This is a genomic window from Vibrio sp. QJM3NY_35 (assembly GCF_057785915.1).
In genome coordinates this window covers 230,686-288,356 of sequence record NZ_CM173507.1, presented here as the reverse complement: position 1 = coordinate 288,356, position 57,671 = coordinate 230,686, and the positions used below count along the sequence as shown (strand labels likewise).

The following is a 57,671-nucleotide window of genomic DNA, read 5'->3' as shown; positions in this document are numbered from 1 at the left end:
CTCTTGTGGGATCTGGTGAGTACGGATCGCAATCTGCGTTTCCATACCCGGCGCCATGTTTTCACCAAGAACTTCGGTTACTTTCCCCATCATGTTACGAGAACGACCACCGCGATCCGTAATTTCAATCACAACCACATTACCCATTCGAGCACCGCCTTTATGCTCAGTAGGGATCTGGATGTCGTGACTAATACGCGAATCATCAGCAACAACGTAAGAATGGCCGTACTCTAGGAAGAAGCGACCAACAAGTGGCGTTTTACGCTCTTCAAGCACACGAACCAAGCGACCTTCACGACGGCCACGCTTACTGTTGTCAGTAGGCTGAACCAATACGTAATCACCGTGCATGATGGTTTTCATCTGATGATGCGGCAGAACGATATCGTTGTCTTTACCCACACTGCCGTCTGGGCGAACCCAACCATGACCGTCTTTATGACCAATCACATAGCCTTTGATCAGTTCCATCTTCTCAGGCAATGCGTAGCACTGACGACGAGTAAAGATAAGCTGTCCATCACGCTCCATTGCACGCAAACGACGACGCAGCCCTTCATATTGTTCCTCTCCAGCAAGACCCAAAGCTTCGAATAGATCGTTGCGGTTCATCGGAATATTCGCGTCTGTTAGAAACGAAATAATGAACTCTCGGCTTGGTACTGGGTTATCGTAATTTTTCGACTCTCGGTCGGCAAAAGGATCAACAGTGGTTGTCGCTGTCGTGTTTTCTGACGTTGGTGTGTTTTTTGACATAGGCGGGCCTGCTTAAGCAAGGAAGGTATATACCCCTAGTATATCTGATGCTAGGGGTAAGCTACAGATATGCTTTAGAAAACACTCAAATAACCTCAGATTAATACATATCTTCACTTTGTGAAACATCGCTTCATAGACGTGGACTATCATCAAAATTTCAAGCAAACGATAAAACAAACGTTTGCGTCATGAATGAAATACACTATTATCCACGCACTTTACCAACTCCTGTTCTGAGTATGATATGAAACTAAAACGCACTTTATTGGCTTCAGCTATGGCGAGCCTAGCGCTGTTCCCATTCGCAAGTTCGGCAATGGAAAAAGCGGACCTGATGATTACCGATGCGATGGTTCTCACCATGAACCAAGACAAAAGGGTTTATGAAAGCGGTACTGTTGTGGTCAAAGACAACAAAATCATTGCGGTTGGAGATGCTTCACTAGAGAAGCAGTACCAAGCCAAGCAAGTGTTAGACGTTGATGGCGATATCGTGATGCCAGGTCTCATCAATACTCATACTCACGTATCAATGACTGTTTTCCGTTCACTGGCCGATGATGTGCCAGATCGCCTGCACCGCTACATCTTCCCGCTAGAGAAGAAGCTAGTATCGCGAGACATGGTACGCATTGGTGCGAACCTAGGTAACGTTGAAATGGTGAAAGGCGGTGTTACGACTTACGCCGACATGTACTACTTCGAAGATGAAGTCGCAAAAACCGTCGATAAGATCGGTATGCGTGCCATCCTAGGTGAAACCGTGATTAAGTTCCCTGTAGCCGATGCGGCGAACGCCGAAGAAGGCATTGAGTACGCGTTGAACTTCATTGAAGAATACAAAGATCACCCGCGAATCACACCTGCGTTTGCACCGCATGCGCCTTACACCAACACCACAGAGATCCTTCAAAAAATATCGAAGCTCTCCCTAGAGTTAGATGTTCCAGTAATGATTCACCTTGCAGAATCACACCGTGAAGAAGAGAAAATCGCAGAGCGTTCTGATGGGTTATCCCCGGTTCAATACATGGACAGCATTGGCGCACTCAACAAGAACTTGGTGGGTGCACACATGATCCTCGTTGACGATCATGATATCGAACTGGTGAAGAAATCGGATATGGGTGTAGCTCATAACATGAGTGCTAACATCAAGTCAGCAAAAGGTGTATCACCTGCCCTTAAGATGTATGACGAGAACGTGCGTATCGGTTTAGGTACTGATGGCCCAATGTCTGGTAACACACTGAGCACCATTGATGAATTCAACCAAGTCGCTAAGGTTCACAAGCTAGTTAACAAAGATCGTGCAGCAATGCCGCCGATCAAAGTGATCGACATGGCAACAATGGGCGCAGCAAAAGCGCTACACATGGAAGATAAGATCGGCTCTCTTGAAGCAGGCAAACTGGCTGACATCATAGTGATCGATACTAAGGCGCCAAATATGGTTCCGGTCTACAACCCATACTCAGCACTGGTGTACTCAGCTAACTCAGGCAATGTTCGTCACTCCATCGTTGATGGCAAGATCATCATGCAAGATCGCGACATGCTAACGGTAGACGAAGATAAGATCCGCCAAGAAGCACTCGATTTCACCAAGGTTGTTCGTGAAACAGTAATTGAGTCTGGTGAGGTGGTTCAATAACGCTACCGAATTAGATAAACGGTTTTCCGTTCAGATCAAAAAAGGCCTCGCTGATGAATCTCAGCGAGGCCTTTTTAATACGAGTTTTTTAGATGATTAACGAGTGCAGTCATTAATCATCATTGCTCATTCAATAATCTGTCTTACCAGAACACGTCTCGACGCTTTGCTCGAGCAATAATATTGTCTGGCATTCTCTGTTCCAGACCGCTACGAAGCACAGTGATACGTCTGTGTTGTCTTTGGTCTGCGGTTACCGAGTTATACAACCAACGGTAAGCATCTTCATAATCCAATGGACTACCGTAGTCACGTAACAAGAGTTCCGCTAAGTGAATGCTCGCACTTAAGTTACCCATAGAGGCCGCTTCACGTAGATACGGAATCGCACGCTCTTGATCTTGTTGTACCAAAGTACCGCGAGAGTAATAACGACCTAACTGCTCTAATGCAGCGGGTAAACCTTGATGTGCCGCGTTTTCCATATAGTAAAGGCCAAGCTCTACATCTTGTGGAACACACACACCCCAAGCCAACATATCACCGTATAAAAACTCATAAGAAGGCAAGCTAATACGCGTCGCACGAGCAACGATATCTTCAACTAACTGGCACTTATCAGCTTTCACTCGCTCTAGATGTTGATTATTTTCGATTAAATTAATCAGTTCAGCTTCTGTATATATTGGAACGGGCTCTCCCACATCAGCCAAATTTGCATGACTCAAGGGTGAGCTCAGCGCCATTATTAATGAAGCTGCCACAATTCGTAGCTTCATACCTGCACTCTATTACCTGTCGCTAAAGTTATCTATTAAGGGATGCAGAGGATTTCTACACGCACAAAACAGGGTGAACTTCACTTTCCATGATATCTGTATCGGCAATAACCCCGGCGGCTTTAGACAAAACTTGCCGCTAATGGGCAATATTTTGCCAGATGGGGTTCAAAAGATCATCACCCAAAGCTTAGACTCTAAATTGCAGGTATTAAAAAGCCGACTTAATAAAGTCGGCTTTTAGAAAACTATTTTGTTATCAAAGCACTTTAGTTACCAAAGCACGGTTTGTGCTGTGGTAATCACTCAACAGGCATTATGCGCCGTATGGGTGAACCTTGATGATAGTTTCGTTACGATCTGGGCCAGTTGATACGATATCAATTGGAACGCCAGTTAGGTCTTCGATACGCTTGATGTAATCTAGAGCAGCTTGTGGAAGCGCGTCGATAGATTTAGCACCAAATGTGTTTTCAGACCAACCAGGCATTGTTTCGTAGATTGGCGTCGCTTCTTCGAATGACTCAGCAGCCATTGGAGAAACTTCTAGGATAGAACCATCTTTCATCTTGTAACCAGTACAGATTTTTAGTTCTTCTAGGCCATCTAGAACGTCTAGTTTAGTTAGACACATACCAGATAGAGAGTTGATTTGGATTGCACGACGCATAGCAACAGCATCGAACCAGCCAGTACGACGTAGACGACCAGTTGTTGCGCCAAACTCGTGACCAACATCGCCTAGGTGTTTACCAACTGGGTCTTGCTTCTCAAGGCCATCGTATAGCTCAGTTGGGAATGGACCTGAACCAACACGAGTACAGTAAGCCTTAGTAATACCAAGGATGTAACCGATGTGACGAGGACCGAAACCAGAACCTGCAGCAACACCACCAGCAGTCGTGTTAGAAGACGTTACGTATGGGTAAGTACCGTGGTCAATATCTAGTAGCGTACCTTGAGCACCTTCGAACATGATCTTGTCGCCGCGCTTACGTGCTGCGTCTAGTTCGTCAGTTACGTCGATAACCATCGCAGTTAACATATCTGCGTAGCTCATCGCTTGCTCAAGAACTTCTTCGTAGCTTACTGTTTCAGCTTTGTAGAAGTGCTCTAGTTGGAAGTTGTGGAATTCCATAACTTCTTTTAGCTTCTCAGCAAATGCTTCTTTATCGAAAAGGTCGCCAACGCGTAGACCGCGACGAGCAACTTTATCTTCGTAAGCAGGACCGATACCACGACCCGTTGTACCGATAGCTTTAGCGCCACGAGCGATTTCACGCGCGTTGTCGATTGCAATGTGGTACGGAAGAATTAGAGGACAAGCTTCAGAGATGAAAAGACGTTCACGTACTGGAATACCGCGATCTTCAAGAGGCTTCATTTCTTTAAGAAGTGCGTCAGGCGATAATACTACACCGTTACCAATAACACATTTAACGTTATTACGTAGGATGCCTGATGGAATTAAGTGAAGAACGGTTTTTTCACCGTCAATTACAAGTGTGTGACCTGCATTGTGACCGCCTTGGTAGCGAACCACGTATTTTGCATCTTCAGTTAAAAGGTCAACGATTTTACCTTTACCTTCATCACCCCATTGGGTGCCTAGAACGACTACGTTATTTCCCATCTTTCCAATTTCTGTTGCTAATTAAAAATGGATTCTAGCACTGAATCACACTTCTTGCAGTCACTTTTTGTTCATAAACGTTAACGCTGTACAAAAATAAACCAGCCATAACTGGGGGCAGATGTGTAAAGATACTGATATCATTACTTTTTTACAGACAAAAGGCAGAACCATGTCTCAATCAATTTGGCTCGCTATTGGGCTCGTACTTATTGTGGAAGGGCTCGGTCCCTTAATTGCACCCAATGGCTGGAGAAACATGGTCGCACAACTGAGCGAGCAGCCAGACACGCAACTGCGCCGCATTGGAGGCTGTCTTGTGGTGGCTGGAGCGGTTATCGCTTTCATGACCTACCGTTAGGTTTTCCAAAGCACAGAGCTGTTACTCAATCTCCCTCGAAGATTCAATGGTCAGTATTCAACGCATAGAAAACAAAAAGGCTCCCACAATGGGAGCCTTTTAAGTTTTAACGTATTTTGCTTATTGAGCTAAGCATTCGCTAACGCATCAGCTTATTTTGCTGGAGCGCCGCTTGCTTGATTCATGTATTGGAAGAAGTCAGTCTTCGGATCCAGTACTAGAATGTCGCTCTTATCGCTAAATGATGTCTCATAAGCTTGCAATGAACGCATGAAGCCGTAGAACTCAGGATCTTTGCTGAACGCATCAGAGTAGATCTTCGCTGCTTCTGCATCTGCATCACCACGAGTGATTCGAGCTGTACGGTCAGCTTCAGCAAGAACTGTTGCCACTTCTAGCTCAGCTTGAGCACGGATAACTTCCGCTTTCTCACGACCTTGAGAACGGTGTCTACGAGCAACCGATTCACGTTCTGCACGCATACGGCGGTAGATAGATTCACTGATTTCGTCAGGAAGGTTAATCTTCTTCATACGGAAATCAACAACTTCAACACCTAAATCAGCCATCGCACTTTCTGCCGTTCCAGACAAAACGTTTTCCATGATCTTATCGCGTTCGCCATCAACTTCTAGTGCTTCTGCAGCCGCTACCGTTGTGACGACTTCGCTATCAGCAGAGTCTGGCAGGATGTCCTTATTACGAGGGCCTGACACAATCTGCTTAATTTCACGAGAACCAATTTCAGAACGAAGAACATCTGTCACTTTACGCTCAAGAAGTGCTTCTGCCGTCATGATATTACCGCCACCGGTACTCAGATAGAAACGTCCAAAATCAGCAATACGCCATTTTGCGTAAGTATCAATTAGAACGTCTTTTTTCTCTGATGTTACGAAACGGTCAGAACGGCCATCCATCGTTTGAATACGAGCATCAAGTACTTTTACGCGATCAAACATAGGCAGTTTAAAGTGCAGGCCTGGTTCATAGATTCGTGATACGCCGTTGTCATCGAGAACTCGACCAAAACGAATTACCATGCCACGCTCGCCTTCTTGAATCACAAATAGTGACATCAATAGAAGGGCAATCGTCACAACTAATACAGGGATCATTAATTTACGCATTATTAGTATCTCCCTTGGCGTGAACTGTCTGAACGAGTTTGAGTGCTAGGCTTAGGATCCGCTTGAGTTTCTAACTCAATTTGGTCGTAAGTCGATGATGCTTTTGCAGGGCGAGTGCCCGACTGAGAACCACCTTGTGCGCCTAGCTTATCAATTGGTAGGTATAGCAAGTTACCGCTTGATTCAGAATCAATCAGGACTTTCGATGTGCTTGAGTACACTTTTTCCATTGTATCTAGATACATACGGTTACGTGTTACTTCAGGAGCAGCTTTGTATTCAGGTAGCAGTTTCTCGAACTGAGCTACTTGACCTAGAGCACCATTAACTGTGCGCTCTGAGTAACCTACCGCTTCTTTCTTCAAACGCTCAGCTCGACCTGTTGCTTTTGGAAGAATGTCATTTCGGTAAGCTTCAGCTTCACGCTCAAAACGCTCTTCATCCTCACGAGCCGCGATAGCATCATCAAATGCATCTTTTACTTGCTCAGGTGGACGTGCTGACTGGAAGTTCACGTCAACAATCAGAATACCCATGTCGTAGCTATCAATAATACGGTTCAACGTTTCTTGAGTGCTTTGACGAATCTGCTGACGACCACTTGTCAGGATACTATCCATTAGTGAATCACCAATTACCGCACGAAGGGCAGAATCGGTTGCTTGGCGTAAACTGTCGTCTGCATTCGTTACACGATACAAGTACTTGTATGGGTCAGAAACACGGTATTGAACACCCATTTCAACGGTCACAACGTTTTCATCTTTCGTCAGCATCGTGCCAGCAGCACGTAGAGAACGAATCGCTTGAACGTTTACTAGTTGCTCATCTTTGATTTCATCGATGAAGCGTGGGTGCCAGTTAAGACCAGGTTCTTCGATACGGTCGAACTGACCCAGTCGAAGGACTACTGCTCTTTCTGCTTCGCCAACGGTGTAGAAACCAGCGAAGAACCAGATAGCAATAGCAATAACGGCAATGACACCAAAGCCAATTGCACCGCCACCACCAATAGATGGCCCGTTACCGTTGCCACCCTTTTTACCAAACTTGCCACCTAACTTTTGACTTAGTTTACTAAACACTTCGTCTAGATCTGGCGGTCCTTGATCTCGGCCGCCGCGATTATTTTTATTACCCCAAGGGTCATTATCGCGGCCGTTATTATCGCCGTTGTTGTTATTTCCAGGCTCATTCCACGCCATTAGAAAGCTCCATCATTTGATATGACGTTATACTGTAGCAGTCTCTTTGGTAACGATAAAGTCACCTAAGAGCGCCCCTTCTCTTTTTTCAAGTTTAGACCAATCTATTTGTTGCATTCGGATATCTATCAACAAGTTACCATTTTCATCATACTCTTCCTGTTGAATACATTTCATCTCGAAGAATAAGCTGCGAATACGGCCCTGATGTTGATGTGGAATACACAACCGGAATTGAACCATCTGGCTAGCTAAACGCTCAGTTAAAGCTTCAAACAGCAGTTCAATACCTTCTCCTTCCATTGCAGAAACCCAAACAGCGCGAGGTGCGCCCTCTTCGTCTCTTTCAATTCGAGGTTTTTGGTCTTCCATGCAGTCAATTTTGTTCATGACTACAAGGGTTGGCACTTCATGAGCATCAATTTCTTCTAATACTTCATGAACCGCCTGAATATTCTCACGAAAACGGTCATCACTGGCATCAACAACATGTAACAAAATGTCAGCTTCCTGCGTCTCTTGTAATGTTGCCTTGAACGCAGCGACCAAGTCGTGTGGTAGATGACGGATAAAACCTACGGTATCTGCGAGAATTGCAGGCCCGACATCTGCCAAATCAATCTTACGTAGTGTTGGGTCTAGAGTTGCAAACAGTTGGTCTGCCGCATAAACACCAGCACTTGTGATGCGATTGAAAAGTGTTGATTTCCCTGCGTTGGTATAACCAACCAAAGAAATTGTTGGGATTTCAGCTCGATTACGAGCACGTCGTCCTTGTTCACGCTGTTTAGCAACTTTCGCTAAACGACGTAGTATTGCCTTTATACGGTCACGCAACAAACGTCGATCGGTTTCCAGCTGAGTTTCACCTGGACCACGAAGACCAATACCACCTTTCTGCCTTTCAAGGTGAGTCCAACCACGAATCAATCGAGTAGAGATATGACGAAGCTGAGCGAGCTCAACTTGTAGCTTACCTTCATGAGTTCGCGCACGTTGTGCAAAGATATCTAAGATCAAACCCGTGCGATCAATCACACGACATTTACACAATTGCTCGAGGTTTCGCTCTTGGGCAGGAGAGAGGGAGTGGTTAAAAATCACAATTTCAGCACCGGTTAGCTGAACAGCTTGTGCGATTTCTAGGGCTTTACCTTCTCCAACGTAGTATTTAGGGAGTGGGGATTGTCGGCTACCAGTAATCACTTGTAGCGTTTCTACCCCCGCTGAGGAGACCAGCATTTCACATTCGCTTAGATCTTCCCATTCTCCCTCTTGCGTGAAGTTGATATGAACAAGTACGGCTCGCTCGCCGGATTCATAACGGTCAAACAAGCAACCAACTCCTTATTACAGCGCAGGCTGTATCAATTGAACGATTAATCTTCAGTCTTCTCTGGACGATCAGATGGCGTGCGTTGCTCGCCGCTGTGGTGACTCACTGCGCGAGCAGGTACCACAGTAGAAATCGCATGCTTGTAGACCATTTGGTTTACAGTGTTCTTCAATAAGATCACGAATTGATCGAAAGACTCGATCTGACCTTGCAGCTTAATGCCGTTAACAAGATAGATAGAGACTGGAATGCGCTCACGACGGAGTGCATTTAGGAATGGGTCTTGTAGCGATTGCCCCTTAGCCATTTTATTTTCCTTATTTGTATTTTGTTGTAATTATTTAGCTAGTGGTGCACAAAAAGGTGCGGCCTTTGCATCTGAGCTAAATGAATAAAAAAACTCCGTTGTTATTGAAAGGCTGTGATTTTTTAAAAGCCTCAATAACGGATCCTTTCCAGAGTATATTCACGCAAAAGCGATCACATTATACACAGCAATACTAATCAGATGCTATTGCATCTGAAAGAGTTTCTAACGCTTGATCAATGTTTTCGCTATCTAACCAAGTTAAATCATCCCAACTGCGCAACCAGGTGATTTGTCGCTTGGCCAACTGACGGGTTGCACAGACACCACGGAAAACCGCTTCGTCTAAATCACAATTACCGTCTAAATAATCCCACATCTGCCTATAACCAACGCATCGGATCGATGGCAGTTCAGGGTGAAGATCTTCCCTGGCGTACAACGCCTTCATTTCCTCTTCAAATCCCGCTTCTATCATCTTCTCGAAACGCAGTTCAATGCGGCGATGGAGTTCAGTCCTTTCCTTGGGAGCTATTGCAAATTGTTTTACACGAAATGGCAGGCTATCGCCTTTCGTTTGAGTTAGCTCTGTTAATGTTTTACCCGAAATTCGGTAAACTTCCAATGCCCTTGAAAGCCTTTGTGGATCATTTGGGTGTATTCTTTCAGCGGATACGGGATCTATCTCTCTTAATTGATCGTGCAATGCCTGCCAACCTTGTTCGATAGATTCCGCTTCAATCTGCTTACGAATCTCTTGATCCGCTGCTGGTAATGGCGATAAACCTTCCAACAATGCTTTGTAGTACAGCATTGTGCCACCAACAAGTAACGGGATTTTGCCTTCCGCTACAATCTTATTCATTTCATTGATCGCATCACGACGAAAATCTGCCGCAGAATACGCTTCGCTTGGATCCAAAATATCAATCAAGCGATGAGGCGCGAGCGCAAGCTCTTCCGCATCCGGTTTAGCGGTACCAATATCCATGTCTTTGTAGATCAATGCCGAATCGACACTGATGATCTCTACAGGGTATTTCTGACGTAAGCGGATAGCTAAATCTGTTTTCCCTGATGCCGTTGGGCCCATTAAAAACAACGCTAAAGGTAATTTTTCAGTCATGATATTTTGTATTTGCTTCTCTGTTTTAGCGCTTTTTAGCAAAGGGCTTTGTGTCGCGACGTATACAGCTAAAAAGACAAATGTCGTCGCGAAAAAATTAAACCGTAAACGCGGCTATAGTCGCTGAAAAGTCGATAGGGTTAACAAACTCTGGATCATCTAATGGAAGTAGACCATGCCAAAGTTGTTCAAGTTCCCCAACTAGTTGAACCGCTTCAGATAAAGTGTAGTCGCTTTTTACTTGTGCCGTTTGAATCCCGATCCAGTTAACCAATGATGGCAACAGATCGCTGGAAACATTAGCCGAGTGATTATCAACAATCTGAGCGTTTAATGAAGCCGCGTAAGATAACAGATCTGGGATCAAAATTTGTAAGTTTTGCTGCCTTAAAGGAGAAGGCACGCCCATCACCATTACCGCCTCGCTGTTTCGCGCCTTAAGCTCAATCCCCAGTAACGCCAAAGTTTGGCTCAGCGCCTTAGCAACTTCGACAAGTTCACTGCCCAGCTTAATCGATAAGGGCACCAATAGTGGCTGGCTTTTTAACGCACCACCTCGAGTATCAAGCTGACCAACAACACGCAATAACTCAGCCTTAGCCAAAGAAACCAACACACTGCCGTTCTTATTGCCCATCACCAGATATTGACGTTCCACAATCGAGACCGCTTTACCCAAGTCCGTTACAGGTGCTCTTGGCTTCAAGTTAACGGGATTCTGTTGAGCAGGCTTAGCTTCTATATTTTCTATGTTATCTCTGGTTTCTACTGGCGCCACATGCGCTTGAGAAGATGAAGGCTGTACAACTTGATCATCAAAATCAGGCGTTTTCAGAAGCTCTTTGTAGGCTTTCACTTCTCGCTTAGAGGGCGCAGGTTCACCATGATGTTGGTATGGCTCTTTCTCTTTTTTAGGTTCAGGTCGAGACTCTATCCACTCTTGGCGAGGGGAACCGGTAAAACTGCTTTCACTAGCAGACGAGCTTCGGCCAGCAGATGAACTTGAGCTGGTTGATGGAGCATAGTGTCGCCCACCATCATTAACGCTGTGTTGAGGCTTATCAAAAGCGTGCTCTGATTCGGCTTTTCTTGGGTAGGCAGGCGTTTGCTCAATGGCGTGTCGCACCCTATCCGAAACTTGGGTTTGATCCGAACTGCTAGGCATTACGCTTTCTGGCTCAGCGAAACTCGCAACACCATCAACTTCAGAGCTCGTACTATCTTGCTGATGAAAAGCCGACTGATTGATTGGCGCAGCATCGATCTGCTTGCTCTGTGCTAAACCATCACTCAATGCTTGGTAAATAAAGTCATGCACAAGGCGCGCTTGATGAAAACGTACTTCGTGTTTTGCAGGGTGAACATTCACGTCGACTTGATGCGGGTCTAGCTCGATGAACAACACATACGTCGCGAATTGGTCAGGGCGCAGGCTGGTTTCATAGCTCTGACGAATCGCGTGATTAATCAGTTTGTCGCGCATCATACGGCCATTCACATAGCAGTATTGTAGGTCGCTTTGCTGTCTTGCCCCTTCAGGTGTGGTGATCCAGCCATGAAGCTTTAGACCTTGGTGCTCAAGCTCGATCTTAAGCATATGGCGCACAAAAGGATTGCCACATACCGCAGCGATGCGCTTTTCTGCTTGAACTTCTGTCTTGGCAGCGCGGTACTGACGAATCATTTTACCGTTATGGCGCAGATTGATCGTCACATCGAAACGGCTCAATGCGATGCGTTTAAGCAGTTCATCGATATGCGTGAATTCGGTTTTCTCGGTGCGTAAGAACTTGCGGCGTGCTGGCGTATTGAAGAACAGATCCAACACCTCAACCGAGGTGCCAATGGGATGCGCTGCTGGCTGCAGTTTGACCTGCATATCACGACCTTCACTATGTGCAGCCCAAGCTTGATCTTGAGTGGCAGGGCGTGAAGTCATGGTCAAGCGCGCAACCGAGCTAATACTCGCCAGCGCTTCACCACGGAAACCGAGGCTGACGATCGCCTCTAGGTCATCAAGAGTGTGGATTTTGGAGGTAGCATGACGACTCAGAGCCAAGGCAAGCTCATCTTTAACGATGCCCTTACCATTGTCACGAACGCGGATCATCTTGGCGCCACCTTTCTCGATATCAATATCGATACGTGTCGCACCTGAATCCAAACTGTTCTCAACCAACTCTTTTACAACAGAAGCGGGTCTTTCTACCACCTCACCCGCTGCGATTTGGTTAGCTAACCGAGCTGGCAGTATTTTTATCGTCATATTTATAGCTACCTTACTGCCATTGATGGAAACGCTGCTACGTTTGCACTAGTTCTTCTTTTTTATCATTGATATACCTGAAGCCGTTTAGTATTCCCAAGACTACTTGTGAGGAATAATCAACACTTGGCCGATAGCCAGGCTGTCAGATCGTAGCTTATTCGCTTGGCGAATGCTGTTGACGCTCACGCCATATTTCGACGCAATCTTGCCAAGGTAATCGCCTCTTGCAACTTTATGTTTGCGCAGAGGGATATCTTTCACTTCAACCGTAATACGTAACTTTTGACCCACTCTCACCGTCTCTGATTTCAAACGGTTCTCACGTTTAATATCAGCCACCGACACTTTATAGCGGCTGGCGATCTTACCTAGGTACTCTCCAGACTTAACCGTGTGAGTTATGGTTTTCGTTTTAACCGCACTGCTTGATGATGAACTTGAAGTGCTGCCTGGAATCTTAAGTACTTGGCCAATTGCTAGGCTGCTCGATTTCAGATTGTTGAACTTCATCAACGTTTGTGTCGACGTACTATACTTGCTCGCAATCACAGACAAAGACTCACCACGAGACACTTTATGTTGGCTCACGCTACCCGTTGATGACGTTGCATTAGACAAGATAATCCCTTCAGGCGGGTTAGCCTTCAAATACTTAACGACCGCTTTAGTCACAGCACGAGCCAGCTTGTCTTGGTGCGAACGTTGGAAAAGCAACTTCTCTTCGGTTGGGTTTGAAATAAAGCCCGTTTCTACCAGTACCGATGGGATCTGTGGTGAACGTAATACCGCTAAGCTGGTGTTAATCGGCTTGCTGTTGTGCAGTTTCGCAACCTTACCCATCTCAGACAGAATGGTTGTTGCAAGTTTATAGCCCTCTTTTTGAGAGTGGCTGAACTGCAAATCAAGCAGGGTTTGGTTTACGTTCTTATCATCAATATTGCCTGTAAAAGCCGCACCGCTGCCACCGAGTAATTCAGACTGTTTCTCTTTGTTCTCGATCCATCGAGAGATCTCGGTATTTGCGCGTCGAGTGTTCAACACAAACACCGAACCACCTCTTGGTTGAGGGGTCGTAAAAGCATCGGCGTGAATAGAAATAAACAGATGAGCTTCGTTTTCACGCGCAATCGCGACACGTCGATTTAGGTTCACAAAATAGTCAGCATTACGAGTCATACGAGTTTTGATCCCCGGAATCGCATTCAATTGAGCTGCTAACTTCTTAGAAATACTCAGAGTCGCATTCTTCTCATATTTACGAGATGGACCGATTGAGCCAGGATCTTCACCGCCGTGGCCAGGGTCAATCACGATCAAAATGTCTTTCTGACGTTTAACCTGATTAATATTCTTACTTACCGTTGGCTTACTCGGCGTCGATGTCGCTTTACTTGCCGCACCATGAGGTAAGTCGATCACCAAACGGTGTCCATACTGACCACCCGGAGTCGGGCTAAGTTTGAACAAATCAGCTTTAGACGACTTCTTTAACTCAAAAACCAAGCGATAAGTGTTTTTGTCTGGCGGTGAGCTCTTACGAATTTTAGATAGAACAGGACTATCTTTCACCACGACCGGTAACTTAGTCGCAAGACTGGTATTTTTTAAATCAACCACTAAACGACTCGGGCTACTCAGGGTGAAATAGCTAAAGTCCGCTTCTGATTTTAAGTCGATAACCACACGAGTTTCCTCTGGAGAAGGCCAAACCCTTAAACTTTTCAGTGAGTTTGCAGAAACAAGTGAAGAAAACAGTATAGAAAAAACAGCAGCCATCATGGCCACTGTTGAAATAAGGCGTCTAGAAATCAACATAACTCCAACTGACTAAGTAAGCGCTGTCCGTATTCACTATTAGCGGTTAAAGAAACAATACGGTGATCGTCTTGGTAACGAATATCAATATCCAAATCGGCTTCTGGTAGCATCCCATAACCTTTCTCAGGCCATTCAACCAAACAGATAGCATCCGGAGTAAAGTAGTCACGAATTCCCATGAACTCTAACTCTTCAGGATCGGCTAGGCGATAAAGGTCAAAGTGGTACACCTGCCAATCGGCAAGTTGATAAGGTTCAACTAGAGTATACGTTGGGCTCTTTACATTCCCTTGATGGCCAAGTGCTTTTACAAAGCCACGACTGAAGGTCGTTTTACCTGCGCCAAGATCACCATGCAGATAAATAGTCGTCTGCTGTGAGCAAAGATTAGAAAGCTCCGTTCCTAATTGAATCGTTGCTTGTTCATCTTTCAAAGTAAATTGTTTCGTGCTCATGAATACGTTCTCTAAAAATCGATCGTTGACTATATAAAAATCAAAAGAACAAGAATAGTAAACCGTGATGCTTTTGGGAGACAAGCACTCAAGTGTAAGTTCTATGAAAAATACTGCTCAAAACGCGTCTGTTCTGGTCAACACCACTAAGATCCGTTAAGATCCGCCCCCATTTTTGCCGAACCTAATTTTAATTAGCCTTATCTCTAATTGTAAAACAGAGAAAATAAGAATTAAGCCATGAATCTAGACCATCTTGCTGAAAAAATTAAAATCTGGGGAAAAGAACTAGGCTTTCAAAAAGTTGGCATCTGCGATGTTGATTTAAGTGAACACGAAGCCCCTCTTCAAGCATGGCTAGATGCAGGCAACCACGGCGAAATGGATTGGATGGCTCGACATGGGATGATGCGTGCACGTCCTGATGAACTTCACCCAGGTGCAATTCGAGTGATCAGCGCTCGAATGAACTACCTACCACCAGAAGCTCAGTTCGCCTCTAACCTAAGCGATACCACTCAAGGCTACATCAGCCGTTATTCTTTAGGCCGCGACTATCACAAATTGTTCCGTAACCAGTTGAAAAAGCTGGGACAAAGAATTGAAAAAGAGGTCGAGGGTTTAGACTCACGCCCTTTCGTCGATTCAGCGCCTATTTTGGAAAGACCGCTCGCTCAGAAAGCAGGGTTGGGTTGGACAGGTAAACACTCATTAATTCTTGATAAAGACGCTGGCTCTTGGTTCTTTCTAGGGGAGCTGTTGGTTAACATCCCTCTTCCAACGGATGAACCCAGTGTCGATGAGTGCGGCAAATGCACCGCATGCATCACTTCTTGCCCAACGGGTGCCATTATTGCTGATGGCGTAGTGGATGCTCGAAAATGTATCTCATACTTAACCATTGAATACGATGGTGTGATCCCTGAAGAATATAGAGATGCCATTGGTAACCGTATTTATGGTTGTGATGACTGTCAGTTAGTTTGCCCGTGGAATCGTCATGCCGAACTTACAGAACAAACAGACTTTCACCGCAGAGAAGATTTCCAAGAAGCCGATCTGGTTTCACTTTCAAGTTGGGACGAAGCAACCTTCCTAAAGAAAATGGAAGGCTCAGCAATAAGACGTATCGGCCACACCCAGTGGTTACGCAATATCTTTGTTGCGATGGGCAATGCACCATTCCAACAACGCATTGTTGAAACGCTGGAATCTCATCAAGGAAAAAACGATATGTTGGATGTGCATATTGAGTGGGCTTTGAATAAACAACTACAGCAGTTACCCAACGCTAGCAGTGTGCAAGAAGATAGCTCTACGCAGAAAAATAGCTGTGTACAAAAAAATAACAGCAAAATCCTCACCAAAAAGCACAGACTGATACGTATAGTAGAGAAAGGACTACCAAGAGACGCTTAACGCTTTATATACCAATGTATGGCAAGCGAGCCCCCACTAACAGTCCAACATTTAAGACAACTCGTTGCACATAATTTTAGAACAATGTTTGACCTTGTTCTCAATTCTAACAATGTGGAAAAAATTCAGAACTCTCGTAAACTTCCGACACCCGCGCAAAGTTAAACACAGTACCGATAAATGATTAAGATCAAAAAACAACAAGTTAACGATCTTTTATTAAATCCAAGATAGGCATCCAACTTGATAAAAAACAACAAGTTACGATCGCTGCAATTCATCTAATATATTGAAAACAAGAAAGATCTTTTAGGGATAGGTAAAGAATTAAGCCTGAAACAACTTTATCAACCAAGTTATCCACACCTAACATTTTGTGGATAAGTCTGTTTATAGATGTGAAAAACCTCAAGTATCTGCTTCAGAGACCTGATGTTTACTAGCATTCCAGTTGCTAAGAAAAATTTAAGACAAAAAAATATCCACCATGATGGAGGATTATTTGCTTTTTGGGGGGATTATGCTTCGCAGCATTAAAGAAAGAGCGTGACCCTTAAGGTCGTCTTTAAACTCTGTGATCTAAAGAAAAACACGGTGGTTTAAAGAGTCTTAATAGCTTTTTAGAAGAAAGCTGGAGCGATACATCGGGTTCGAACCGATGACCTCAACCTTGGCAAGGTTGCGCTCTACCAACTGAGCTAGTATCGCATTAGTTAATCGCTGCTCTTACTGCCTTGGACAACAGATAGCGCTTAACTGTAATGTGGTTGCGGGAGCCGGATTTGAACCGACGACCTTCGGGTTATGAGCCCGACGAGCTACCAAACTGCTCCATCCCGCGTCCGGATGCATTGTTTAAGACAATGAGACTAAACCATTTTCATCTTCAGCATAAAGCGTGAGATAGAATTTGGAGCGATACATCGGGTTCGAACCGATGACCTCAACCTTGGCAAGGTTGCGCTCTACCAACTGAGCTAGTATCGCATTAGTTATTCGCTGCTCTTACCGCCTTGGGCAACAGATAGCGCCTAACTGTAATGTGGTTGCGGGAGCCGGATTTGAACCGACGACCTTCGGGTTATGAGCCCGACGAGCTACCAAACTGCTCCATCCCGCGTCCGGATGCATTGTTTAAGACAATGAGACTAAACCATTTTCATCTTCAGCAAAAAGCGTGAGATAGAATTTGGAGCGATACATCGGGTTCGAACCGATGACCTCAACCTTGGCAAGGTTGCGCTCTACCAACTGAGCTAGTATCGCATTAGTTATTCGCTGCTCTTACTGCCTTGGACAACAGATAGCGCTTAACTGTAATGTGGTTGCGGGAGCCGGATTTGAACCGACGACCTTCGGGTTATGAGCCCGACGAGCTACCAAACTGCTCCATCCCGCGTCCGGATGCATTGTTTAAGACAATGAGACTAAACCATTTTCATTCCGAGCAAAGCTCTAAGAATAGAATTTGGAGCGATACATCGGGTTCGAACCGATGACCTCAACCTTGGCAAGGTTGCGCTCTACCAACTGAGCTAGTATCGCATTAGTTAATCGCTGCTCTTACTGCCTTGGGCAACAGATAGCGCTTAACTGTAATGTGGTTGCGGGAGCCGGATTTGAACCGACGACCTTCGGGTTATGAGCCCGACGAGCTACCAAACTGCTCCATCCCGCGTCCGGATGTTTCTCTTTTCGCATCATTACCGTTTAAGACAATGAGACTAAACCATTTTCATTCTGAGCACTTTCTCAAAGAGACAGCTTCTAAGAATAGAATTTGGAGCGATACATCGGGTTCGAACCGATGACCTCAACCTTGGCAAGGTTGCGCTCTACCAACTGAGCTAGTATCGCATTAGTTAATCGCTGCTCTTACTGCCTTGGGCAACAGATAGCGCTTAACTGTAATGTGGTTGCGGGAGCCGGATTTGAACCGACGACCTTCGGGTTATGAGCCCGACGAGCTACCAAACTGCTCCATCCCGCGTCCGGATGCATTGTTTAAGACAATGAGACTAGACCATTTTCATTCTGAGTACTTTCTCTAGGAGATGACTTCTAAGAACTGAATTTGGAGCGATACATCGGGTTCGAACCGATGACCTCAACCTTGGCAAGGTTGCGCTCTACCAACTGAGCTAGTATCGCATTAGTTATTCGCTGCTCATACTGCCTTGGGCAACAGATAACGCTTAACTGTAATGTGGTTGCGGGAGCCGGATTTGAACCGACGACCTTCGGGTTATGAGCCCGACGAGCTACCAAACTGCTCCATCCCGCGTCCGGATGCATTGTTTAAGTCAATGAATCTTGTCTCTAGGAGACTAATTTGGAGCGATACATCGGGTTCGAACCGATGACCTCAACCTTGGCAAGGTTGCGCTCTACCAACTGAGCTAGTATCGCATTAGTTAATCGCTGCTCTTACTGCCTTGGACAATAAACGGCGCTTAACTGTAATGTGGTTGCGGGAGCCGGATTTGAACCGACGACCTTCGGGTTATGAGCCCGACGAGCTACCAAACTGCTCCATCCCGCGTCCGGATGCATTGTTTAAGACAATGAGACTAAACCATTTTCATTCTGAGCAAAGCTCTAAGAATACTACTTCTTGTTCGAATAAAAGTGGAGCGATACATCGGGTTCGAACCGATGACCTCAACCTTGGCAAGGTTGCGCTCTACCAACTGAGCTAGTATCGCATTATAAAAGGTCTTTCACCTTTCGATTACCGCTTTCGCCGTAACCTACAAATTGGAGCGATACATCGGGTTCGAACCGATGACCTCAACCTTGGCAAGGTTGCGCTCTACCAACTGAGCTAGTATCGCAATCTGAAAACGTCTTTCGCCGTTCAGGGCTGCGAATTATAAGAGCATTTTTTTGTGATGCAAGTCCTTAATGCAAAATTACGAAACTTTTTACTCAACTGCTGTAAAAGCACACAGATTTGCAAAAAAAACGGCTCTTATGTCCCTGAAAAGTTAGATAAACGTGATCATTTTATTCGACTAGATGTTAATAATCGTTTTTCGGTAGTACTGCAGCTCGGCGATCGACTCTCGAATATCGTCTAACGCAAGGTGACTTCCCGACTTAGAAAAACCATCTAACACTTCAGGTTTCCAGCGACGAGTCAGCTCTTTCAGAGTGCTTACGTCAACATAGCGGTAGTGGAAGTACTCTTCTAACTCTGGCATGTGCTTGTATAGGAAACGGCGGTCTTGACCAATGCTGTTGCCACAAATTGGTGACTTACCTTTTGGTACCCATTTTTCAAGAAACTCAATGGTTTGTTGGATGGCATCTTGCTCTGAAACCGTGCTTTCTTGAATTCGTTTCACAAGGCCGCTGCCAGTGTGCGTCGTTGTGCACCACTCGTCCATCTTGTCCAATTCACTCTGAGGTTGGTGAATAGCCAAAACAGGTCCTTCAGCCAGGATGTTAAGCTCACTATCAGTAACGATAGTAGCAATTTCAATGATTTTATGAGTTTCAGGATCAAGTCCTGTCATCTCTAGATCAACCCAAATAAGGTTCTGATCGCTAAAGGACATAAGGCGTCGCCTATTTGTTTATGTGTAAAAGAGGTACTATACCCAAATAACTATACTCAAACTAGCTTTAGGACCATCGAAATCACGTGGTACCAGCAACATCCTGTTTGAGTCCCCAATCATCAAGTTAGATGTGTTAAGTGAAAAATTGTGGCTAAAAAAAAGAAGTTAACCAAAGGTCAAGTACGTCGTGTACGTAGCAACCAGAACAAGCGACTCAAGAAAGAAGATTCTATCCAATGGGATGAGAACATGCTTGGCGGAACCAAAAGCGGACTCGTGATTACGCGCTTTGGCCAACATGCTGATATCGAAGATCTTGAAACTAACGAAGTTCATCGTTGTAACTTACGCCGTAGTATCGAGACTTTAGTTTCTGGTGACCGAGTGACTTGGCGCGCAGGCTTAGAATCAATGGCCGGTATTTCTGGCGTTGTGGAAGCGGTTGAACCGAGAACTTCAATGCTGACTCGCCCTGATTACTACGATGGCCTAAAGCCAGTAGCTGCGAACGTCGACCAAATGGTTATCGTTTCGGCTGTGCTACCAGAGCTATCACTTAATATTATCGACCGTTACCTAATTGCTTCAGAAACGGTGAACATCGCGCCGCTTGTTGTACTGAACAAGGTCGATCTACTGACTGATGAGCAGATTGCTGAATACCGTGAAACACTTAAAGAGTACGAGAAGATCGGCTATAAAGTGATGTTCGTGAGTAAAGAGTCTGGCTACGGCATCAAAGAGCTGGAAGCAGAACTCAAAGACCGTATCAACATCTTTGTTGGTCAATCGGGTGTGGGTAAATCAAGCCTAGTGAATGCATTAATGCCAACGCTAGACATTGAAGAAGGCGAAGTCTCTGAGAACTCAGGTCTTGGTCAGCACACAACCACGGCAGCTCGTTTATACCACTTCCCTTCTGGTGGTGATCTGATTGATTCACCAGGAGTACGTGAATTCGGCCTATGGCACCTAGAAGCTGACGAAATCACTGAAGCCTTTATCGAGTTCAAGCCTTACCTTGGCGGTTGTAAGTTCCGTGACTGTAAACACATTGATGACCCAGGCTGCATCCTGCGCGAAGCGGTAGAAAACGGAAAGATCAGTCGATTACGTTTCGACAACTACCACCGCATCATTGAAAGCATGGCGAGTAACAAAGATAACCGTCAGTATTCACGCAACAAAAAAGCCGATCTCTAATCGCGTTTTTGTGAACAAATATGTGCATTTACTGACAATTGGCGTGAATTTAAGTAACATCTCGCGCCCTAAACCGTCATCGACAGATTTAATTGAAAAACAATTAGCATTGGAAAATTAATACAATGGATAAGATTAAAGTTGGATTGCAGTACTGGATCCCACAGCATGGGCTAACTCGCCTAGTCGGTAAACTGGCGTCTGCTAAAGCGGGTGGCTTAACGACAGCGATCATCAACTGGTTCATCAAGCAATACAAAGTAAACATGGATGAAGCTCTGCATAGCGATCCAAAACACTTTAAAACATTCAATGAATTCTTCGTACGTGAATTGAAAGAAGGCATGCGTCCTATTGCTGAAGGTGAGTCTGTTATTGTTCACCCTGCTGACGCACGCGTAAGCCAATTTGGCCCAATTACTGACGGCCAACTTATTCAAGCTAAAGGCCACAACTACTCAGCTCGCGAACTATTGGGCGGTGATTCAAGCCTAGCGGATGAGTTCAAAGACGGCGAATTCGCGACACTTTACTTATCGCCAAGTGATTACCACCGTGTTCACATGCCATGCGATGGCACACTGCGCCAGATGATCTACGTTCCTGGTGACCTTTTCTCTGTAAACCCGCTAACGGCAGAGAATGTTCCAAACCTATTCGCACGTAATGAGCGTGTAGTTTGTATCTTCGATACAGAGTTTGGCCCAATGGCACAGGTGCTGGTTGGCGCAACTATCGTCGGCAGTATAGAACAAGTATGGGCTGGCACTATCACACCACCTCGCGGTAACTCTGTTTACAAATGGGACTACCCTGCACAAGGTGATAAAGCAATCGTCTTGAAAAAAGGTGAAGAGATGGGTCGCTTTAAACTTGGTTCAACGGTTATCAATCTATTTGCTAAAGATGCCATCAAGTTTGACGAAACGATGCAGAATGGTGAGAAAACCGTTCTAGGCACCCCTTTCGCGCATATTGCTGGTAAAGACGTTGAGACTGAAGCTGTTGATTCAGCTGAGAGCACAGACCAAGCTTAACCGTTTGAGTTGACTCATTCAGTTTTAAAGGCGCGTTATTTTTCTATATTTAGAGAAGAACGCGCCTTTTTGTTATCTAGTTCGAGACACTTCCCTTCAAGATTTCAACCAATCTAACTACCGACAAGCTTGCTCTCAACGATCAGTACGTTGAATTGCCCAGAAAAAAGATTGACCAAAAACAAAACAGTTGCCGAAACCTTAAACAACTTTTCGATTTTATAACCCGTCTCCAAGTACCAGAAATCCAGATAACTTACTCTATTTGAAGATATTTTATTCATAGGGTCTTTGTACATGCCTAAACTCAATGTTGGCGTTCTGGTCAAGCTGTTGATTTGTTTTACGATTCCCTTAGGCGTGTTATTCATGCCAATAGATTCCATACCTATCGATGACCTCACGCTGATTCAACACCGCTTGTTGGCGATATTCTTACTAGCAGCTCTACTGTGGGTGCTTGAACCCGTTCCGGTATTCGCCACCTCAATTCTGATCATTGCGCTTGAATTGGTGATGATTTCCGACAAGGGTTTGCATCTATTTAGAAACCCACCAGCAGGACACGATCTCGGTGAATTAATCAAATATACCGACATCTTCGGTGCATTTTCGTCACCGATCATCATCCTTTTCATGGGGGGGTTTGCTCTTGCGATATCCGCATCCAAATACGAACTCGATAACAACCTAGCTCGAGTGCTGCTCAAACCATTCGGTACAGAACCGCGCTTTATCATGCTTGGTTTAATGCTGATCACCGCCGTGTTCTCGATGTTCATGTCGAATACTGCAACGACGGTAATGATGCTTGCGCTGCTCGGTCCGATCGTAGCTTCTGCACCAAAAGGCGATATGGGGATTAAGGCGCTCGTATTGTGTATTCCAATTGCTGCCAACACCGGTGGTATTGCGACCCCCATCGGTACACCACCCAATGCCATCGCGCTGCAATACCTAACCGGTGAAAACACCATCGACTTCCTTAGCTGGATGATGATGGGCTTACCCTTTGTGATCATCCAACTCACCATCGCTTGGTTTCTTCTACAAAAACTCTTCCCTTCTAAAGAAAGAAACATGGTGCTCAAGCTCGATGGACAATTTAGAAAGAGCTGGCGAGCGATTGTGGTTTACATCACCTTCGCTGCGACAATCTTATTGTGGATGACCACCAAACTGCATGGCATGAACACCTATGTGGTCTCTATTATTCCACTGGCTGTGTTTACGCTCACAGGCATCATGGGCAAAGAAGAGCTCAAGCTGATCAACTGGGATGTGTTGTGGCTGGTCGCAGGTGGTATCGCGATTGGTATCGGCCTTGATAAAACAGGCTTAGCCGCTGCACTCGCACACGCGATTGACTATGAGTCGCTGTCACCGGCGGCTGTGGTACTGACGTTATCTATTGTGTGTTGGTTAATGGCGAACTTCATGTCAAACACTGCGACTGCCAACTTGCTGATGCCGATAGCCGCTGCAATTGGTGCTTCCATGGAAAGCCTAGTTGCGATTGGTGGCCTGCAAGGCTTGCTGGTTGTGGTCGCCTTCTCTGCGTCACTTGGTATGATTCTGCCAGTATCGACACCACCAAACTCACTGGCCTACTCGACCGGGCTTATCGAAAGCAAAGACATGGCGAAGATGGGCATCATCTTAGGTATTGTGGGCTTGCTGATGGTTTACCTCGCACTGTTTATTATCACCTAGCACGTTAGCTTTTCACTACAACCCTCCAGATAGCAATCATGATTTCGCTCTCTGGAGGGTTTATCAGTTTTTAATCGATAGATAATTGTGATTCTACTTCACGGTTTATTAAAAATAACGATAAGCCATTTTAAATTTTTGATTTTAAACACATTTACTAACATCAAGACAACGGCACTATACACGCATCAGAGACACACCAATTCACCATCAAGTACGTCACTGTCATTAGGGCGTATTGACCTTTCGAGCTGATTTTTGCAGCGAATTGCTGGGTATGTCTACAAGGCAGAGGTTTTGATGTGTAGCTAGCCTACATGAGAAGCCGATAACGCAGTAGAAATGACCAGCAAACGCTGCCCGAAGGGTTCGGCTAAAAGCGTTTTACTCTTTGTTGAGGGGGATTTGCTTAGAATGGCTAGGCTACTTCCCCCTCGCCGCGATTAAAACGCTTTTATCTCGAACAAAATTGAACCGCGAAAGGTCAACACGCCCTAGTTTTTTGTCTAATAGAGAGGAATAGACCTTGAGACATACGATTAAATTTAAAATTCAGATCGCAATTGCGGTCATTATCGCCGTCGTGAGTGGCGCTCAAGCCTGGATATCAGTTAATCAGCTCACTCAAGAAACCGAGGTCGCGATTAACCAAGAAATGAAAAATGTCAGTGTTGGCACCACCAATTACATTGCCGATTGGCTCTCAATCCGCAGTGATATGATGCTTGCCAATGAATCGACTATTTCAAGTAGTAGCAACTCTGATCGCGAGTTATTGATCACCAAGCAAGCCGGACAATTCTTGTCTGTTTATGCAGGATTCAGCGATGGCACGATCGCCTATGGCGACAAAGGTGAAGATTGGCCAACAGGCTACGACCCGCGCACTCGCCCTTGGTATAAAGATGCCAACGCAACATCAGATCTCATCATTACCGAACCTTATCAGGACTTTGACGGCAGCATTGTCATCAGCTTTGCTAAAGCCTTCAGTGGCCAAAAACAGGGCGTGCTGGCTGCAGACTTAACCGTCACCAGCATTATCGACACGGTTCTCAACGTAAAACTGGATAACGATGGTTTCGCCTTCTTAGTCGATGGCAACAACAACATCGTTGCTTACAGTGATGAAGCGTTAAGCCAAAAACCACTTACGAGCTTAAACCCAGAATTAACCGCAAGCCGAGTGTCACAGCTGATTCAAAATCACACCATTACCACATTAACCTGGCCAGGTCAGGGCGATAAGTTGGTTTACATTGCCAACGTGCCGAACACCGATTGGTCTTTGGGTATTGTTATCGATAAGGAAATGGCATTCTCTGCGGTATCTGACGCGATTCAGTTCATCTCCCTGACCTCTTTGATTCTGTACATCGTGATTTCGATTGCGAGCACAATGGTGATAAACCGCCTACTTTCCCCATTACAAACCTTGTCTGAAGCGCTGACTCAGCTGGCTCAAGGCAGAGGTGACCTCACTCAACGTATTGATATCACGCGTATGGATGAGATAGGCAAACTTGCCGAGCTTGTAAACCAGTTCTTAAGCCAGATGCAAAGTATGTTGAAGGGCGTAATAGAGCACAGCCACGATCTCAACAACCATGCAGAGAAAGCCAATCAACTGGCTACCCAATCATCCATTCGAGTTGAGAATCAGCAAAACGATATCAATCAAATAGCGACCGCGATTCATGAGATGTCAGCCACGGCTGCTGAAGTGGCTAGCCATGCCGAACTCACGGCATCCGCTTCTCAAGCGTCAGCCACCGCTTGTAACGAAGGCCAAGAGGTTATTCAACAAAACCGCGATGCGATTACTGGTCTTGCAACTCAGGTTGAAGACGCTGCCAATGTTATTCGAGAACTGGAAAACAACGCGCAAAGCATCAATCAGATACTATCCACCATTCAAGGCATTGCCGAACAAACCAACCTGTTGGCATTGAACGCTGCGATTGAAGCGGCGCGTGCTGGTGAGCAAGGTCGTGGATTTGCGGTTGTTGCAGACGAGGTTCGAGTACTGAGCCAAAGAACGCATGGCTCGACCGAAGAAATCCGCGTGATGATTGATACGCTGCAGAAGAATACCGAACATGCCGTTGAAAGCATGACCACCAGCACTAAACTGGCAGAGAACAGCGTTGGCTTCGCAGAGCAAGCTCATGGCAGCCTGACTAAAATCACCCAGGCAATCTCTGAAATCAACGATATGGCGCTGCAAATAGCGAGTGCTGCGGAAGAGCAACGCGCGGTCAGCGAAGACATCAGTCGCAATACGCAAGGGATCAAAGATGCCTCCGACGATCTTGCACAACAAGCTGAAAGCAGTCGCAATAGCTCAAATGAAATGAGTAGCGCTGCCGAGTCGATGCGCCGAGATGTGGAGCGTTTTAAGGTATAACTCATCTCAAACAAAGTAATAAGTTAAACCTCACCACCGAGCGGCAGGTGACGTAAACCGATAACTGAAACAAAGTGGTTCTTTTCATAAGAATCACTTTGCTCTCAGTCCGGTTTAATGCATATTGATGAGCTTATTTATCCCAGACACAAGGATGTTATTCAGATGGGATTCGAATGGTTGGCTCTTGCTGCCGCTTTTCTTTGGGCCATCGCGAGCCTGATGTCAGTAAAGCCTGCTCAACACTTAGGTTCTTTCGCCTATAGCCGCTGGCGCATGGGTTGTACCGCTATTATCTTATCGAGCATGGCTTGGTTTACGGGTGGCTGGTCAACGGTCGAAACAGAGCTAGTCACACCGATGATGCTATCAGGGCTGATTGGCATCTTCATTGGTGATACCGCCCTATTTGCCTGTTTGAATCGAATGGGACCGCGCCAAGCAGGTTTGCTGTTCTCTTGTCATGCCGTGTTCTCGGCGATTCTTGGTTACTTCCTGTTTAGCGAAAGCATGACTTCGGTTGAGCTGATTGGCTCAGCGTTGGTGTTCAGTGGTGTATTAACCGCGATATTCTTTGGTCGTCGAGGACAGGCTAACAATCAACTCGAAACCATTAAAGGCACTGTGTGGATTGGTGTTGCACTGGGAATTACAGCTGCGATTTGCCAAGCACTGGGTGGCATCATCGCCAAACCCGTGATGCAAACCAGTATCGACCCAATTGCTGCCTCTGCCATTCGAATGATCACCGCCTTTGTCGCTCACTCACTGTTTCGCTTAACAGGCGCCAAACTTTCACGCGCACTTAACCCAATGAATAAGCAGATATTCGCGATTACCGCGGTTAACGGGTTTTTAGCAATGGCTGTAGGAATGACGCTGATCTTGTATGCGTTACAGGAAGGCAATGTCGGCATGGTCGCTCTGTTATCTTCAACCACGCCCATCATGTTGTTACCAATACTCTGGCTTTACACCAAGCAAAGACCGAACGCTTACGCTTGGATCGGTGCCATTGTTGCCGTAGTGGGCACTGGTATTCTGGTTAGCTAGCGAAGCGGATTGAAAGCTGAGAGTTAATAGTTAACCGTTAATAGCTAAGGACTACTAACTCTCCGTAAAAACAAAAGCAAAAAACTAAGAACGTGGAAACGGGAAAGCCGTCACGTCATCGATGTGATCGTAGCCCAAAGCCAGCATGATTAACCTATCGATACCTAAAGCCACACCCGCACAGTCTGGCAAGCCCGCTTTTAACGCCTCAATCAAATGATGATCAATCGGTTGAGGTGATAATCCCATCTCAATACGCTTGGCATTATCATCTTCAAAGCGCTGCAGTTGTTCTTGTGGTTTATCGAGTTCATGGAAGCCGTTAGCCAGTTCAATACCCTTGAAATACACCTCAAAGCGATCGGCGACTCGTGAATCGTTTGGATTGATCTTAGCTAACGCTGCTTGCGATGCAGGGAAATCATAAACAAAGGCTGGCACCTGTTGGCCGATTTTCGCCTCTACCCCAATACTGAAAAGAAGCTGCAATAACGTATCGCGATCTTCCTCGGGGTCAGCTATATCGCTGAGCCCTAGTTTCGCGGCTGCTTGCTTTAGCGTATCCATCGAATCTTCAAGCGGACACACACCTAACACGTCGATAAAGGCTTGTTGGTAAGTCATTCGCTCTGCTGAGCTCGATTTAAGTACCTGCTGTAACAGCAAATCCATTTCATCCATTAAGTCATGGTGATCAAAACCGACGCGATACCACTCCAACATGGTGAACTCAGGGTTGTGGTAACGGCCATTTTCTTCATTCCGGAAAGACTTACAAATTTGATAAATACAGCCACTGCCCGCCGCTAATAGACGTTTCATATGAAACTCAGGGCTGGTCATAAAGAACAGTGGCTGACCGTGTGCATAACCCGGTCCTACGAATTCAGTTTTGAACGTATGCAAATGCACGTCAGTCACCGTGGCGTGGCTCATCGCCGGCGTATCCACTTCCATCACGTTTCGCTCAGCAAAGAACTGACGAATTTGATTAAGGATATCAGCACGTTGCTTTAACTGTTTAATGGTTGCGGCCGGTTGCCATGTAGAGTGCATTATTGAGTTCCATATTACTGAATTCTAGGCGACGAAAATTACCACCTTTCATCGCTTTTGTAAGCTTCTATCTTTCTATTCGTGAAAGCAAAATGTTGTTTTAATGAAGCCAGAAAATTACGTTCTACAATACAATTATCAATACAGATTTCACATCAACATTGATAACAAAAATTATACTCAACAAGCCGTTAACACCCGTCCTGTGGGTTAATCGTTATCAACAATTCATTGCCGTGATTGCAGTCACATAACCTATAATTTCTATGCCTCCATATGCATTACCGACCTAAAAACCCAAATGCATCAACTTTTCGAATACCTTCCTCTCTTACACTGAACCTACCACTTAAGGCTTAGGGGCGCTAAATGGTTCCTACGATTTAGAACCTCCTAAATAGGCTTTTTATAATTACAAGCGGAATACTCCGCATCACACTGGAGAATAACTGTGAAGACAATTACCACAGATATCGCAGTCATCGGCGCAGGCGGCGCTGGTCTTCGTACAGCTATTGCTGCGGCTGAAGCTAATCCTGAACTGGAAGTAGCACTGATTTCTAAAGTTTACCCAATGCGTTCGCACACGGTAGCGGCAGAAGGCGGTTCAGCAGCGGTAATTAAAGACGAAGATAGCCTAGATAACCACTTCAACGATACTGTTGGCGGTGGCGACTGGCTATGTGAACAGGATGTTGTTGAATACTTTGTTGAAAACTCGACTCGCGAAATGATCCAAATGGAACAATGGGGCTGCCCATGGAGTCGTAAAGAAAACGGTGAAGTAAACGTACGCCGATTCGGCGGTATGAAGGTAGAGAGAACGTGGTTCGCAGCGGATAAAACCGGCTTCCACATGCTTCATACTCTGTTCCAGACTTCGATGAAGTACGACACAATCAAACGATTTGATGAGTACTTTGTGGTGGATTTGCTCGTTGAAGATGGCGAAGTACAAGGCCTAATCGCGATTCACATGTCTGAAGGTGAGCTTGTTACCATCAAAGCAAAATCTGTTGTTCTAGCAACCGGTGGCGCAGGTCGTGTTTACCACTGTAATACCAACGGCGGCATCGTAACGGGCGACGGTATGGCAATGGCTTATCGCCACGGTGTACCACTACGTGATATGGAGTTCGTTCAATACCACCCAACAGGCCTACCGGGCACTGGCATCTTGATGACCGAAGGTTGTCGTGGTGAAGGCGGTATCATCGTTAACAAGAACGGCTACCGTTACCTACAAGATTACGGCATGGGCCCTGAAACTCCAGTGGGCGAGCCGAAAAACAAATACATGGAACTGGGTCCACGTGACAAAGTTTCTCAAGCATTCTGGCACGAGCAGCAGAAAGGCAACACCATCAAGCACCCACTTGGTGATGTCGTACACCTTGACCTTCGCCACCTTGGTGAAGAGTACCTGCAAGAGCGTCTTCCGTTTATCTGTGAGCTTGCAAAAGCGTACGTAAACGTCGACCCAGCAAAAGAGCCAATCCCAATTCGTCCAACCGTTCACTACACCATGGGTGGTATTGAGACCAACGGTACCTGTGAAACTCGCATTAAAGGCCTATTCGCCGTTGGTGAATGTGCTTCAGTTGGCCTACACGGTGCAAACCGCCTAGGTTCTAACTCACTGGCTGAGTTCGTAGTATTTGGCCGCGTTGCTGGTGAAGAAGCGGTGAAACGCGCTGCTGAATTCAAAGGCTGGAACGAAGAGTCTATCGCTAAGCAAGTGAAAGCGGTTGAAGATCGCATCGCAGGCATCTTAGCTCAAGAAGGCGACGAGAACTGGGCTGACATCCGTACTGAAATGGGTCACACCATGGAAGCGGGTTGTGGTATCTACCGTCAAGAAGACTTGATGCAAAAGACCATCGACAAAATCACTGAACTGAAAGCTCGCTACAAGAAGATCAGCATTAAAGACAAAGGCAAAGTGTTCAACACGGACCTACTTTACGCTATCGAAGTGGGTTACGGCCTTGAAGTTGCAGAAGCGATGGTTCACTCAGCGATCCTTCGTAAAGAGTCTCGCGGTGCACACCAACGTCTAGACGACAACTGCACAGAACGTGACGACGTGAACTTCCTGAAACACTCTCTATCGTTCTACAACGAAGATGCAGCACCAACTATCAACTACAGCGGCGTTAAGATTACTAAATCTCAACCTAAAGCTCGTCTGTACGGTGAAGCTGCAGAGAAAGCCGCTGCCGCTGAAAAAGCAGCAGAAGAGAATGCGAAGAAGAGCGAAGAGGAGCAAGCATAATGTCAGCGAATCGAATCCAAAAAATTGAAATCCTGCGTTATGACCCTGAGCACGATGCAGAACCTCACTTTCAAACCTTTGAAGTACCATTTGATGAAACCATGTCGGTACTTGATGCGATTGGTTACATCAAAGATAACCTAGATAAAGACCTGTCTTACCGTTGGTCTTGTCGTATGGCGATTTGTGGTTCTTGCGGCATCATGGTTGATGGCGTGCCAAAACTGGCATGTAAAAGCTTCTTACGTGACTACCCGAATGGCTTCAAGATTGAGCCTTTGGCTAACTTCCCAATCGAAAAAGATTTGATTGTCGACATGACACCGTTCATCGAACGCCTTGAAGCAATCAAGCCTTACATCATTGGTAACGACCGTAAGCCAGAAGACGGCACGAACATCCAAACTCCAGAGCAAATGGCGAAATACAAACAGTTCGCTGGCTGCATCAACTGTGGTTTGTGTTACGCAGCATGTCCTCAGTTTGGTCTAAACCCTGAGTTCATCGGCCCTGCGGCACTTGCTCTTGCTCACCGCTACAACCTAGATAGCCGTGACAATGGTAAAGCTGAACGTATGAAGCTTATCAATGGCGACAATGGCGCTTGGGGCTGTACGTTTGTAGGTTACTGTTCTGACGTATGTCCGAAGAAAGTAGACCCAGCGGCTGCAGTAAACCAAGGTAAAGTTGAGTCTTCAATGGACTTCGTTATCTCGATGTTCAAGCCAGACGGATCGCAAGTAAAAACAGCAGAGGAGGCATAATATGAGCAATCGTAAGCCTTATGTTCGTGAGATGAAGAGAACGTGGTGGAGCAACCATCCGTTCTACCGCTTCTACATGCTACGTGAAGCGACTGTACTGCCTTTGATTCTATTCACTCTGTTCCTAACCTTCGGTTTGGGTGCACTAGTGAAAGGCCCTGAAGCGTGGGAAGGTTGGTTGAGCTTTATGGCTAACCCTATCGTCGTTGGTATCAACATCGTGGCACTGCTAGGCAGCTTACTGCACGCTCAGACCTTCTTCAGCATGATGCCTCAAGTAATGCCAATTCGCCTGAAAGGTAAATTGGTTGATAAAAGAATCATCGTACTGACTCAGTGGGCAGCGGTGGCTTTTATTTCTTTAATCGTTCTTGTTGTGGTGTAAGGAGCTTTCGTTATGAACACAAACTACAAAGTTAAGCCTGTTAACCACAACCCTCAACGCTCTGATGAGCCAATCTGGTGGGGCCTATTTGGTGCTGGCGGTACTTGGTTCGCGATGATCACACCAATCACAATCTTAGTGCTGGGTATCTTAGTGCCGATGGGCATCATCGATGCGGACGCAATGAGCTACGAACGTGTGTCTGAATTTGCCACCAGCATCATCGGTGCGCTATTCATCATCGGTACGCTAGCACTGCCAATGTGGCACGCAATGCACCGTCTTCACCACGGCATGCACGACCTTAAGTTCCACGTCGGCGTTGCGGGTAAAGTGGGCTGCTACTTCGTTGCAGGTCTAATCAGCGCATTGTCTGTTATTTTCATCTTTATGATCTAAAAGCAGATACGGGATTCGAGTAATCGAGTGTCGAAGAGCTTAAAAGCAGAAAAACGAAAGCAGAGCTAGGTTATCCAGCTCTGCTTTTTTGTTGTTTGTTGTTTGTTGTTTGTTGAATATCTTATCTCTCTGACTCGGCTCTGATCTTCCTGCTTTTCGTATCCCACTTACTCGCATCTGCTCCTTCCGCTCTTCCCCGATCTTGAGGTACAAAAAAAGGCCGCCTAAGCGACCTTTTTCAGATACTTGAAGTAAATTACTTCACACGACCAACGTATTCGCCAGTACGAGTATCAACCTTAACAACTTCACCGATTGCGATGAATAGAGGTACGCGAACTACCGCGCCAGTTGCTAGAGTTGCAGGCTTACCGCCAGTACCTTGTGTGTCGCCTTTCAGGCCAGGATCGGTTTCTGTTACTGCGATCTCAACAAAGTTTGGTGGAGTTACTGTGATAGGGTTATCATTCCACAACGTTAGAGTACATACGTCGTTTTCAACTAACCATTTAGAAGTCTCGCCTACTGCTTTTGCATCAGCAGCGATTTGTTCGAATGTTTCGTTGTTCATGAAGTGGTAGAATTCGCCATCGCTGTATAGGTAGCCTAGTTCAACGTCTACAACGTCCGCTAGTTCTACTGTATCGCCTGACTTAAATGTTTTCTCTAACACTTTGCCTGACAGCAGTTTACGAAGTTTAACACGGTTAAACGCTTGGCCTTTACCTGGCTTAACGTATTCATTTTCGATAATTGAGCAAGGCTCGTTATCCATCATGAATTTTAAACCGCCTTTGAATTCATTGGTGCTTACTGACGCCATGATTTTCTCTTCCACATCTTTGAGTTAATTTCAATGCCGCATATCATAACCCGAAAAGTCGAATCTGTTGAGCAAAACTGGCTCAAACAACTATCGAATGCGATCTCTGACCCGACAAAACTGCTTGAGGCATTGGAAATAGACCCAACACCGTGGCAAGCAGGCTTCGCTGCTCGTGAGTTATTTGCACTTCGGGTACCTCTTAGCTTTGTCGAACGAATGGAAAAAGGCAACCCACACGATCCATTACTACGACAGGTTTTACCGTTAAGCGAAGAGTTTGAGGTACACCAAGGCTATTCCGCTGATCCACTGGAAGAGCAAGAGAACGCAATACCAGGCTTGCTGCACAAATATAAGAATCGTGCATTGATGATTGTAAAAGGCGGTTGCGCGATTAACTGCCGCTACTGCTTCCGTCGTCACTTCCCTTATCAAGATAACAAGGGCTCAAAATCGGTTTGGCAAACCAGCCTCGACTATATGGCTCAGCACCCGGAGATCAACGAGGTCATCTTATCCGGTGGCGATCCTCTGATGGCAAAGGACAGCGAACTCGAATGGCTGATCAATGCCATCGAGCAGATTCCGCATGTAAAAACGGTTCGTATCCATAGCCGCTTACCTGTCGTGATTCCAGCACGTGTGACCGACGAACTCTGCCAAGTATTAGCTAACACTCGTCTCAATGTTGTCATGGTTAGCCATATCAATCACGCCAATGAGATCCATGCAGAGCTCAAACAAGCCTTCCACAAGCTTAAGTTAAGTGGTGCAACTCTGCTCAACCAAGGTGTGATGCTTAAAGGTGTAAATAACAGCGCTAACTCATTGAAAGAATTAAGCGAAAAGCTATTCGACGCCGGTGTTTTACCTTACTATATGCATGTACTTGATAAGGTTCAGGGCGCCGCTCATTTCTATATTTCAGATGAAGAAGCGAAGCATCACTTTAAGGGGTTAATCTCTGAGGTTTCTGGCTACCTAGTACCTAAGTTAACCCGTGAGATTGGCGGGCGCAGCAGCAAAACACCACTCGACCTACACATTGAATAGAGAAGTTGTATCAATGAAACACAATACCTCAGTAGCTCCACCAGCAATCACTCAACCAGGGCTTAAGTTCAGCTCAAGAGGCTTCACCATCATCGAGCTGGTCGTGGTGATCGTGATTCTAGGTATTGTGTCGGTCACCGCAGCTTCTAAGTTCCTCAACCTGCAAACTGATGCGCGCATCTCGACATTAAACGGCCTTAAAGGCGGAATGGAGGGTGCAAGTGCTATGCTTTATGGTAAGACATCAGCACTAGGCTTGGATAAGGCTGTCAGCGCATCGATTAACGTTGAGGGTGACGATATATTGGTCGCTTACGGTTACCCTGCAGCGATGAACGATCAAACTTGGTCAATGCTTATCGAATCCACGTTCTTGGATGCGGTTTGGGATACGGGCAGAGCTGACTGGTTCTTTACCAACACTGACGCGAACGATGGCATTATTCTTTATGCGCCTTCGAGCCGAAAAAATCAGGCAGATAACTGTTATCTTGAGTACCAAGAAGCGACAGAGACCACGACACCAGTCTTCACCTTAACAACAGACGGTTGCTAGACTGCAAGTCACCTTCATCAATCGTTAAGACAAAAAGTTTTTGTTCGATCGTCCGGTCTATTATTAGCATACTCGGCTCTATTCTAAATTTTTAGGAGGGGTGATATGACACAATTTATAGAACAAACTCTCAACCTTGCCCCCTTTAGCTGGGCAGGCCTTGCAGTATGCATGCTGTGTGGTTCGTTGATCGGTATTGAACGACAAACACGCGGTAAACCGGTAGGGATCAGGACATCGATTCTGATTATAAGCGGTACCTATTTCTTCCTTACCATGGCGATTAGCCTTTCACCTAATACGCTCGATCAAGCTCGTGTTCTTGGTCAGATCATTACTGGGGTAGGTTTCCTTGGTGCTGGGGTAATGATGACTCTGGATGGTAAGATTCATGGTGTCACTTCAGCCGCGATTATCTGGGTACTCGCTGCATTAGGTATGATGATCGCCCTTGGTCACCTTTCACAGTCCGTGATTATCACGCTGTTGGCACTAGTGATTCTGCTTGGTGTCGATAAGGTGGAAAACAGCTTCCAAAGCCTGCGTCGTGGCGTTCACCAAAAGTGGATGAGAAAAGGGCGCGTGAAGAAATAGCGCAGCACTTGATAGCCTTAGTGGTAATGCCAATGATACAAAGAAGCCTAGTCAAACGACTAGGCTTCGCATTATTTTGGGAGAACTTAATACACCTGAATACACACCTGATTCTTACCCGCAGCCTTTGCCTTATAGAGCTGCTCATCAGACGAACGAATACTCTGGTTTTCCCACAAGTGCCCTACGCTGTCGAACTTATACAAAGAGTAAAGCGTCGCGCCACCAGACACTGAGATACGAATCTTGTCACCCGTAGGGCATCGATAACTCTGTAGGCTAATGTCGTTTTGAATTCGCTCAAAGATCGATGAAAGTAACTCCGACGATTCACCCGTAATCGCGACAACAAACTCTTCGCCACCAAACCGCGCCACAATATCTTGCTGCCTAACGCTGTTCAGCATCAACCGAGCAACATGGCAAATCACCTCGTCCCCCACTTTATGGCCATGCTGATCATTAACGACTTTGAAATCATCAATATCAAACACGCCAACACCAATAATCGGCTCCTCATCCTGCGCCAGTAATCGAGCCTCAAAACCACGTCGGTTCAGCAAGCCCGTTAATGGGTCGCGCATTGCTAGCTCATTTAAACGCTGGTGCTCTTGTCTTGTATAAAAGCGCCATAGCCATAAAACCGAGAGCAGATACAAAACCAACAGTATCGAAAGCTGAATCTTCTCCATTTCCAAGATATGCAGAAAGTGCTCGCTCTTATCTTCTTCAATACTCAGATATAACTGGGTGTCAATGTCATCAACATACAGAGGTTTGGAATAAGTAAAGTCCATAAACCCATATTTGTTTGCGCCTCGCGTACTGGTGACTTTGTAGCCATGGGTAGGATTTGATACTAGGTTAGAGACATAGCCATCGACACCCAACACCCCTTTAAACTCACCATTAACGTAGATTCCTTTGGTTAAGGTCACCACTTTCTGACCTGTCAGGTAGTCATCATATTGGCCGGTATACACCACTTGGTCTTGCCCTTGAGCTAAGCCAAAGCGAATCGTATTCACCCAATAAGGCCTGCTATTCACAACCGAATCAAAGGTGTCGCCCTTGATGTAACTGGCAAAATCAGAAGGCGAAGAGATAATGAATTTCTCTTTTGAAATGAAGTAAATCGCAGAAATGGTATCGATGGTATTGGCAAAATAAGCCATGGTCGGCGCGATGAACAGGCACTTACCCGCTTCGGTATAAAGGTCCGATTTCGGGTTGCACATATCACGAGGGCCAGAGAACATAAAATCAAAACGAGGGGCATGTTGCTCCTCACTGGTGAAGTAACACGTCTCACCCTCGATCTTTTTGTCATGCGAGAATACGTAGGTATCCCCATGCAGTGGATAAAGCGCAGTGATGTTGTACTCAAGCGCATTTATGATCTGTGTGAGCTCCGCTAAAGAGCGTGTCACGCCTTGGTTTTCCATTCCATACTGTTTATCTGATTCTTCCGCTGAATCAACGAGCAACAAGCTCAAAACTACTAAAAAACTGGCGGTCAGGCCTAAGAAAGCCTTTTTAAAATCGACGGTATGGTGGTTAATCAAAGCATATAAATCATCATTGGGAATTTATCGCATATTGTACTTATAAGTAAAAATACTGCAATAGAAAATATAAAACAATATGCTTATCCATTTTGGAGGGGCGTTTGGAAATCTATAAGAAAATGCTGAGTTGCAATAACGCCTAAGTCAGATGCACTTAGGCGTTATGAATCACTATAGTAACACTAAGACTTACTTAGCAAAGTTTACAATCGGGAAGCACGGGAAGAAACCGTTGTCAGCACAGTTGATCAGACCAACTTGTACGCCTTCGATTTTGTTGGTTTTGTTGAAGATACCAACCTGAACCGTAGACACTTCTGAAAGGTTCGCTGCACCAACATCAACCATAGTGTTACCTTCTGAGTAGTTGACGAAACTCACGTTTGCGCCTTTCACATCATTAGTAATGTTCACTGCACCAAGGTTAACACCGGTTGTTTTACCCGTATTCCAGTTGAAGAAACCTAGAGATGCACCGGTCATTTCTTGGTTCACTTTTGATGCACCAAAAATACCAAGGTTCACACCTGTGGTCGTTTGCGTCTCAGACATACCAACAACGGCAAGATCGACACCTTTAAGGTCGTTTACTTGTCCGTGAAGCAGAGCCAAGCGCACACCGCCAACCGCATCTGAATCCGGTGCGTTGAAGCCGTTAATCGTTGAAAACATAACAGGCGAAGAAGCAAACGCTGCCGGTGCCATTACTGCTGCAGACACAGCAAGTACTGAAAGTAGTTTTTTCATTGGGGAGTCTCCACTGACTTATTGTTCACTTGATTAATCCATTTTTAATCAAGCATTTATTGTCCTTTATTAAACAGCTATCCATGTTAAATCAATGTCATAACTGTACTGTTGAATATAAGCCGCTAAATCATAAAGAGCAATGGAAAAGCCGAAGATCAGATACGGGATGCGAGTAACGAGAGAAGAAGAGAAAAAAACAGAGACCGAAACCTCCGCTCTAACGCTTATTATTCCAAACAAAAATCTAGGCGAGAAAATCAGCATGTTTCACAAGCTTATAGCCCACACACTTATTGCCGCATCTAAAGCGATGTCATCCTAAAAAATTTATTGATAAAAGCTCAACAGACCTCAGGTATTCAAAAACTAATGTTCGTTAAATTCTGAAAATAAACTAAATTTTAATATAGGAATAGAACAATATGAAATAGTGGGAGTATCATGGTTAAGGAACCTACGAATAAACAGACCATTAAAGCGATTATTTCGCGTGGTTTTTTGGCTATCGTGTTATTTTTAGGCCTTTATATCTATGTTAGCCATGTTCTGAAGAACAAAGAGCAGGACATGATTAATCTCCAGCTCAGCCTTTCTGAAGCTTATGGCGTTATGCTCTCTGTCAGACGACAAGAGCAGCAGTTTGTTTCCACAAGGCAACCAGAGATTCAAGAACAACTCAATATAAAGCGAAGTCAGCTGATCGAAAAGCTGGCTGAGATCGATGGGAAAATCGTACGAAGCGACCTCAATATTTCTTTTAATTATGCCAAAGTTGTCGAGTATCTCAACGAGTACCACACCGCCTTTACATTATTAGCCCTTGAGTTAGTCAGCATACATGGCAAGAGGGACCAAATTGGGCTCATTGAGAAACTAAAAAATGCAGCGTTGACACTTGAGCGCTTCGTACATGAATCCAATAATGTGCAGCTTGAAGAATTGACTTTAGAAACACAAGATCTCATGTATCAGTTCTTTACCGATTTTGATCAGACAACATTAGATAAGATTGTCGATTCATTGTTCAAAATCCAAGATGAAATAGAACAGAATTCCCGAACGATCAGTGCATTAGCTTCGTTTAATAATTTTAAACGCCACTTTTGGCGATTGCAGCGAGGGTTAAAGAGTGTCGGGTACAGCTCTGATAGCGGCCTCAAAGGAGAACTCACCAGCAGTATTTATCATGTTGAAGATGAGCTCAACTTACTTTTCACCGAAACACCCAAGCAGATCGCAGAGAGCCTGACGCAGATAAAGTTGTACAGCTACTTATCGACAGCCGCATTAGGAGGGGTGACGTTACTGGTGCTGCTTTATGTTGTGTGGCGTGCCAGTCAACTTGAAACTCAATTGATTGTTTCACAAGAGAAAGCACGACAAGCAAACCGTGCAAAAAGTGCCTTTCTTGCCAATATGTCTCATGAGATACGGACACCGCTTAATGGCGTGATTGGTATGTCAGAAATACTGGCAGAAACCAAACTATCCGCAGAACAGAAAGACTGCCTTGGGACTATCTATACCTCTTCTCAAACCTTACTTATGTTGATCAACGATGTTCTCGATCTGTCCAAAATTGAATCGGGTAAACTGGAAATTAATCCACATACGACAGACTTAAGAGAGCTGCTGTTTGATAGCGTGACTCTGATTTCTTCTAAAGCTTATCAAAAGCAGATTAAGCTGGAAGTTGAAATTGATGGCGAGCTCCCAGAGTACATTCATGTTGATGGGAATAAGATTCGCCAAGTGTTGATGAATTTAGCCTCAAATGCGATCAAATTTACAGAACAAGGCTCTATCGTATTCACCGCTAAACGGCTTCCATCATTGGAAACAGAGTGTGTGGTCGAGTTTTCTGTTCGAGATACGGGTATTGGTATCGCAGCAGACCAACAAGAGCACATTTTCAAAGCGTTTTGCCAAGAAGACACCAACATCACCTCCAATATTGCGGGGACCGGATTAGGGCTTAGTATTTCGTCACGTATGGTGGAAATGATGGGAGGCTCGATAAACGTTGAGTCAGAGAAAGACGTGGGCAGTTGCTTTCATTTCCAATTAGCCGTAGTGCCATCAGATCATTCTGAACATAAAAATCGTAAACAAACCGTTGTCTATTATTCAGATGCGCCATCAAAACTTTTACTCGATGACTTGTTCCGCCTTGGTTACTCACCACAACTAAAATCAATCGAAACAAACTTGGTGGCAACTGACCTCCCAGAGATCGCTTTGATGGAAGATATTAACCAAGCCAAAACACTGCATCGCTTAGCACCAGAGGTGAAAATCATCATAGTGAAAGATAATCTTAGTGATCCTATGAGTGAGTGTCATTTTATCTCAGGCTATGTGACTCTTCCTATGCTCGGTTCCCGCTTAAGTAGCATGTTGAACTCCGTGCTTGAAAGGTCACAGCCACCCCCCCCTCAACATCAACCAGAGCCGATAGAAGCGACTGTACGTCAAAAAGTCCTCGTAGTTGAAGATAACCGCGTAAACCAGAAGGTGGTATGTATCAATTTAGATAAGTTAGGAATTGAATATTGGGTTGCCAATGATGGACAAGAAGCGATTGATTTATATAAAGAGCATCATCAAGACATCGGCCTTATCTTGATGGACTGCATGATGCCGAATGTAGATGGCTTTGAGGCAACAGAGCGAATCAGGCGCTATGAAGAAAACCTGCAACTTCAGGCAACATATATCCTCGCTTTAACGGCATCCGTGCTCGATGATGATATTAAACATTGCTTCGAGTGTGGAATGAACGATTATCTTCCAAAGCCATTTAAGCGTGACATGATGCTGCAAAAAATTGATGAACAACAGTTTACGCACAAGGCAGGCTGACCAAGGAGCTTTGGAAAAAAGAGTGATGGTGAAGCTGAAATACAGATACGGGATGCGAATAAATAAGACTTTAAGAACAAAAAAACGGAGACCGAGGTCTCCGTTTTCTAAAGCTTATGTATGGCTCTCTCTGTTACGAGAAAGGGGGATGATTACATCATGCCGCCCATGCCACCCATACCGCCCATGCCGCCCATATCAGGCATTGCAGGAGCTGAGTCTTGAGGCTTGTCTGTCACCATCGCTTCTGTTGTGATCATAAGACCAGCAACTGATGCTGCGAATTGTAATGCAGAACGAGTTACCTTAGTTGGATCTAGGATACCCATTGCAATCATGTCGCCGTATTCGCCAGTCGCCGCGTTGTAACCGTAGTTACCTTCGCCAGCACGAACGTTATTAGCAACAACAGACTCTTCATCGCCTGCGTTCTTCGTGATTTGACGGATAGGCGCTTCCATTGCACGTAGTGCAACACGGATACCGACGTTTTGCTCTTCGTTGTCGCCTTCAAGGTTAGCAACTTTAGACGCAGCGCGGATAAGTGCAACACCGCCACCAGCAACCACACCCTCTTCAACGGCAGCGCGGGTTGCGTGAAGTGCATCTTCTACGCGGTCTTTCTTCTCTTTCATTTCAACTTCAGTCGCAGCGCCAACTTTGATTACTGCAACACCGCCAGCTAGCTTAGCTACGCGCTCTTGAAGTTTCTCTTTGTCGTAGTCAGACGTTGCATCTTCGATTTGTTGACGGATTTGAGAAACACGACCTTGGATCATTGTCTCTTCACCCGCACCATCGATGATGGTTGAGTTTTCTTTAGTGATGGTTACGCGCTTAGCTTGACCTAGGTCTTCTAGCGTTACTTTCTCAAGATCTAGACCGATCTCTTCAGAGATAACCGTACCGCCCGTTAGGATAGCGATGTCTTGAAGCATAGCTTTGCGACGGTCACCGAAACCAGGTGCTTTAACAGCCGCCACTTTCACGATACCGCGCATGTTGTTCACAACGAGAGTTGCTAGCGCTTCGCCTTCTACATCTTCAGCGATGATTAGAAGTGGACGAGATGCCTTAGCAACTGCTTCTAGAGTCGGAAGAAGTTCACGGATGTTTGACACTTTCTTGTCGATTAGAAGGATGAATGGGCTTTCTAGATCAACAGAACCCGCTTCTTGGTTGTTGATGAAGTAAGGAGATAGGTAACCGCGGTCGAACTGCATACCTTCAACTACGTCTAGCTCGTCTTGTAGAGCCTGACCTTCTTCAACGGTGATTACACCATCACGGCCTACTTTTTCCATCGCTTCAGCAATGATGTTACCTACTGTCGCGTCAGAGTTTGCAGAGATAGTACCTACTTGTGCGATAGCTTTTGTATCTGCACATGGAACAGAAAGGCCTTTTAGCTCTTCAACCGCTGCGATAACTGCTTTGTCGATGCCGCGCTTAAGATCCATTGGGTTCATGCCTGCTGCTACAGCTTTTAGGCCCTCAGTGATGATAGCTTGAGCAAGAACGGTTGCTGTAGTTGTACCGTCGCCCGCTGCGTCATTCGCTTGCGAAGCCACTTCTTTAACCATTTGAGCGCCCATGTTTTGGAACTTATCTTCAAGTTCGATTTCACGTGCAACAGAAACACCATCTTTAGTGATCGTTGGTGCGCCAAATGATTTGTCTAGAACAACGTTACGACCTTTAGGACCGAGCGTTACTTTTACCGCGTCAGCCAGAACGTTTACACCTTCTAGCATTTTAATACGTGCGTCGTTACCAAATTTAACGTCTTTAGCAGCCATCTTTATTTCCTTTAAATTCTTTATTCAGTCAGTTCAGGTTTATGGGTCGGATTACTCAACGATCGCCATGATGTCGTTTTCAGACATGATCAGAACTTCTTTGCCGTCGATTTTTTCAGACTTAGTGCCGTAGCCTTCAGCAAAGATAACAGTGTCGCCAACTTTAACGTCCAATGGTTGTACTGAACCGTTTTCTAAAATGCGGCCTTTGCCAACAGCTAGAATTGTACCGCGAGTTGATTTTTCAGCGGCAGAACCAGTTAGAACGATGCCACCAGCAGATTTAGATTCAACTTCTTGGCGCTCAACGATAACTCGGTCGTGTAGAGGACGGATATTCATCGGTCGTATCTCCTGATAATTTCCATTTAATATGATAGTTGCCACGATTGGCATGGGTTAATCAGTATGTTGGGGCAATGTGAAAGATCCCAAGGGGTGAAAGGGAAAAATTGTGATCCAAAGAGCAGATACGAGTAAACGGGATGCGAGATACGAAAAGCAAAAACGCCCCTGCGAGTAATCCTGTGTAACTGTCAGGGATAAAACAAAAGAAGGCTGCGTATCTTTTCTCCGCTTTTAGCTCTTCGATACTCGTTTACCCGCATCTCGTATCTGCTTTTAAAACTCGTTTCTTCCCTTCCCGCCCGCATCTGTTTATCCTACGCTTTTGGTTTCTATCGGCGTTTTGCATGCAAGATAAACACGGGCTATTAACAGCCCCAATTGAGAGTACATTGCGTACCATGACCATACCGACCATATTCGGTATGGTGGCGATCTTGATGTTTAACCTCGTCGATACTTTCTTCATCTCATTGCTTGGCACCCAAGCCTTAGCCGCGGTGAGTTTTACCTTTCCAGTCACCTTTGCTATCAACTGCATCACCATGGGGATTGGGATTGGCTTATCGACATGTATCGGTCGATTGCTTGGCCAAGGCAGCGCACAAAATGCAGCACGCTTTACCTGTCATGGCTTATTGCTGGCTCTGCTTCTGGTCGGCTGCGCGTCTACGCTAGGTATTATCGCCTTAGAACCACTGTTTACCCTGTTAGGGGCAAAGCAAGAGTTGTTGCCGCTGATATCGGAATACATGTCGGTGTGGTATCTCGCGATCCCGTTGTTGGTCATTCCCATGGCAGGCAACAGCGCGATTCGAGCGACCGGTGATACAAAAACGCCCGCCAAGATCATGCTACTGGCTGGGCTTATCAATGGCGTTTTAGATCCGCTACTTATCTTCGGGTATGGGCCTTTCCCTGAACTGGGGATTCAAGGCGCTGCGATTGCCAGTGGTTTCAGTTGGTTTGGCGCTTTGTGTGGCTCACTCTACGTATTAATGGTGCGAGAAAAACTGCTTGCGCCTCCTAAGCTAACAAACATCGTCAGTGACTGGCGACAGATCCTGAAAATAGGCACCCCAGCGGCTTTGTCTAACGCTCTGAACCCACTTGCCGGCGCTATCATCATGATGATGCTGGCCAAACAAGGGACTGAAGCCGTGGCGGCGTATGGCGCAGCACAACGTATCGAGTCCATTCTTATCATTGTGTTGATGTCTCTTACTTCGGCGCTTACGCCTTTCATGGCGCAGAACTTTGGCGCAAACAACCCTCAACGCAGCTTTAAGGCACTTTTTCTCAGTATGCGTTTTGCTGTGATGTTCCAAGGTTTGATTTTCTTAATGATGGTGCCGTTGAGCATTCCTTTAGCCGCCCTGTTTTCTCAAGAAGAATCCGTCCGAGGCATATTGTGGCATTACCTGTTAGTCGTTCCCTTTAGCTATGGATTCCAAGGCATTGTGATGATGCTGATCAGTGGAATGAATGCCATGCACCAACCACTGAAAGCCTTTCAATGGAGCTTCATGCGTTTGTTTGTCTTTACCTTGCCATTCGCTTGGATAGGCAGCCAAATTGATGGTGTCGAAGGGCTGTTTATAGGCTTAGCCTTGGGGAACATTGTCGGTGGTATTTCAGGGTATTGCTTTGCACTTCGTGTTAGAACTAAAGCAGATGCGGGATTCGAGTAATCTATAAAAAAGCCCGCACTTTGAAGTGCGGGCTTTCAAAATCGTTAAAGCTCAACGTGAACCGCTGAGCAAAACCATTACTTAACGATCACATCGCCTGACATCTCAGCCGGGATTGCGATACCAGATAGAGAAAGCATCGTTGGTGCTAGGTCAGACAGCTTACCGCCTTCTTTGAACTCAACGTCTTTGCTACCCACGTAGATAAGTGGCACTGGTAGGTTAGTGTGCGCTGTGTGGATGCCGCCCGTTTCTGGGTTTACCATCATTTCCGCGTTACCGTGGTCTGCTGTGATAAGCAGTTGGCCATCGGCTTCTTTGATTGCGTCAACTACTTTGCCAAGACATTCATCTAGCGACTCTACGGCTTTAACTGCTGCATCGTAAACGCCCGTATGGCCAACCATGTCACAGTTAGGGAAGTTACAAACAATAGCGTCGTATTTGCCGCCTTTGATCGCTGCAACTAACTTTTCAGTCAGCTCTGGCGCGCTCATTTCTGGCTGTAGGTCGTACGTTGCTACCTTTGGAGAAGCAACAAGCTGACGCTCTTCGCCTTCAAACTCGTCTTCGATACCGCCGTTGAAGAAGAACGTCACATGCGCGTATTTCTCTGTTTCAGAGATACGTAGCTGCGTTTTGCCTTCTTTCGATAGCCACTCACCGTAAGTGTTCTCTAGAGAAGCCGGTGGGAACGCACATAGCAGTGGGATGTCTGCTGCGTATTGAGTCAACATCACAAAATCGATCGCTGGGAAAACACTACGCTCAAAACCGTCGAAATCAGGCACGAATGCACGCGTGATTTCACGAGCACGGTCAGCACGGTAGTTCATGAAGATAACTGCATCGCCATCAACGATAGCGGCAGACTCTTCACCTTCAGCTTTGATTTCAGTCGCTTTCACGAACTCATCGTTTTCATCACGAGCGTAAGCCGCTTCTAGGCCAGCTACTGCTGTGTCGAATGTGAACTCTGCTTTTGCTTGAGTCAGCAGGTCGTAAGACTCTTGAACGCGATCCCAGTTGTTATCACGGTCCATTGCGTAGTAACGACCAATAAGCGAAGCCACACGGCCTTTGCCTAGCTTAGCGAACAGTTCTTGGAAGCGTGCCAATGTGTTTTCTGCGCTACGTGGCGGCGTATCACGGCCGTCTAGGAATGCGTGCAGGTAGATTTTCTCTGCGCCACGCTCTGCTGCCATTTCAACCGCTGCGTAGATGTGATCTTCATGAGAGTGAACGCCACCTGGAGACATAAGGCCCATGATGTGAACCGCTTTGTCTGCTTTCACCGCTTTATCGATAGCATTCACTAGCGTTTCAGTTTGGCCGAATTCGCCGTCTGAAATTGATTTAGTAATACGAGTAAGATCTTGGTATACCACGCGACCCGCACCGATGTTGGTGTGACCCACTTCAGAGTTACCCATTTGGCCATCAGGTAGGCCTACATCTAAGCCAGAAGCCGAGATTAGCGTGTTAGGTTGGTTAGCAATAAGACCGTCTAATACTGGTGTTTTAGCGTTCGCGATAGCGTTGTCTTGGTTGTCTTCACGGTAACCGTAACCGTCAAGGATCACTAGAGCCATTGGCTTCTTAGCTGACATAGGACTGACCTCGTTCAATTCAAAATAAATCGGTATAAAAACAAATTAGCGTAATTTTACTACAGTTTACAGTCAAAACTGTAGTGGAAGATCAAGAAAGGGCGCAGGTAGGCAGATCGGATGTGAAAAAAAATGTCATTTTGTGTTTAAGACTTCGATACAGCATTAGAAACCAGACTATGCAACACATCGCACTGGCCATTCTCTGGCTACATTAAATTACATATTAAAACCTAATCTCACACGCAAGACACAATGGACAAAACATACTCAACTGAGTGTACACACCAATAACTTTAACGTAAGATACACGCAAATAAAATTATCATAAAAACTGGCTAGAGTTCATTATGTTATTAGAGCTATCATTTGTTGGCTTCTTCTCCTTTTCCTCACTATTTTTGATGAGAAAAGTGGCAAAATCCATTGGCTTAGTGGATAAACCGAATGAGAGAAAGTTACACACTGGTGCGATCCCATTGGTAGGTGGTATAGCGATCAGCTTAACCATTGGCCAATTCATCGTTACCCATCCAGACGTCATCCCGCATAGCCCACTCTTTTTAACTTCTGTTATTGCGCTTATTATTATCGGGGCGCTTGATGATAAATTCGACATTAGCTTCAAAATACGACTGGTGGTGCAAGCAATTCTCTCCATCGGCATGATGTATTTCGCCGACATTCGATTAGACAACATTGGTAACCTGTTTGGTACTGGCAACCTGCATTTAGGCTTCCTGAGCCCTGTAGTAACCATACTTGCAGTGATTGGCGCGATTAACGCGTTCAATATGGTCGACGGCATTGATGGATTGTTAGGTGGGCTTGCTATTGTCACTTTTGGCGGTATCGCCGTTTTACTTCAAGTCGACAGCCAACACGGCTTAGCGTATTTATGCGTGGTGTTCATTGTCGCAACCATTCCTTATATCATGATGAATCTTGGTATTCTCGGGCGAGAGCGTAAGGTCTTTATGGGCGACGCAGGCAGCATGATGATTGGATTTACTGTGATTTGGCTCCTGTTAGGCGCAAGCCAAGATCCATCAGAAACTATGATGCGACCGATTACTGCACTGTGGTTAATTGCTGTTCCGCTGATGGACATGGCTGCGATCATGTTCAGACGCGTACGCCGCGGTGACTCCCCTTTCAAGCCCGACCGTGAACACCTACACCATATTTTCCAACGCCTTGGTTTTACATCGCGTCAAACGCTCGCCATCATTTGTGCTATCGCAAGTAGCTTTGCAGGTTTCGGTATCTACGGTGAATTCCTAGCGATCGCTGAATCGACCATGTTCATCCTGTTTATGATGTGTTTTATTTCTTACACCGTAGCCATGAGCTATGTTTGGCGTATTACCAGCTGGATTAGAAGTTGGCGCAACCTTCCAGAAAAAGTCTACTAGTGATTAGAAGTGTATTAATAGTTTAGTTTCCAGAAAGTACGTTCAATGAACGAGCTTTCAAATCAAAACTTCTTAAGCAAAACGTAAAAAGGGCCCAACCTCATATTGAGATTGGGCCCTTTTTCTGTGTTTATTTTGGTTTAAGCGATTGTGATTTAACTCTGAAGCACGTCACGATGACGAAGAACACACTAAGCTCTGGCACTTGGAAGTATTCGTCTAATAGGCCCAACGTTGAATAAACGAATAGCAACAAGCAAATCAAAACTAAAGACCCGCGTGGAGTAAAACTTGCGCCGTTAAGCCGCTATGCTAATCTCATTGTGTTAGGTGGTTACTCGGCCCTCAGGTGACCTTCAGTGAAAATCGAGCGTTGGTGATAGGCGCTTACATCAAGAGGACAACATCATGTTAGCCCCAATTCTCAGTGCGTTGTTAATGACGATTCCCTTTATCGCGGTCAGTGATAAGGTTCCTTCTTGGCTCAATGTCACCGGCTGGGCGTTGATCGTATTGATGCTGTTGCTAGGCTGGGCCACATTAAAAGCCGATAACATCATCGCTTGGTGTGAAAAGCAACGGGATAACGACCGCCCGACTCGTTAACACGAAGGCTTACCTTTTACTCACATTAACGTTTAGAAAACCGCCGCCTTAAAACGGCGCATTTTCGCTAGGGCTTCTCTTTCACGTCTTGTATTTTCGTCTCTTCAGCGTCATTGGGACGTCTTGAACACACCTCTTCAAATTGATTTAACGTCGTTTCATCGATCGCGCCTGATTGGTGTAAATCATTGACGGTCTCACTCACTGTCTTCAATACATCGCTCATCTCATCCTCACTTTGATGCTCACAACCTTTGCTTTTGTCCTCTAAGCTTAACAGAAGCGATGCCAAAACGAACTCATAAGATCAGTCGCAACTGGCAAAGTGAATCATCGCTTGTCAGCGCTTTTCAACATTAAGCAAACCTTAACTTAAAGACTCAAAGTTTGTGACAGAACCGGGGATTCGCAAGAATACGGCGTTGATATGTGTTTTAATCAAAACTTGCCAAAAAGTAATCCATTGGCTTACACTTCATTTATGCATACAATCGTTGAATTACCCGAATACAAGAAACGAGTTGAAAAGCTCCTTTCTGAGGAAGAGAACAAGCAAATCATTAATTATCTAGCAGAGCACCCGAAAGCCGGTGTGTTAATGCAAGGTACAGGTGGAATTCGTAAGCTCAGGTGGGCAAAAGAGGGCAGTGGTAAAAGTGGTGGTGTAAGAGTTATCTATTACTACCATAGTGAAGAAATACCATTGTTTATGCTTTCTCTCTTTGGCAAAAACGAGAAAGCTAACTTATCTAAAGCTGAATGTAATGTTCTTAATAAACTAACCAAAATACTTGCAGACAGTTACGGGAGGCAATCATGACTAATTCATTTGAAAGTATCCAGCAAGGTCTAATGGAAGCCATTGAATTCGCAGATGGCAAAAACAAAGAGGCTACAGTTCACAAGTTTGACTCTGTTGACGTTAAAGCGGTGCGTAATAATGTAGCAATGACTCAGACTGAGTTTGCATCTACATTTGGTATCAGTCTAGGTACATTACGTCACTGGGAGCGTGGAGATAGAACACCAAGAGGTCCTGCTTTAGTGTTACTGAATGTACTTGCGAAAGATCCCCAAGCAGTAATCAGAGCTCTTGCTTGAACTACTACACCTCTAAAGGAGTGTTGATTCCTATCGCTCTACCATTAGAATAGAGTCGGCTTACATTGTCTCTTATAGGCGTTTAACGTGTTGGTCGTCCCTACCACCAAAAGATTTATGCTGGTGACCTTAATCCCTCAAATGGAAGCGGGTACGCCTAAAAAGCAATGAGATAAAATGCAACAAGACGCAATGTGATATGGCGCGTAAAACACGCCTGACGACTTGACGTCCCCCCTGAGCATTGACTAACGTTATAAAAACAGCCGTAAACGGTTGTCTTTAAAATCAATATTGCCATGTATTGGCACTAAGCGAGATAAGTATTACGGTCTCGCTTCAACCTCGCCATTAAGGTACTGCCTTATAAATAACGGGAAATGGCTGTCCCCTTTACACTCAACTGCACCATAAGCGCACTTCTTTGTGCGTCATGCAGTATCACTCGCGAGACCTTCATATTCTCGCTCACTAACTCGCGACACCGCTTGTATTGCTGTGTTGCAGTGCGGCTGATTGTTACTCAGCGCTGAGATGGGTTTGCCCATCAAGGACCTGATAACCTCACACGCTGACTTGATCATGCTCCATCCTGATCTCACTTAACTCTCTGTTTTCTTACTGAAACGTACGCTATTCGAATCATCGAATGGCGTGCGTTCGGCTTACTTTTATCATGTCTCAAGGATTTTACTTATGGGTAAACAATCGAATGAAAAAAAGCGCAACCGAGCCAACAATGCCGGCGGCGTTCCCGTCGATGCGTATAACGTCGCCCTTGCCATCGCCAATGTGTTGCATGAACTCAGACCCAAGACTTCGGGCGTGCTGACTGAACCCACTACGCCGCTTAACCTTTATCACATTTACTTCCTGTATTTATGGATCGCAGGCCATCTGTCTGGCATCGAAAAAGAGCAAGACATTCCCGATCTGGTGTTGGTCTCAGGGCGAGTCGACTGCGCGCCTCATCACCTTCGCCGAGTGCGTGAAGGGGGCGTCTCATGGGTCGAATATGCCATACCTTGCGCCTTAGCAAAGGAAACCGTGTATTTATGGCAACCCATGCCAGAAGCGCTCAATACTATCTTTAGCTATTGGCTTACTCATCATGACACGAGGCTTCGCCTCACTAAAATGCAAAAGAAACAGCTCTTTTGGCGATTAAAACAGAGAAAGCTACGCACGCCGGACGCGCTCAGAAGCCAACTTGTACTGAGAAAAGACCTCTTGTATTCCTACATCGAGCGAATGGCACATTGCGATCCTTATCTCTCACTTCCAGCCCAAAAACTCATCTCCGCCAAGAAAATCCACCATCACAGTGCGCTGAGTTACCAAATGCTGAACAGCGATCAAATTCGCTATGAGATTTTTTGTGCGCACAACCGCTATTTGCAGAGACTCATTCCCCAAATCAACCAGCTTCATGTTAAACCCTTTTGTGATGTCAGGCTTCCCACCACTGGCGCGCTTATTCCCGTCTTTTCCACGCTTAACGAGCGTCCCCCTTACATGAAAAAAGCCGGCGCGATCGTGGCGTTCACTCTCGAGATGACCGAGGGCACTCGAACCTATATTCCGATACCGCCCATGACCATTGGCTCTACGCGCGCGATCCCCATTCCCAAGCTGAGTCTCTTCTTTGGTCACCTTCGCCAACAACTGGCAACAACGCCAGAAAAAAACGCCTCCCAAGACGCGCTTCTTGAATATTACAACGCGCGCACCTACGAGCTGGCGTTGCTATTTGTGCTTCTTACCGGTGCTCGCCCTACTCACCACATATCGATAGAACGGGAAGCCTGCTTTGATTTACAACGCGCCCTTATCAAAGACAAGGGACGCTACCGCCTTATCGATATACCGAACTACTTACGACAAGCCATTGAGTCTTACCTTGAACTTCAAGCGTGCGTGCTCCAAACGTTAGCGCCCAATGGCGCCTCTGCCATGACGACCCTGTGGTACTTGATTGATGAGAACAACGCCGCCGTTCCCCTCACGGCAAAAACCTTGAGGTTGTTTATGCATGCACAGTGGCAACATTGCTTTCAACACAGGTTGGGTTCCCCCGACGAAAAGGTCGTCCCCTACCAGCTTCGTCACAGCTTTGCCCAACACGCCTTGCTGGCCACTCACCCACGCTTAACCACCCAACAAATTGATGTCCTGATGGGCCACAGCGAACTGGGTGAACACCTTGGCAGCGCTTATGCCTTTCAAGCTTTCAACCAAACATTGATTGAGCATTTGAATCACTGGCCATCGCGGCTGCAACTCTCTGCCATTACGCCCTGCCCTTCAAAAAAGGAAAGAGCCTTATGAACCGTCAAAGCCGCACCGCAAAACACATCCATCACTTCTATCAACAGCAGTCGATAGCGTGCGCTGAAGTTGACGCCTTCGAGGCCTTCTTAACACTGCTTTCCCAAGACAGGGACCAAGAAAGTGGCCATGAACGCCAATTGACCGAGTCACAAATGGCTTCGATAAACCGAGCCATTTCAGGCATCCCAACAGGCCGGCAAAGAACCTTAAAACGGGCGCGTGATGAGACGCTTTATTACCTAAACCAGGTGTGTGGCTGGGCCTTACCGCCGGTAAAAGTGCAACAATTTAACGATCATGAACACTTATGGGTGGTCTCGCTGTATCAACAAAGTGCAAGGGCCCATGCTATCTCTGGGTGCTACCAACAAGAGAGCCTGCACCGTATCAAGCAAAGAGGCGCCCCAAACTTGGCGTGGACCGTGTTGACCTTGATGATGGAAGTGGCGCCTCTGCCGCTCAATGTGTGGTGTGAAAGACTCAACGATCCCACCCCGCTGGAGCGCATTGGCGAGCAACTCACCCTAACCATCACGCACCCTGCCAACCTGTCGTATTTTGATGATACCGAACCCGTCAGCTTTACGCGCTACGCCGTATCACCGTTTGCCGCTCGCGCCTTCTATGACTGGCAGTGCCAGCAAGAACCGGGCAACCCAAGGGTGACACTGACCCGATTGCTCAACTCACTCAATGATGTTTATCCCTTTGCGCCGTGCAAAGCGCTCACCCCTCATCAATGGCAACAATCTATCCAAGCCTTATGGCTCCATCGCTTCGCCATCCCCCCTGAAATAGTAAAAGATTTCTCTGAGCCCATGCGCCATGTGAGTGCGTTACCACAAGAGGCCGCCTCATCGCACGTAGCCTCAGCGGACGATATTTATCAGCCGCCAGCGTTTGCGAAGATCCCCCCCCGAAACCCAAACCAAGAGACCCCGTTTCATCGCTGGCCTCACGCCATGCTCATCAAGTCACTCAATACGCCCCAACAAGCCGCGCCCACTCCACCCGAGTGGCAAGCCGATAATCTATTGCCCCGCTTATTGTTTGATTACGTGCAAGAACTGAAGCAATTTGGCGGTGTGAAAAAAAACACCCTCAGCCCCGCCACCTTGTTGCGCTACACCAGTTTTAAAAATGAACTGTCGACGGCCCCACTCCCTCTCACGATCGCCAATGACAGAGAAGCCCTGCAACAATGGGCCAAAGACCGATACTGCCTCATCCAAGACGAAACAATGGAAAAATGGACGCTGTATCAATTTTTCCGTTTTCTTACTCAACAATCCATCACTGAGCACTTAGATCTCTCGAAATTCATCAAACCGACCCAAAGCCTAAAAATTGATGCCCTTTCTCTTAGCGCTGAAGAGGTGCACCACCTGGTTACTCAGTTATTAACGCACAGCCTTTCCCCAATGCAGGCGTTATTTGCGAGTGTTAGCGCGTTATTGAGTTATTACGGCGCCCTTCGACGCGGGGAGCTCTTGCGCCTTCGCCTTCAGGATATTCGATGCACCCACGAAAAAGGGCAGTTGTTTACGCTCTACATCACCAATACCGAAGAAGGCAAAACAAAAAGCGGAGACGCTCGCACGGTTCAGATTGTGATGCCCGAAATCGGCGCCAAATTAATACGGTTGTTACTGGCGTTTAAAGCCAACCGCCCTCCTAGCGAGCCATTCATTGGCTTTGAAGGCGAGCCTATCCATTTACGAGCGCGCCACTACCTTTTGCCTATCACGAAAGTGCTCAAACAGTTACACGGTAAAAAAGCGCGCTTTCATCACCTTCGCCATAGCGGCGCCAAGCTGCTCTATCAACAAGCACTTTGCCTTGCGAGCGGTGCGGCGCCAAAGGCTTGGCATCCAACGCATCAAACCGTCACTGCGTCTCTCTTCTCAACACCCGTTGTAGAGCAGCGATTTCAATACTGGTTGCAAGGGCGCTCATTTTCAGAGTTAAACAATATGCTGCTGTTTGATGAAATCGGTCGAATGCTCGGCCATCAACACTATGCGACGACCCGACTGCATTACCTGCACGGCATGGAATGGGTCGCCCCGGTCTTTCTCCCTCAACAACGAGAATACACACATGCCGAGCTGAGGTACCTCTGGGGAATGAAACCAGGTTCCAATGATATCACTCGTCTTCTGACGAGACTCAGCCCTCAATACGCCCAACTTTCGTCCTCGGAAAAGCAGCGCCACCGGCCAAGCTTTACTCATGCACAGCTGACGGAGGCGCTGAGCCAACGTTTGGGCAGCAAATGCAAACCACGTGGTGATAAAAAGTGGCGTCAAAAGGTGGCGTCAAACGACAACGAGTGGATAGGACTTTGGACAAAAGGCGTCTCAAGTGTCACCCAAACTCGCCCTTATCGTTTTCAGTGGGAAACTCGAGAACAAATCAAACGCTTAAAAGAAACGCCTTGGGCTTTTTCCATGGTGAGTGACGCATGGCGCACCTTTGGGCAATACCAAGGCATTGAATGGAATAAAGCCGCGCGAACCGCCCTACGTCCGCTTGGCCAGCTGCACATCGAAGAGAAAACGCCGCAAAGCCATGATGAGGGAATGATCAACGGCAAGCAGTTGTATTTTCTTAGCCCATGCAATCAAAAGGTGGAAAAAGCGCTCCACACCCTCAAGCAATCACCGCTTAAGTACCATTGTCATCTCACGCTGCATCAAAACCGAAAACGTCTCGACAGTAAAAAATGGGATTTTATACAGGCGGCTTTACTCACAGCAAAAGACACCGCGAATAAAATCATCATCCCCACCGGCCGAACTCAACTCAAGATAGTGTTGAGGGTAGAGGTCACCGATCCCATTCTTCTAGAGCAATTTCAAACATGGTGGAACACCATGATACTTAACGCCTCACAGCCAAAAGGACACACATTATGAACACACTGAACTTTCAACCAGAAGTACACGCACACATTACCGAGCTGGTTAGCGGCATCAAAAAAGGCAGCGAGCACCCCTTTGTCACCTTCATTGTCACTGATGAATCGCTTCACCTCATTGGCGGCGCGACGGAGAAGCTCATCATGACCACGTTGGGCAGAGCGTCGGATTGCACATTGGAAAACGCCGCTTTCTCGTTTAGCGCCACCGCTTTTGCCAACCTATGGCTGTGCCAAACCAATCATGTTGACCAAAAGGAAACGATTTCATTGCAGCTCCGTCATGATAACCAACAAGGCGACGTCACGCTGGAAGGGCGAACCGAACTGAACTCCTTTCGCTACGCCCTCGCGCAGCCCGCTTGTGAACATCATCTGGCCTTCTTTGATAGCGTCATGACGCATCCCAAGCAAATTATTGAGACCAAGCAAGCGCTGGCGATATGCCAACTGGCCAATACCTGCACTCCTTTCTCAGTATTTGAGGTCAACAAAGACAGTAACCGCGTTCAAATAGAGCGAGACAACGACATCATTCCTTTCGCGCTCCCTAAGGGGATGAACATCGACATCGATATGGCCCTGACCCCAGAGGCCAAGCACTCACTGGAATCGATCGCGCACACAACGCAAAGTGAGACCTTGTCTGTCTATATTGATGATGAGCAAGCGATGTTTAGCGATGGAGAGCAGGTGTATTGCCATTCACTGGCGCCATTGCGCGCCTATCGAGAAAAACAGCAGCAACATTTTGAGTTAGAAGCCAAAGTGGTGATTGATATTCTTGAATTTAAAGCAGAAAGGGACAATTTTCAAAAAATCGAAGAGATTAAAAAAACCAACCAAGCCTTACTTTACCTCACCCCTGAGAGTATGTATTTCGCAAGCTTAGCACCCAAAGTGGGCGCCTTAATGGCACTCACGACCAAGAGCATCATCACTTCACAAGAACAACTGTATAGCGTCAACCTCAACGCCTTATCAAATGTACGTATCAAAGACATCACATCGGCTGATCAAATCAAGATGACGGTGCTGCGCAGCGCGCAAGGTGAACTCAAATTGGGGTTTCACAATGACGAAGATGGGGAGCACCCTTATTACAGTGTGCCTTTGGAGCGTGCTCTGTCACTCTTGCCTGAGCTAAAACGGGTCATCGATATCTCACAGCTCTTAAGTGAGAAGCCTGAACAAAACGATCTGTTTGGATTTGATGACGTGTAATGCCATTAATGATCGTCAGTAAGAGCTCAGACGTCGCGCGGGGAAAAGGCTGGCATATTTGGATTTGATGACAGATCAACGGCGCACCAATGAACCCTTATTTTTGATGAAAAAACCACCAAAAGCACTGGACATCGATCCAGTAAACTACTAGAGTCAATATTGAACATTTTATAGGCTATCGGGAAATGGACGTGGAGACACGGTTTTGGATTCGAAAGGTACTATGAAATAAGTGGGCAAATGATGACCTTGCGTCACCACGCCACACACAATATGCAGTTGGGATAGGAAGGCTGCAACCTCCCTACCCCGTACCGGCTGCGCAGACTTAAACCACCCCAGCCGATGGCTCGATTCTAGCGAATTCCATTGGTGAGGGACAGATCTATTTACGATCGGACATCCATGGAGGTCACTATGGCTCATATTCGCGTACGTCCTAACGGGCGCATTCAGTTCGATATTCATGTGTACGGCCAACGCTTTCGCGAAGGCACCAAACAAATGGCTAGCCCAAAAAACTTAAGGCTGGCTCAAGCCGCGCTCAAACAAATGAACGCAGAGATTGACCTTGGCACGTTTCAATACCGCGACTACTTCCCTGACAGTAAAAAAGTCGACCTATTTGAACGCTTACAGCGCGAGAAGTATCCCGACCGCCTGTATCCGTTTTTTAATGATTTTGCGGCCCAATGGTATGAGCGTCAAAAGGGCAATTGGAAGATCAGCTATCAAAGCGTGGTGAGAAACACGCTTGAACACTACCTCATTCCGCACTTTGGCAATACGCTCGTTTCTGAGGTGTCACTGTCCCAAGTGGAGTTTTTTCGTCAGACGCTGCAAGAAGGTCGAAAAGATGATGGCACGCGCAAGCTCACCAACAAACGTATCAATAATATTTTATGGCCATTGATTGCCATTATCAGCCTTGCCGCCGAAGAGCATGACTTCAAGTACCCGTTTCGACGCTATAAATCCCTTAAAGAAGAAAAAGCAGATTCGAAACCGCTGACCATGGAGGAAGTGCGCACTTTCTTAGAGTGCTGCGATGAGCAGTGGCATGATTACTTTTTACTGCGATTTTGGACGGGGATGCGAAGCTGTGAGGTACATGGACTGCATTGGGAGCACATTAATTTTGACCATCGATTGATTCATGTGAGGCAAAATTATGTGAATGGGAAAATTTGTGATGTGAAAACGCCTAAATCACGGCGTGATTTGCAGATGTGTGACACCTTATACGCCGCGTTCAAGCGTCAATGGAACAAAAAACAAGATAACAGCCCGTTTGTGTTTCCCTCCAAAACAGGAGAGGGACTCAATACGCAATACATCAGTCAAAAGGTGTGGCACCCAACCTTGAAAAAGGCCGGACTCACACCTCGCCGCGCCTACGAGACACGTCATACTGCGGCGGTGCTGCATATTGCCGCACATGAAAATCCACTCTTTATCTCACACAAATTAGGGCACAGCGATACCAAGCTCCTTTTTGAGGTGTACGCCCCTTATGTCGCCAACGCTTCCAGACAAGACGGCAACGCGTTTAACGATATGATGTTAGGAGGCATAGCATGATGATACTGACCTTTAACCGCGCTCAATACTTCCATCAAAACCTAACCGATAATGATCAACTGTGCGCCTTTGCATTAGGCTCTGAACTGCCTTCGGTTTATACACTCATCGGCAACAAACAAGAAATGGCGTTAAGTTCATTGAGCGAACAACACCGTTTAGAAGCGATAGCAAAGCAATGTTATGAGCGTTTTATGGAAGATCCAACGTTGCAATCGGTACTCGATAAGTACGCCGACAGTATGATGACCTCAGGCATGGTTATGTTTCACGATGTTCGATTACACGCTCAGTCCCCTGGGTTGACTTTAGCGAAGTACTACTGCGCACTTAAACAAACGGATGGGCATTTGGATAGGTCAATGGTGTGGGAAAAACACCTTCAATGGTGCCAAGCGTTATCTTTTGCTTTATATGAACATTGCCAAGATCCACGCAGTGATATTTGTTATGGCGAGAAGACCGTCATTATCGATAAGCCGCATAACAGGCAGTGTTACAGCTACACGACCATCAAGAAACCGGTGTCGTTTCAGCTCAACCGATATCAGTACAGGCAACTGCCTTGGCAGTGGCAAGACTAACGCTCCTGATAATACGGGAATACCGATAACATGGGTGTCCCGTATTTTATCAATTTTCACACGTCACTTTCCGTGAGTGTTTGACGACAGTTTCTCACAGTAAGAACTCTGATTTCGTGACTGAGACTATATATGATTCGGTA

48 protein-coding genes and 16 tRNA genes (2 of these 64 only partly in view) are annotated in these 57,671 nt (G+C 46.0%); 26 read left to right on the top strand and 38 right to left on the bottom strand.

The features are described from left to right. Positions 1-759, bottom strand: the beginning of a protein-coding gene (gene rnr / locus AC3CH3_RS01375) for a ribonuclease R (protein WP_050634935.1). The gene continues 1,743 nt to the left of window position 1, outside the view; the window shows 759 of its 2,502 coding nt (coding positions 1-759); it begins with the start codon at positions 757-759; the stop codon falls past the left edge of the window. A gap of 247 nt (positions 760-1,006) precedes the next feature. Here rnr and AC3CH3_RS01370 point away from each other — a divergent pair, with 247 nt between their 5' ends. Next, complete coding sequence (locus tag AC3CH3_RS01370; protein ID WP_488537574.1) at positions 1,007-2,416, top strand: amidohydrolase; 1,410 nt, start codon at positions 1,007-1,009, stop codon at positions 2,414-2,416. A 143-nt stretch (positions 2,417-2,559) separates the two neighbouring features. On the opposite strand, the gene motX is transcribed toward AC3CH3_RS01370, so the two are convergent. Both motX and AC3CH3_RS01360 read right to left on the bottom strand, forming a co-directional pair. Then, positions 2,560-3,195, bottom strand: a complete 636-nt coding sequence (gene motX / locus AC3CH3_RS01365; RefSeq protein WP_017063177.1) for a flagellar protein MotX — start codon at positions 3,193-3,195, stop codon at positions 2,560-2,562. Positions 3,196-3,511: 316 nt separating this feature from the next. Beyond that, positions 3,512-4,828 carry an adenylosuccinate synthase gene (locus tag AC3CH3_RS01360; RefSeq protein WP_010434108.1) on the bottom strand — a complete coding sequence of 439 codons (1,317 nt, stop codon included), beginning with the start codon at positions 4,826-4,828 and terminating at the stop codon, positions 3,512-3,514. 172 nt (positions 4,829-5,000) lie between these two features. On the opposite strand from AC3CH3_RS01360, the gene AC3CH3_RS01355 reads away from it, so the two are divergent. Then, entirely contained in the window at positions 5,001-5,189 is a 189-nt protein-coding gene (locus AC3CH3_RS01355; protein WP_010434105.1) for a DUF2065 domain-containing protein, read from the top strand. Positions 5,190-5,341: 152 nt separating this feature from the next. On the opposite strand, the gene hflC is transcribed toward AC3CH3_RS01355, so the two are convergent. The 8 genes from hflC to tsaE form a co-directional block, all read right to left on the bottom strand. Further along, complete coding sequence (gene hflC / locus AC3CH3_RS01350; protein WP_010434102.1) at positions 5,342-6,319, bottom strand: protease modulator HflC; 978 nt, start codon at positions 6,317-6,319, stop codon at positions 5,342-5,344. Positions 6,320-6,321: 2 nt separating this feature from the next. Next, the gene (gene hflK / locus AC3CH3_RS01345) at positions 6,322-7,524 is read right to left on the bottom strand and encodes an FtsH protease activity modulator HflK (protein ID WP_488537573.1); all 1,203 of its coding nucleotides are present in this window, start codon (positions 7,522-7,524) and stop codon (positions 6,322-6,324) included. Between the two features lie 27 nt (positions 7,525-7,551). Further along, on the bottom strand, positions 7,552-8,859 hold the full coding sequence (gene hflX / locus AC3CH3_RS01340; protein WP_017059928.1) for a ribosome rescue GTPase HflX: 1,308 nt from the start codon (positions 8,857-8,859) through the stop codon (positions 7,552-7,554). A gap of 44 nt (positions 8,860-8,903) precedes the next feature. Beyond that, positions 8,904-9,167, bottom strand: a complete 264-nt coding sequence (gene hfq, locus AC3CH3_RS01335; RefSeq protein WP_017059927.1) for an RNA chaperone Hfq — start codon at positions 9,165-9,167, stop codon at positions 8,904-8,906. Between the two features lie 193 nt (positions 9,168-9,360). Beyond that, positions 9,361-10,293 carry a tRNA (adenosine(37)-N6)-dimethylallyltransferase MiaA gene (miaA, locus tag AC3CH3_RS01330; RefSeq protein ID WP_488537572.1) on the bottom strand — a complete coding sequence of 311 codons (933 nt, stop codon included), beginning with the start codon at positions 10,291-10,293 and terminating at the stop codon, positions 9,361-9,363. Between the two features lie 97 nt (positions 10,294-10,390). Next, a complete protein-coding gene (gene mutL, locus AC3CH3_RS01325) occupies positions 10,391-12,559 on the bottom strand; it encodes a DNA mismatch repair endonuclease MutL (protein ID WP_488537571.1) in 2,169 nt (722 codons plus the stop codon). Positions 12,560-12,661: 102 nt separating this feature from the next. Next, complete coding sequence (locus AC3CH3_RS01320; protein WP_488537570.1) at positions 12,662-14,377, bottom strand: N-acetylmuramoyl-L-alanine amidase; 1,716 nt, start codon at positions 14,375-14,377, stop codon at positions 12,662-12,664. Beyond that, on the bottom strand, positions 14,371-14,835 hold the full coding sequence (tsaE, locus tag AC3CH3_RS01315) for a tRNA (adenosine(37)-N6)-threonylcarbamoyltransferase complex ATPase subunit type 1 TsaE (protein WP_004735870.1): 465 nt from the start codon (positions 14,833-14,835) through the stop codon (positions 14,371-14,373). Before tsaE ends, AC3CH3_RS01320 begins: the two co-directional genes overlap by 7 nt. Positions 14,836-15,075: 240 nt before the next feature. Here tsaE and queG point away from each other — a divergent pair, with 240 nt between their 5' ends. Continuing rightward, positions 15,076-16,254, top strand: coding sequence for a tRNA epoxyqueuosine(34) reductase QueG (gene queG / locus AC3CH3_RS01310; RefSeq protein ID WP_488537569.1), 1,179 nt, complete (start codon positions 15,076-15,078; stop codon positions 16,252-16,254). A gap of 632 nt (positions 16,255-16,886) precedes the next feature. On the opposite strand, the gene AC3CH3_RS01305 is transcribed toward queG, so the two are convergent. The 17 genes from AC3CH3_RS01305 to orn all read right to left on the bottom strand — a co-directional run bounded on the left by AC3CH3_RS01305 (position 16,887) and on the right by orn (position 19,814). Beyond that, positions 16,887-16,962, bottom strand: a tRNA-Gly gene (locus AC3CH3_RS01305). A 56-nt stretch (positions 16,963-17,018) separates the two neighbouring features. Continuing rightward, a tRNA-Met gene (locus tag AC3CH3_RS01300) sits at positions 17,019-17,095 on the bottom strand. Between the two features lie 70 nt (positions 17,096-17,165). Continuing rightward, positions 17,166-17,241, bottom strand: a tRNA-Gly gene (locus AC3CH3_RS01295). A gap of 56 nt (positions 17,242-17,297) precedes the next feature. Continuing rightward, a tRNA-Met gene (locus tag AC3CH3_RS01290) sits at positions 17,298-17,374 on the bottom strand. A 70-nt stretch (positions 17,375-17,444) separates the two neighbouring features. Next, positions 17,445-17,520, bottom strand: a tRNA-Gly gene (locus tag AC3CH3_RS01285). Between the two features lie 56 nt (positions 17,521-17,576). After that, positions 17,577-17,653, bottom strand: a tRNA-Met gene (locus AC3CH3_RS01280). Positions 17,654-17,723: 70 nt separating this feature from the next. Then, positions 17,724-17,799: transfer RNA gene (locus AC3CH3_RS01275), tRNA-Gly, on the bottom strand. Between the two features lie 56 nt (positions 17,800-17,855). Continuing rightward, positions 17,856-17,932, bottom strand: a tRNA-Met gene (locus AC3CH3_RS01270). Positions 17,933-18,035: 103 nt separating this feature from the next. Continuing rightward, a tRNA-Gly gene (locus tag AC3CH3_RS01265) sits at positions 18,036-18,111 on the bottom strand. Between the two features lie 56 nt (positions 18,112-18,167). After that, positions 18,168-18,244 (bottom strand) — tRNA-Met (locus AC3CH3_RS01260). Positions 18,245-18,329: 85 nt separating this feature from the next. Continuing rightward, positions 18,330-18,405: transfer RNA gene (locus AC3CH3_RS01255), tRNA-Gly, on the bottom strand. A gap of 56 nt (positions 18,406-18,461) precedes the next feature. Then, a tRNA-Met gene (locus AC3CH3_RS01250) sits at positions 18,462-18,538 on the bottom strand. A gap of 49 nt (positions 18,539-18,587) precedes the next feature. Next, positions 18,588-18,663 (bottom strand) — tRNA-Gly (locus AC3CH3_RS01245). 56 nt (positions 18,664-18,719) lie between these two features. Continuing rightward, positions 18,720-18,796, bottom strand: a tRNA-Met gene (locus tag AC3CH3_RS01240). An 87-nt stretch (positions 18,797-18,883) separates the two neighbouring features. Further along, positions 18,884-18,959, bottom strand: a tRNA-Gly gene (locus AC3CH3_RS01235). Between the two features lie 53 nt (positions 18,960-19,012). Further along, a tRNA-Gly gene (locus tag AC3CH3_RS01230) sits at positions 19,013-19,088 on the bottom strand. Between the two features lie 180 nt (positions 19,089-19,268). Beyond that, entirely contained in the window at positions 19,269-19,814 is a 546-nt protein-coding gene (gene orn / locus AC3CH3_RS01225; RefSeq protein WP_010434065.1) for an oligoribonuclease, read from the bottom strand. A gap of 150 nt (positions 19,815-19,964) precedes the next feature. Here orn and rsgA point away from each other — a divergent pair, with 150 nt between their 5' ends. Together rsgA and asd are read left to right on the top strand one after the other, a co-directional pair. After that, positions 19,965-21,020, top strand: coding sequence for a small ribosomal subunit biogenesis GTPase RsgA (rsgA, locus tag AC3CH3_RS01220; protein ID WP_017061306.1), 1,056 nt, complete (start codon positions 19,965-19,967; stop codon positions 21,018-21,020). Positions 21,021-21,145: 125 nt separating this feature from the next. Then, on the top strand, positions 21,146-22,057 hold the full coding sequence (gene asd, locus AC3CH3_RS01215; RefSeq protein WP_488537568.1) for an archaetidylserine decarboxylase: 912 nt from the start codon (positions 21,146-21,148) through the stop codon (positions 22,055-22,057). 113 nt (positions 22,058-22,170) lie between these two features. Here asd and AC3CH3_RS01210 read toward each other — a convergent pair whose 3' ends face one another. After that, positions 22,171-22,428 (bottom strand): hypothetical protein, encoded by a 258-nt coding sequence (locus tag AC3CH3_RS01210; protein ID WP_488538182.1) that lies wholly within the window; start codon positions 22,426-22,428, stop codon positions 22,171-22,173. Between AC3CH3_RS01210 and AC3CH3_RS01205 the strand changes: the two genes are divergently transcribed. The 3 genes from AC3CH3_RS01205 to AC3CH3_RS01195 all read left to right on the top strand — a co-directional run bounded on the left by AC3CH3_RS01205 (position 22,355) and on the right by AC3CH3_RS01195 (position 27,230). Further along, a complete protein-coding gene (locus tag AC3CH3_RS01205) occupies positions 22,355-23,770 on the top strand; it encodes an SLC13 family permease (RefSeq protein WP_488537567.1) in 1,416 nt (471 codons plus the stop codon). The two genes, AC3CH3_RS01210 and AC3CH3_RS01205, sit on opposite strands and share 74 nt — an antisense overlap. Positions 23,771-24,296: 526 nt before the next feature. Continuing rightward, a complete protein-coding gene (locus AC3CH3_RS01200) occupies positions 24,297-26,177 on the top strand; it encodes a methyl-accepting chemotaxis protein (protein WP_488537566.1) in 1,881 nt (626 codons plus the stop codon). Between the two features lie 165 nt (positions 26,178-26,342). After that, on the top strand, positions 26,343-27,230 hold the full coding sequence (locus tag AC3CH3_RS01195; RefSeq protein WP_488537565.1) for a DMT family transporter: 888 nt from the start codon (positions 26,343-26,345) through the stop codon (positions 27,228-27,230). 84 nt (positions 27,231-27,314) lie between these two features. On the opposite strand, the gene epmA is transcribed toward AC3CH3_RS01195, so the two are convergent. Then, positions 27,315-28,286, bottom strand: coding sequence for an elongation factor P--(R)-beta-lysine ligase (gene epmA, locus AC3CH3_RS01190; protein ID WP_488537564.1), 972 nt, complete (start codon positions 28,284-28,286; stop codon positions 27,315-27,317). 451 nt (positions 28,287-28,737) lie between these two features. Here epmA and frdA point away from each other — a divergent pair, with 451 nt between their 5' ends. The 4 genes from frdA to frdD are packed head-to-tail and all read left to right on the top strand — an operon-like array spanning position 28,738 to position 32,109. Then, entirely contained in the window at positions 28,738-30,561 is a 1,824-nt protein-coding gene (gene frdA / locus AC3CH3_RS01185) for a fumarate reductase (quinol) flavoprotein subunit (RefSeq protein ID WP_488537563.1), read from the top strand. Further along, positions 30,561-31,325, top strand: a complete 765-nt coding sequence (locus AC3CH3_RS01180) for a succinate dehydrogenase/fumarate reductase iron-sulfur subunit (protein ID WP_009847917.1) — start codon at positions 30,561-30,563, stop codon at positions 31,323-31,325. The genes frdA and AC3CH3_RS01180 overlap by 1 nt, the downstream gene beginning before the upstream one ends. Position 31,326: 1 nt before the next feature. Next, positions 31,327-31,710, top strand: a complete 384-nt coding sequence (gene frdC, locus AC3CH3_RS01175) for a fumarate reductase subunit FrdC (RefSeq protein ID WP_123322497.1) — start codon at positions 31,327-31,329, stop codon at positions 31,708-31,710. Between the two features lie 12 nt (positions 31,711-31,722). Then, entirely contained in the window at positions 31,723-32,109 is a 387-nt protein-coding gene (gene frdD / locus AC3CH3_RS01170) for a fumarate reductase subunit FrdD (RefSeq protein ID WP_017067166.1), read from the top strand. 256 nt (positions 32,110-32,365) lie between these two features. Here the strand turns inward: frdD and efp are convergent, their stop codons facing one another. Further along, on the bottom strand, positions 32,366-32,932 hold the full coding sequence (gene efp, locus AC3CH3_RS01165; RefSeq protein ID WP_017067165.1) for an elongation factor P: 567 nt from the start codon (positions 32,930-32,932) through the stop codon (positions 32,366-32,368). 33 nt (positions 32,933-32,965) lie between these two features. Here efp and epmB point away from each other — a divergent pair, with 33 nt between their 5' ends. From epmB to AC3CH3_RS01150, 3 genes are all read left to right on the top strand, one after another. Beyond that, on the top strand, positions 32,966-33,988 hold the full coding sequence (gene epmB, locus AC3CH3_RS01160; RefSeq protein WP_488537562.1) for an EF-P beta-lysylation protein EpmB: 1,023 nt from the start codon (positions 32,966-32,968) through the stop codon (positions 33,986-33,988). Between the two features lie 13 nt (positions 33,989-34,001). Beyond that, on the top strand, positions 34,002-34,544 hold the full coding sequence (locus AC3CH3_RS01155) for a prepilin-type N-terminal cleavage/methylation domain-containing protein (protein ID WP_488537561.1): 543 nt from the start codon (positions 34,002-34,004) through the stop codon (positions 34,542-34,544). 105 nt (positions 34,545-34,649) lie between these two features. Next, positions 34,650-35,138: an MgtC/SapB family protein gene (locus tag AC3CH3_RS01150; protein WP_076657050.1), complete on the top strand. Its 489-nt coding sequence runs from the start codon at positions 34,650-34,652 to the stop codon at positions 35,136-35,138. Positions 35,139-35,224: 86 nt separating this feature from the next. On the opposite strand, the gene AC3CH3_RS01145 is transcribed toward AC3CH3_RS01150, so the two are convergent. Further along, a complete protein-coding gene (locus tag AC3CH3_RS01145; protein ID WP_488537560.1) occupies positions 35,225-36,703 on the bottom strand; it encodes a sensor domain-containing diguanylate cyclase in 1,479 nt (492 codons plus the stop codon). A gap of 192 nt (positions 36,704-36,895) precedes the next feature. Further along, on the bottom strand, positions 36,896-37,453 hold the full coding sequence (locus AC3CH3_RS01140; protein ID WP_017068001.1) for a VC2662 family protein: 558 nt from the start codon (positions 37,451-37,453) through the stop codon (positions 36,896-36,898). A 444-nt stretch (positions 37,454-37,897) separates the two neighbouring features. Between AC3CH3_RS01140 and AC3CH3_RS01135 the strand changes: the two genes are divergently transcribed. Then, positions 37,898-40,318 carry a hybrid sensor histidine kinase/response regulator gene (locus AC3CH3_RS01135; protein ID WP_488537559.1) on the top strand — a complete coding sequence of 807 codons (2,421 nt, stop codon included), beginning with the start codon at positions 37,898-37,900 and terminating at the stop codon, positions 40,316-40,318. A 152-nt stretch (positions 40,319-40,470) separates the two neighbouring features. Here the strand turns inward: AC3CH3_RS01135 and groL are convergent, their stop codons facing one another. Together groL and AC3CH3_RS01125 are read right to left on the bottom strand one after the other, a co-directional pair. Beyond that, positions 40,471-42,117 (bottom strand): chaperonin GroEL, encoded by a 1,647-nt coding sequence (gene groL, locus AC3CH3_RS01130; protein WP_373958822.1) that lies wholly within the window; start codon positions 42,115-42,117, stop codon positions 40,471-40,473. Positions 42,118-42,168: 51 nt separating this feature from the next. Beyond that, on the bottom strand, positions 42,169-42,459 hold the full coding sequence (locus tag AC3CH3_RS01125; RefSeq protein WP_017061289.1) for a co-chaperone GroES: 291 nt from the start codon (positions 42,457-42,459) through the stop codon (positions 42,169-42,171). 350 nt (positions 42,460-42,809) lie between these two features. On the opposite strand from AC3CH3_RS01125, the gene AC3CH3_RS01120 reads away from it, so the two are divergent. Then, a complete protein-coding gene (locus AC3CH3_RS01120; RefSeq protein WP_488537558.1) occupies positions 42,810-44,153 on the top strand; it encodes an MATE family efflux transporter in 1,344 nt (447 codons plus the stop codon). Between the two features lie 77 nt (positions 44,154-44,230). Here AC3CH3_RS01120 and gpmM read toward each other — a convergent pair whose 3' ends face one another. Next, positions 44,231-45,763 carry a 2,3-bisphosphoglycerate-independent phosphoglycerate mutase gene (gene gpmM / locus AC3CH3_RS01115; RefSeq protein WP_488537557.1) on the bottom strand — a complete coding sequence of 511 codons (1,533 nt, stop codon included), beginning with the start codon at positions 45,761-45,763 and terminating at the stop codon, positions 44,231-44,233. Between the two features lie 350 nt (positions 45,764-46,113). Between gpmM and wecA the strand changes: the two genes are divergently transcribed. Both wecA and AC3CH3_RS01105 read left to right on the top strand, forming a co-directional pair. After that, positions 46,114-47,178, top strand: a complete 1,065-nt coding sequence (gene wecA, locus AC3CH3_RS01110; protein ID WP_488537556.1) for a UDP-N-acetylglucosamine--undecaprenyl-phosphate N-acetylglucosaminephosphotransferase — start codon at positions 46,114-46,116, stop codon at positions 47,176-47,178. 408 nt (positions 47,179-47,586) lie between these two features. Beyond that, on the top strand, positions 47,587-47,784 hold the full coding sequence (locus AC3CH3_RS01105; RefSeq protein WP_371714710.1) for a hypothetical protein: 198 nt from the start codon (positions 47,587-47,589) through the stop codon (positions 47,782-47,784). 67 nt (positions 47,785-47,851) lie between these two features. Here the strand turns inward: AC3CH3_RS01105 and AC3CH3_RS01100 are convergent, their stop codons facing one another. Then, positions 47,852-48,010: a hypothetical protein gene (locus AC3CH3_RS01100; RefSeq protein ID WP_488537555.1), complete on the bottom strand. Its 159-nt coding sequence runs from the start codon at positions 48,008-48,010 to the stop codon at positions 47,852-47,854. Between the two features lie 201 nt (positions 48,011-48,211). On the opposite strand from AC3CH3_RS01100, the gene AC3CH3_RS01095 reads away from it, so the two are divergent. The 7 genes from AC3CH3_RS01095 (at position 48,212) to AC3CH3_RS01065 (ending at position 57,528) form a co-directional block, all read left to right on the top strand. Then, entirely contained in the window at positions 48,212-48,604 is a 393-nt protein-coding gene (locus AC3CH3_RS01095; RefSeq protein WP_488537554.1) for a type II toxin-antitoxin system RelE/ParE family toxin, read from the top strand. Continuing rightward, positions 48,601-48,885 carry a NadS family protein gene (gene nadS / locus AC3CH3_RS01090; RefSeq protein WP_488537553.1) on the top strand — a complete coding sequence of 95 codons (285 nt, stop codon included), beginning with the start codon at positions 48,601-48,603 and terminating at the stop codon, positions 48,883-48,885. The genes AC3CH3_RS01095 and nadS overlap by 4 nt, the downstream gene beginning before the upstream one ends. A 696-nt stretch (positions 48,886-49,581) precedes the next feature. After that, on the top strand, positions 49,582-51,213 hold the full coding sequence (locus AC3CH3_RS01085; RefSeq protein ID WP_488537552.1) for a site-specific integrase: 1,632 nt from the start codon (positions 49,582-49,584) through the stop codon (positions 51,211-51,213). After that, the gene (locus AC3CH3_RS01080; RefSeq protein WP_488537551.1) at positions 51,210-54,134 is read left to right on the top strand and encodes a hypothetical protein; all 2,925 of its coding nucleotides are present in this window, start codon (positions 51,210-51,212) and stop codon (positions 54,132-54,134) included. The genes AC3CH3_RS01085 and AC3CH3_RS01080 overlap by 4 nt, the downstream gene beginning before the upstream one ends. Next, complete coding sequence (locus AC3CH3_RS01075; protein WP_488537550.1) at positions 54,131-55,360, top strand: hypothetical protein; 1,230 nt, start codon at positions 54,131-54,133, stop codon at positions 55,358-55,360. The genes AC3CH3_RS01080 and AC3CH3_RS01075 overlap by 4 nt, the downstream gene beginning before the upstream one ends. A gap of 420 nt (positions 55,361-55,780) precedes the next feature. Beyond that, positions 55,781-56,944 carry a tyrosine-type recombinase/integrase gene (locus tag AC3CH3_RS01070; RefSeq protein ID WP_488537549.1) on the top strand — a complete coding sequence of 388 codons (1,164 nt, stop codon included), beginning with the start codon at positions 55,781-55,783 and terminating at the stop codon, positions 56,942-56,944. After that, complete coding sequence (locus AC3CH3_RS01065) at positions 56,941-57,528, top strand: hypothetical protein (RefSeq protein WP_488537548.1); 588 nt, start codon at positions 56,941-56,943, stop codon at positions 57,526-57,528. The genes AC3CH3_RS01070 and AC3CH3_RS01065 overlap by 4 nt, the downstream gene beginning before the upstream one ends. Positions 57,529-57,584: 56 nt before the next feature. On the opposite strand, the gene AC3CH3_RS01060 is transcribed toward AC3CH3_RS01065, so the two are convergent. Continuing rightward, a protein-coding gene (locus tag AC3CH3_RS01060) for a type II toxin-antitoxin system RelE/ParE family toxin (protein ID WP_488537547.1) crosses the window boundary here: on the bottom strand, positions 57,585-57,671 show its final stretch. It continues 201 nt past the right edge of the window; the window shows 87 of its 288 coding nt (coding positions 202-288); its start codon lies beyond the right edge, outside the window — the gene reads right to left on this strand; its stop codon occupies positions 57,585-57,587.

Excerpts from the sequence above, each read along its gene's own strand:
- AC3CH3_RS01370 (WP_488537574.1), top strand. The coding sequence starts at position 1,007 with ATGAAACTAAAACGCACTTTATTGGCTTCAGCTATGGCGAGCCTAGCG.
- motX (WP_017063177.1), bottom strand. The coding sequence starts at position 3,195 with ATGAAGCTACGAATTGTGGCAGCTTCATTAATAATGGCGCTGAGCTCA.
- AC3CH3_RS01360 (WP_010434108.1), bottom strand. The coding sequence starts at position 4,828 with ATGGGAAATAACGTAGTCGTTCTAGGCACCCAATGGGGTGATGAAGGT.
- AC3CH3_RS01355 (WP_010434105.1), top strand. The coding sequence starts at position 5,001 with ATGTCTCAATCAATTTGGCTCGCTATTGGGCTCGTACTTATTGTGGAA.
- hflC (WP_010434102.1), bottom strand. The coding sequence starts at position 6,319 with ATGCGTAAATTAATGATCCCTGTATTAGTTGTGACGATTGCCCTTCTA.
- hflK (WP_488537573.1), bottom strand. The coding sequence starts at position 7,524 with ATGGCGTGGAATGAGCCTGGAAATAACAACAACGGCGATAATAACGGC.
- hfq (WP_017059927.1), bottom strand. The coding sequence starts at position 9,167 with ATGGCTAAGGGGCAATCGCTACAAGACCCATTCCTAAATGCACTCCGT.
- miaA (WP_488537572.1), bottom strand. The coding sequence starts at position 10,293 with ATGACTGAAAAATTACCTTTAGCGTTGTTTTTAATGGGCCCAACGGCA.
- mutL (WP_488537571.1), bottom strand. The coding sequence starts at position 12,559 with ATGACGATAAAAATACTGCCAGCTCGGTTAGCTAACCAAATCGCAGCG.
- AC3CH3_RS01320 (WP_488537570.1), bottom strand. The coding sequence starts at position 14,377 with ATGTTGATTTCTAGACGCCTTATTTCAACAGTGGCCATGATGGCTGCT.
- tsaE (WP_004735870.1), bottom strand. The coding sequence starts at position 14,835 with ATGAGCACGAAACAATTTACTTTGAAAGATGAACAAGCAACGATTCAA.
- queG (WP_488537569.1), top strand. The coding sequence starts at position 15,076 with ATGAATCTAGACCATCTTGCTGAAAAAATTAAAATCTGGGGAAAAGAA.
- orn (WP_010434065.1), bottom strand. The coding sequence starts at position 19,814 with ATGTCCTTTAGCGATCAGAACCTTATTTGGGTTGATCTAGAGATGACA.
- asd (WP_488537568.1), top strand. The coding sequence starts at position 21,146 with ATGGATAAGATTAAAGTTGGATTGCAGTACTGGATCCCACAGCATGGG.
- AC3CH3_RS01205 (WP_488537567.1), top strand. The coding sequence starts at position 22,355 with ATGCCTAAACTCAATGTTGGCGTTCTGGTCAAGCTGTTGATTTGTTTT.
- AC3CH3_RS01210 (WP_488538182.1), bottom strand. The coding sequence starts at position 22,428 with ATGAATAACACGCCTAAGGGAATCGTAAAACAAATCAACAGCTTGACC.
- AC3CH3_RS01195 (WP_488537565.1), top strand. The coding sequence starts at position 26,343 with ATGGGATTCGAATGGTTGGCTCTTGCTGCCGCTTTTCTTTGGGCCATC.
- epmA (WP_488537564.1), bottom strand. The coding sequence starts at position 28,286 with ATGCACTCTACATGGCAACCGGCCGCAACCATTAAACAGTTAAAGCAA.
- AC3CH3_RS01180 (WP_009847917.1), top strand. The coding sequence starts at position 30,561 with ATGTCAGCGAATCGAATCCAAAAAATTGAAATCCTGCGTTATGACCCT.
- frdC (WP_123322497.1), top strand. The coding sequence starts at position 31,327 with ATGAGCAATCGTAAGCCTTATGTTCGTGAGATGAAGAGAACGTGGTGG.
- frdD (WP_017067166.1), top strand. The coding sequence starts at position 31,723 with ATGAACACAAACTACAAAGTTAAGCCTGTTAACCACAACCCTCAACGC.
- efp (WP_017067165.1), bottom strand. The coding sequence starts at position 32,932 with ATGGCGTCAGTAAGCACCAATGAATTCAAAGGCGGTTTAAAATTCATG.
- epmB (WP_488537562.1), top strand. The coding sequence starts at position 32,966 with ATGCCGCATATCATAACCCGAAAAGTCGAATCTGTTGAGCAAAACTGG.
- AC3CH3_RS01155 (WP_488537561.1), top strand. The coding sequence starts at position 34,002 with ATGAAACACAATACCTCAGTAGCTCCACCAGCAATCACTCAACCAGGG.
- AC3CH3_RS01150 (WP_076657050.1), top strand. The coding sequence starts at position 34,650 with ATGACACAATTTATAGAACAAACTCTCAACCTTGCCCCCTTTAGCTGG.
- AC3CH3_RS01140 (WP_017068001.1), bottom strand. The coding sequence starts at position 37,453 with ATGAAAAAACTACTTTCAGTACTTGCTGTGTCTGCAGCAGTAATGGCA.
- AC3CH3_RS01135 (WP_488537559.1), top strand. The coding sequence starts at position 37,898 with ATGGTTAAGGAACCTACGAATAAACAGACCATTAAAGCGATTATTTCG.
- groL (WP_373958822.1), bottom strand. The coding sequence starts at position 42,117 with ATGGCTGCTAAAGACGTTAAATTTGGTAACGACGCACGTATTAAAATG.
- AC3CH3_RS01125 (WP_017061289.1), bottom strand. The coding sequence starts at position 42,459 with ATGAATATCCGTCCTCTACACGACCGAGTTATCGTTGAGCGCCAAGAA.
- AC3CH3_RS01120 (WP_488537558.1), top strand. The coding sequence starts at position 42,810 with ATGCAAGATAAACACGGGCTATTAACAGCCCCAATTGAGAGTACATTG.
- gpmM (WP_488537557.1), bottom strand. The coding sequence starts at position 45,763 with ATGTCAGCTAAGAAGCCAATGGCTCTAGTGATCCTTGACGGTTACGGT.
- wecA (WP_488537556.1), top strand. The coding sequence starts at position 46,114 with ATGTTATTAGAGCTATCATTTGTTGGCTTCTTCTCCTTTTCCTCACTA.
- AC3CH3_RS01105 (WP_371714710.1), top strand. The coding sequence starts at position 47,587 with ATGTTAGCCCCAATTCTCAGTGCGTTGTTAATGACGATTCCCTTTATC.
- AC3CH3_RS01100 (WP_488537555.1), bottom strand. The coding sequence starts at position 48,010 with ATGAGCGATGTATTGAAGACAGTGAGTGAGACCGTCAATGATTTACAC.
- AC3CH3_RS01095 (WP_488537554.1), top strand. The coding sequence starts at position 48,212 with ATGTGTTTTAATCAAAACTTGCCAAAAAGTAATCCATTGGCTTACACT.
- nadS (WP_488537553.1), top strand. The coding sequence starts at position 48,601 with ATGACTAATTCATTTGAAAGTATCCAGCAAGGTCTAATGGAAGCCATT.
- AC3CH3_RS01085 (WP_488537552.1), top strand. The coding sequence starts at position 49,582 with ATGGGTAAACAATCGAATGAAAAAAAGCGCAACCGAGCCAACAATGCC.
- AC3CH3_RS01080 (WP_488537551.1), top strand. The coding sequence starts at position 51,210 with ATGAACCGTCAAAGCCGCACCGCAAAACACATCCATCACTTCTATCAA.
- AC3CH3_RS01075 (WP_488537550.1), top strand. The coding sequence starts at position 54,131 with ATGAACACACTGAACTTTCAACCAGAAGTACACGCACACATTACCGAG.
- AC3CH3_RS01070 (WP_488537549.1), top strand. The coding sequence starts at position 55,781 with ATGGCTCATATTCGCGTACGTCCTAACGGGCGCATTCAGTTCGATATT.
- AC3CH3_RS01065 (WP_488537548.1), top strand. The coding sequence starts at position 56,941 with ATGATGATACTGACCTTTAACCGCGCTCAATACTTCCATCAAAACCTA.